Genomic DNA, 41520 nt, shown 5'->3' on the forward strand with positions numbered 1-41520 from the left:
GGTCTCGGGGATCCCGGCGTACCGTCGCCGGTGCGGCTCACGCTGACCGAGATCGCCGATCTGGAGCCGCAGGAGCGGGACGGGATCTCGATCCTCAGCCGCGACGACGACCCACTGGTGTCGATGGCGATCGTCGACCGGGAAAACCTGTTGCCGCAGGCATCCATAGGCGCGGGCGTGCTGATCGGGGTCCCCCGGTTGAGCACCGTTGCCTACTGCCCCGCCGACGCCGGCCAGGACCGCGCCGACGCGCTGGCCCGCTGGGTCGCCGACAGCTACCGCGGCGCCCCGGACCAGTGCTCCCCCGACCTCTTCTGGCTCCAGGGCGACCAAATGGTCCAGGTCCCGGTCACGCTGGCCACACCCCCCAGCGCCGTACTCCCCGCCGCCCTCAAACCCCAACCCCGCCGAACCTGGCTACGCCACCTCTTCGGCCGCTAGCCCGCACGGTCCAGCGCGTCGAGCGCCGCCGGGTCGATCGGCACCGGCTCCAACTCGGCGCGCTCCTCGAGCGAACGGATCGCGAACGCGATCAATCCCAGCTCGATCATCCCAGGCCCGCGCGCGTAGCCACCGCCCCGCTCGAACAGCGCAAGCATCGGCGCCGCCCCCGCGGTCACCTCGAAGGAGACGGGCTGACCGGGCCGGAGGTGGTTTGTGTCGGGGTTGGCTGCTGGTTCTGCTTCTCCTTGGCCTGCGACGACTTGAAGTAGGACACTCCCGCGCAGCCGGCACACGCCACCGCACCGATCATCACACTGGCAAGCACCCTGCCGGTCTGCTCGTTCAACGTGTTCTTGGCCCGCTCAGCCCCGAACAACCAAGCTTCCCGCAACCGCCGCCGCCGAACCGCCACCGACTCAATGACCTGAGTCCCATAACTACCGGACACTCAGCCCTCCCGATCCAGCGCATCGAGCGACTCCGCATCGATCGGCTCCGGCCTCAACTCGGCCCGAACGGTCACGGACCGGATCGGGAACGCGATGCCACCGAGCTCGATCTGCCCAGGCCCCAGCGCATAGCCGCCGCCCCGGTCGAAGAGCGCAAGCAGCGGCTCGTACGGATCCTCGAGCTCCGGGAACCGCTGCCGGGGCAGGTCACCGAGCGCCGCCCAGCGCACGATTGCCGTGGCGATGTCCGTCCGCACCGGGTACGGGTCAGCGGACGACTCGTCCGGCTCGAGCCTGGCCAGCAGCGCCGGATCAACGGCGACCTCCGGATCGACCGCACCCGCCAGATCGCCGAACGGCCAGCTCTCCTCCGCTCCGACGGCGAGCGCCCATCGCGCTGACCGCCGGAGGAACTCACCGGTCAGCCGGGCGCGGGACAGCTGCTGCGCGAACGCGGCCTCGCCGTCCCACTTCACGGCGAGCAGGCGCTCGGCCATCCGCTCCGCGGCGGCCATGTCGGTCACCATCCCATCTGCTCCTTGATAGACCGAACGATCTCATCCAGGTTGGCCTTGGACACATCCTGGGCCCGGAAGCCATCCGGGAAGGGCGACACCAACCCGTGATTGCCCCAAACGGGCTGCAGCAAGTTGACCTCCCTGCCGGCCCTCGCCGACAGCGGCGCCAGCTCGTGCGGCCCCGGCGTGGCCGGCTTGTACGCCTCTCCCCGCCAGGCAGCCGGGTCCGCGGAGTTGTACGGCTGGCCGGTCTCTGCCAGGAGCTTGGCTTCCACGTACTCGTGCGCGATGAGTGACCGCATCTCGTTCTGCTCTGAGCCGGTGAGGTACTTGCCGTCCATCACCTTGATCCAGAGGTCAGGGATGCCCGGCAGCGGGCTGAGGTAGCCGTACCGCAGTTCGCCCGGTCCGACCGCGACCTCATGCTTGTTGACGAACATGTTGCGCTTGGCGACATCGACCAACTCTTCGATCTCGGCCAGCTTGGCCGGGTCGTCGTCGTGCAGGTCGAGTTCCTCGGCGACCTTCGGTACGTCGTCCGTAGCTTCCCGGATGCGGCGATACATCCGCTCCAGCCGCTCCGGCTCCTTGGTGATGAACTCGCCCCCGGGCGCCTCGTACACGGGGTACTCGGAGTTGTGCCCGGCGCCCATCCTGAGCGGCTGCTCCGCCGCCGGCGGCTCCGCCGAACTTGGCGGCTCGGCCGAGCCGTGCTGGTCCGCAGACCCGTACGGGTCGGGCTGCGAGCCGTAAGGATCCGGCTGGGAGCCGTACGGGTCGGGCTGGCCGCCGTACGGATCTGGCTGGTTGCGGGGTTGGCCGCCGTACTGGTCGGGGGTGTGCTGGCCCGGCGCGTGCTGGCCCGGCGCGTGCTGGCTTGGTGTGTGCGGCTGCTCCGGCGTGTGGCGCGCGTACGGTCCGAACTCATCCGGCCGAGCCCCCGGCCCGAACGGCTGCCGCGGTGCGTCGTACGGCTGCCCCGGGTGTTGCCCCGGGAACTGACCCGGCTGACTGGCGTGACCTGGCTGCTCGGGGTACCTGTACGGCGTCGGCGCCTCGTACGGCGGCCGTCCCGGCTGACTCGGGTACTGCCCCGGCCCATCCGGCTGCCGCGGGTTGTAGCCCGGCTGCTGACCCGGCTGCTGGTACGGGTCCGGCTGCCGCGGCGGGTGCTGACCCGGACTCGGTTGCTGGTACGGGTCTGGCTGCCGCGGCGGGTGCTGCTGCGGACGCTGCCCCGGATGCGGTTGCTCGTACGGGTTGTCCGGCGACCGGTGAGTCCCAGGCGCATCAAACGGCGCCTGCCCCGGCTGCTGCCCCGGGTATTGCCCAGGACGCTGCCCCGGTTGACCGGGCTGGCCCGGGTGATACGGGTCAGGCTGCCGCGGCGGGTACTGCTGCGGCCGCCCAGGCTCATACCCAGGCGTCTGGTGCGGCTGCCCTGGGAACTGACCAGGCTGCTGCCCCGGCTGAGGGTGCTGGCCTGGCTGTGGGTGCTGGCCCGGCTGGTACCGGTCGGGCTGCCGCTGCGGGTACGGCGGCTGACCCGGCTGCTGCGGGTCGTACCCGGGTTGCTGTCCCGGCTGCTGCGGATGCTGGTACGGGTTCTGACCTGGCTGGTGGTACGGGTTCGGCTGCTGCGGTTCGTACCCAGGTTGCGGCCGCGTCCACGGCCCCTCCGGCTGCCCAGGCCCGAAGTGCTGCGACTGCCCCGGACCATACGACTGCTGAGGCTGCTGCCCTTGGTGCTGCCCAGGCTGCTGATGCGGCTGACCAGGACCGTACGACTGCTGCGGCGGCCCATAGTCCGGCTGCTGCGGCCCCGGCCCGTAGTCGGGCTGCTGCCCCGGGCCGTACTGCCCCGGCTGACCGGTCTGATGCCCCTTCGGACCAAACTGGCCCTCGGGCTGCTGCCCCGGGTGATAACCCGGCTGCTGACCAGTCGGGCCGAACTGTCCTTCAGGGTGGTACCCCGGCTGCTGCGGAGCCTGCTGCCCCGGCCCGTAACCGGGCTGCTGGTGCTGCCCCGGACCATACGACTGCTGCGGCGGGCCGTAATCCGGCTGCGGGTGCTGACCCGGACCGTAACCGGACTGCTGGTGCTGCGGCGGCCCATAGTCGGGCTGCTGGTGCTGACCGGGACCGTACGACTGCTGCGGCGGCCCGTAGTCCGGCAGCGGGTGCTGGCCGGGACCGTAGGCGGGTTGCTCGTGCTGACCCGGACCGTATGACTGCTGCGGCGGGCCGTAGTCGGGCTGCCCCGGGCCGAACGGCTGCTGCGGCTGGGCTGGCTGGCGGTTCTGCATCTGGTCGCGCCAGTAGTTGTTCCGCTTGTCCGGCTCGACCACGATCGGATCCATCCGCTCACCCGGCGGTACGTCGACCGGCCCGCCGTGATCGCGGACGTGAACATGCCACGTGTTCGTCTCCCGATCGAACTCCAGCTTCGTCGGGTAGAACGGCTGGTGCGGCGGGTGAATGACCTCGTCGACGCCAAGGGCCTTGTCCCGCAGGAACGACACGTCCTTACCGTGCCGGGCGTCGACGTGCATGATCACCCTGGCCGGAGCGAAGTCGCCGCCGCTGAAGATCCTGGCGCCGTCGACGTCCTTGTCCGAGTGCGTGAACCCCGGCTCCCGCACGGTGTTCCCCGGCCGGTACCTGTTCAGGAACGCCTGCAGGTCTTCGACCGTGTCGAGGGTGATCCCGCGGTGGATCTCGCCGTGGAAGTCGGGCAGGCGGTTCAGCGCCGACGTGGCCATCCGGACCAGCGGCATCTGCTCGACGCGCGGGTCGCCCTCGCGGAAGGCCCGGTTGATGTCCTGGTGCGGCATCCCGAGCATCTCTTCCATCGCGTTCAGCTCGAGGTCCGAGAAGTCGTCGATGCTGTCGCCGAGCTGTGCCCGCCCGCGACCACGGTGCTCAGCCATCCTGGCCGTGTCGATCGACCTGAAGGTGTTCCGGTACGCCGCCTCGTCAGCGCGAGACGCCCGGAACCCCCGGTCCCCCAGCTCCGACCCCCGGAACGGCCCATCATCCGGCACCGCACCATACGGATCAGCCGAACCGTCCGGCACCCGCGACTCCGGCGCACGCCCGTCAGCTGCATGCGACTCCGGCGCCCGCCCATCCGGCGTACCCGACTCCGGTGTGCGCCCGTCGGGCGTGCGTCCGTCTGGCGCGTGCGTCTCCGGTGTGCGTCCGTCCGGTGTACGTCCGTCCGGCGTGCCGGTCTCCGTGCGACCGTCCGGGGTTCGCCCGTCTGGCGCGTGCGTCTCCGGGGTCCGGCCGTCCGGCGTGCGCGAGTCCGGCGTTCCCGACTCCGGGGTGCGCCCGTCCGGGCCATGGCCGTCCGGCGTTCGCGAGCCCGGCGTACCGGTCTCCGGTGTGCGTCCGTCGGGCGTACGTCCGTCTGGCGCGTGCGTCTCCGGGGTCCGGCCGTCCGGCGTACCAGTCTCCGTGCGACCGTCCGGGGTGCGACCGTCCGGGGTGCGCCCGTCCGAGGCATTGCCGTCTGGCGTCCGGGAGCCCGGTGTACCGGTCTCTGGTGCGCGCCCGGCCGGCGCATGCGTCTCCGGTGTGTGGCCGTCCGGCGTGCGCGACCCCGGCGTACCCGTCTCCGGCGCGCTCCCGTCTGGCGCATGCGCGTCCGGGGTTCCGCCGTCCGGCGTCCGCGAGACCGGGGGTCCTGTCTCCGGTGTGCGTCCGGCCGAGGTGCCCGTCTGCGGGGTGTGTGCGTCCGGGGTGCCCGTTTGCGGGGTGTGGTCGCCCAGGGGGGTTTGGGGGCGTTGGTACTGCATCTGGGAGGCCGGGGGCATGTCGGCGGGGCGGGGTGGGCCTTCCCAGCGGCCGCCTGGTTCGCGGACGGCGAACTGGATCGAGGTGATGTCGCCGGGGTGGCCGTTGGCGGGGTCGGCGTACGGGTTCCTCGGGTGCGGGCTGTGGTGACCGTCCGGGAACGCATCGACGATCCGGCCACCGGGCGGCTGGGCGTCGAGGAACTTGACCCGGCCGTGCTGGTCGACGAACGCGTTCAGGACGTGCCCACCGCCGGGGATGTTGGGCATCGAGGATCGCCAGGTGACGAAGATGTTCGCGTGCGTGCCCGGCGGACGGCCGCTCAGCGCGTCGTACACCCTGCGGTAGGCGGCGTTGGTGAAGTCGGCCGGGTCTGCGTTCCAGTCCTGCACCGCCATCCGCTGGTCCGCCGGGAAGTCCGCGAGGTCCATCCACTCGAGGGTGGCTTCCGGGTTCTCGCCGTTGGCGAGCCTCCGCCCGGCGGCCAGGTCCGGGGTGTCCCCGTTCAGGATCTCCGCGACCCTGCGGGATACGTCCGCGCAGTTCATCCGGTACTGCGGGCCCACGCCGTGGTCCGGGTTGACGTTACCGACCCAGTTCTCGGGGTTCTCGTGCGGCGGGCGGCCGACCGACTCGCGCAGGTCGCTGCGGCGGGGGTCCGCCGGGTGCGGCTCGATGTACTGGTCCGGGTCGATCTGCGACCGCGGCTTGCCCGGCTCCGGGCGCAAGTACTCCGGCTTCAGCCGATCGATCTCGACCTGACGCGCCAGCGGGGTGTCGTACGTCGGGTCGTTGCCGCCGTCGGGCGCGTCCGGTTCCCGACGTACGGCGGTCGGGTCGTACTCCGGGTCGTAGCCGCGCGGACCCCAGGACTCGCCGGGCGTACGACCGGCCGCCGGCGCCTCGGGCCGCCCGGGCCGGAGCAGCGCACTCGGGGTCTGCGCCGGGTCCTCGGTGTGCGGCCTGTTCGGGGTGTTCGGCTGGTTCGGGGTGTGCGGCGCGTTCGGGGTGTTGGGCTGGTGCGGCGTGTTGGGGGTGTTCGGAGTGTTGGGCGTGTTCGGTGCATGGCTGGCATGACCGGGTACGCCGGGATGCAGCGGCATGACCGGTGTCACTGCCGGGTCCGCGTTCCGCGCTGCGACCGGGTCGGGCGTGTGCGTGGTCGGCGCGTTAGGAGTGTTCGTCTCCGGTACGCGCGACGTGCCAGGCGTATTCGGAGTGCTCGTCTCCGGCGTCCGCGTCGTGCCCGGCGTGTGCGTCTCGGGAGTCCGAGAGGTCCCCGGCGTCGTCGTCTCCGGAGTCCGCGAGGTCTCGGGAGTATGTGTCGTCTCCGGGGTCCGCGACGTCTCAGGAGTCCGCGAGGTCTCCGGCGTGTGCGTCGTCGAATCCGGCGTGCGCGATGTCTCCGGGGTCCGCGACGTTTCCGGGGTTCGCGAGGTCTCCGGAGAGTGCGTCGTCGAGTCCGGCGTCCGCGACGTCTCCGGCGTATGCGTCGAGTCGGGGGTCCGCGAGGCGTCCGGGGTGTGCGTGGACGAGTCCGGCGTACGCGACGTGCTCGGCGCGTTCGAGTCGGGAGTGCGCGAGGTGCTCGGGGCATTCGAGTCCGGCGTACGCGAGGTGCTCGGGGCATTCGAGTCCGGCGTCCGCGACGTACTCGGCGCGTTCGAATCCGGCGCCCGCGAAGTGCTCGGGGCGTTCGAGTCCGGCGTACGCGAGGTGCCAGGCGACGTCGATGCGTCCGGCGTACGGGTCGTACCAGGCGACGTAGACGAGTCCGGCGTGCGGGTCGTGCCGGGTGAGGTTGTCGAGTCTGGTGTGCGGGTGCTGGGCGACGTCGGAGCGTCCGCACCGCGGCCGCCGGGGGACGTCGTGGTCGTGTCGGGAGCCCGCGTGGCCGGTGACGCCGTCGTGTCCGGCGTGTTGGAGCCGGGCGTGGTCGTCGTGGTGTCCGGCGCCCGGTTGGTCGGCGTCGTCGTACCAGGGTCCGAGTGTGAGACAGGCGTCGAGTCCGCGCTCGGCGCATGCGTCGTACTGGGCGCGTCCACCGTAGGCGTGTCGACCGACGGCGCGTTGACCGAGGGCGCATCCACCGACGGAGCATGAGCCGAAGGCGCGTCCACCGAGACGTTCGGCGTGTCGACGCTGGGCGCGTCCACCGACGGTACGTCGATCCTCGGGACGCCCTGCATCTTGAAGGTGTCGCCGACGATCGGGATCTTCGACAGTCCGCCGACCACGTCGCCGACCTTCGGGATCTTCGTCACCGCGCCGAGCGCCATGTCGTGCATGCCGATCCGCATGCCCTGCAGCTTCGAGGCAGCGCCGGCGACCTTCGACACCGCCATGCTCGCGGCCCCGAACTTGCCGGCCATCGCCGCGGTCTTCACCGCGCCGGCGGTACCACCACTGGCCACGGTCGCGACGACGTTGGTCAGCGCCATGCCGAGCGCCTTGCCCGGGTTCTTCGCCCACTCGTCCCAGGCGACGAAGCCCTTGAACATCTGCTCGCCCATCGTGAGGCCCATCTCGCCCCAGTCCTTGACCCAGTCCGGGCGGGTGTCCTGGCCGGTGAGCTTGTCCATGCCCCACCAGGCGAGCTGGATCGGCGCGGTCACGATCTGGCCGACCATGGTGCCGAGGCCCACCCAGGCGTTGCCGGCGTCCTCCCAGGTCGGGATGTCGTAGCCGAGGGTGTCCTTCGCCCAGTCCTTCAGGCCGGGGATCATGCCCAGCAGCGGGAGCACCGGGATCAGTGTCAGAAGGCCCTCGATGGTCTCACCGACGACCGTGGCGACGCCGACGACGAAGTCCACCGGGAACTCGACGATGTCCTGCCACAGCGGCTTGTCCCGCTCTTCCGGCGTACCCCACGCGGGCTCCGGCGGGTCGCCTTCCTCTTCCTTCGGCTCCGGCGGCTTCTCGCCTTCGCGGACGCCGGTCTCCGGGTCCCAGGTCTTGCCGCCGTGCAGCTTGACGATCTCGTTGGCCGCGGTGAAGCAGAGATCGGGCAGCTCTTCCTGGACGATCCGGGTGACGTCACCAACCATCCGGTTGTTGTCGTCGATCATGTCCTGGTCGTTCTGCCACTCCGGGTTCCGGTTCTTCCGGCGGTGCCACTCGTAGGCCTCTTCCCGGATGTCCTTCAGCGTCCCCAGCCGGCTGCGCACCGCGTCGGCGAGCGTGTCCAGGTGCCCGGACATCTTCGGCAGGCTCGGGCCGAACTCGGTGAGGTTGGCCTGGATCTTCTTCGTCGAGTTGACCAGCAACTCGCGCTCCGGGGCGTGGTACACGCCGTTCAGCCGCTGGAAGGTGTTGTGCACACCGTTGCCCACGTCGGTGAAACCCTGCCCGAGACCGCCCAGCTTCGACACGTTCCGGTCGAGGGCCGAGACCACTTTGTCGAGCTCTGTGATCGGGATGCCTTCGGGTTTGATCATGTCAGTTCAGTCCTCGGTCGAACGCGGGATCAACGATTGCTGCTGGTACGGCGTACGGCCGCGATCACGACTGCGGACGCGCGGCCGCGATCGCCTGCTCGAGCGTCTGCTCGCTCGGCGCGAACGAACTGATGCCGTGGTCGGCCACCAGGAACATCAGGTTCGCGTAGCCCGGCGGGACGAAGACGAGAAACTCCTCCACCTGGTACGCCGCCCAGTCCGCCAGCTCCTCGGCGGTCGCACCCAGCTCGGGCGACGGCGCTTCGGCGGTCAGCCACTCCGCGAGCCGCACCCGGCCGGCCTGCGCGACCTCCGGCGGCGCGACCGACGCTTCCTGCTCGCTCATACGGCCCTGTTCCTTCCGGTCGGCTGCGGGTTTCCTCCCGGCGGATTCGGGACCACACCGTTCTTCGCGTTCCGCTGGGCGTTCAGGACCATCTCTTCCTGGCCGTCCATGTACGCCTGCAATGCGTTCTGGGCGCCGGTCAGCGATGCGCCGACCTGCTTGGCCGCGGCCTCCAGGGTCGGCTGCCAGTGCTGGCCGTACTCGCTGAGGGCGACGGCCACGATCGTGAAGGTCTCGTAGTTCAGGCCCTCCATGATCGCGCCCAGCTGCTCGCCGTACGACTTCGCCAGTCCGTCGAACGGCTCCGCCTCGGTCACCGTGTCGGTGAGGACCTTGCTCGCGCCGGCGACGTCGATGTCCCAGTCCACTGTCACTCCTCAGATCTGCCGGAAGCTGCCCACAACAAGCCCGGACGCGCCCCGCCGCGCGGGGAACGTCCAGGGCGGGTGCTGCTGTGCGGTACGGCGGTCAGCCGCCGATGCCGTCGACCGCGGCCGACGCCTTCTTCAGCGTCGCGGCGGCGGTCGCGTCGTTCTGCGACAGCGTCTCCTTCAGCGACTGGATGATCGCCAGGGTCTGGTCGGCCGCCTTGTTGAAGCGGTCCTCGACGGCGCGGTAGTTCTCGGTCACGCCGCTGGCCGAGGCGTCCGAGAGGGCCGCGGTCACGTTCTGCTTGTGGGTGGCGATCAGGCCCGAGATCTGGCCGGAGAGGCTGTTGATCTTCGACTGCACCTCGCCCGAGGCTCCGGTGTCGTAGCTGTTGCGGTTTGCCATCGTCGATTCCTCTCTCAGCGCTTGCCGAACTTGGCGGCGTTGAAGTCTGCCGCGCCCTGGTTCTTCTTCGCGGTGTCGGCCATCTCGCTGTCACCGGTGCGGAAGGCGGTGTCCATCCCGGACTGGCCCTGGTTGATGGCGGACAGGCCGGCGTTCAGGTCGGCCGCGATGCCGTCCACGTTCGCCTTGAAGGCGTCGAACATCTGCTTGCCGGCACCGCTCATCTTGCCTTCCAGCGGCTGCGCAGCGGCGACCAGCTGCTTCACCAGACCACCCAGGTCCTGCGTCCCGGTCGAGGTCTTCTTGGCCAACTGGCTCAGGGTGTCCTGGCCCATGTCCCAGCGTCCGGTCACAATCTCTCCTTCGAAGTGTGGTTTCGCCGCACGGTCACGATAGTCGGAGGTACGGGTCACCGACCGGCCGCCCGCCGCCCGCGCGCACCTTTCGACCACGAACGAAAGGCACCCGCGACGCACCCGTGAAATTCCGCCCCGGCCGCCCGGAAAAACTGTTGCCTGAGCCAACTACTGTCCTGGGCAGCCGACGCGGAGCTGACCGGGTCAGACAGCAACAGCCCCCAGCCGGTTGGCTAGGGGCTGCTGTGCAGGATGATCAGCTGGCCGCGCGTTTCCTCGTCGCGGGGGCCTTCTTCGCCACCGTCTTCTTCGCGACGGCCTTCTTGGCCGGGGCCGCCTTCTTTGCGGGGGCCTTCTTCGCAGCCGGCGCCTTCTTGGCCGCCGCCACGGCCGCCTGCTTCTTTGCGCTCGGCTTCGCGGCCCGCCCGTTCAGGATCTCGGCCAGGAACTCTCCCGTGTACGACGCCGCGTTCGCCGCCACGTCCTCCGGCGTACCCTCGCCCACCAGCGTGCCACCTCGGCGGCCGCCGTCCGGACCGAGGTCGATGATCCAGTCGGCGGTCTTGATCACGTCGAGGTTGTGCTCGATGACCAGCACCGAGTTGCCCTTGTCCACCAGACCGCCGAGGACGCCGAGCAGCTTGCGGATGTCCTCGAAGTGCAGACCGGTGGTCGGCTCGTCCAGCACGTACACCGTCCGGCCGGTCGACCGCTTCTGCAGCTCGGACGCCAGCTTCACCCGCTGCGCCTCACCACCGGACAACGTCGGGGCCGGCTGACCGAGCCGGACGTAACCCAGGCCCACCTCGGTCAGCGTGGTCAGGTGCCGCGAGATCGCCGGGATGGCGGCGAAGAACTCCGACGCCTCCTCGATCGGCATGTCCAGGATGTCCGCGACCGTCTTGCCCTTGTAGTGCACCTCGAGCGTCTCCCGGTTGTACCGGGCGCCGTGGCACACCTCGCACGGGACGTAGACGTCCGGCAGGAAGTTCATCTCGATCTTGAGCGTGCCGTCACCGGAGCAGGCCTCGCACCGGCCGCCCTTGACGTTGAACGAGAACCGGCCCTGTTGATACCCGCGGACCTTCGCTTCCGGCGTCTCCGCGAACAGCTTGCGGACGTGGTCCCAGACCCCGGTGTAGGTGGCAGGGTTCGATCGCGGCGTCCGGCCGATCGGCGACTGGTCGACGTGGATGACCTTGTCGACCAGCTCCATCCCGGAGATCTTCGTGTGCCGGCCGGGCACCGCGCGGGCGCCGTAGATCTGCCGCGCCAGCGAGGTGTAGAGGATGTCGTTGACCAGCGTCGACTTGCCCGAGCCGGACACACCGGTGACCGCGACGAACACCCCGAGCGGGATGGTGACGTCGATGTCCTTCAGGTTGTTCTGCCGGGCGCCGTACACGGTCAGCTCGCGACCCTCGGTGAGCGGCCGGCGGATTGCCGGGATCGGGATCTCGCGGCGACCGGAGACGTACGCACCGGTGATCGAGTCCGGGTGGTTCTTCAGGTCGTCGACGGTGCCCGAGACGACCACCTGGCCGCCGTGCTCGCCGGCGCCGGGGCCGATGTCGACCACCCAGTCGGCGTGGTCGATGGTGTCCTCGTCGTGCTCGACCACGATCAGCGTGTTGCCGAGCTCCTTCAGCCGGACCAGGGTGTCGATCAGCCGCCGGTTGTCCCGCTGGTGCAGGCCGATCGACGGCTCGTCGAGCACGTACAGAACGCCGACCAGCCCGGAGCCGATCTGGGTCGCGAGCCGGATCCGCTGCGCCTCGCCGCCGGACAGCGACCCGGCCGGACGGCTGAGCGCCAGGTAGTCCAGGCCGACGTCGAGCAGGAACCGCAGCCGCTCGCCGATCTCCTTGACCACCCGCTCCGCGATCTGTTTCTCCCGCGGGGTCAGGTCCATCTGGCGCAGGAAGTCGTGCACCTCGTCGATCGACATCGCGCTGATCTCGGCGATGTTCTTCCCGCCCAGCGTGACCGCCAGCGAGATCGGCTTCAGCCGCGCGCCGTTGCAGGCCAGGCACGGCACCTCGCGCATGTACTCCTCGAACCGCTCCCGGCTGGTGTCGCTCGACGCCTCCGCGTGCCGCCGCTCGACGTACGGGATCACACCCTCGAAGGTGGTGTAGTAGGACCGCTCGCGGCCGTACCGGTTCTTGTAGGAGACGTGCACCTGCCGGTCGTGGCCGGTGAGCAGCGACTTCTTCGCCTTCGCCGGCAGCTCGCCGAACGGCGTGGTGGTCTTGATCTTCAGGTCCGTGGCCAGCGCCGCCAGCAGGCGCTCGAAGTACTGCGTGACGTTCGCCCCTGACCACGGCTGGATCGCTCCCTCCTCCAGCGACTTCGACGGGTCCGGGACCAGCAGCTCCGGGTCGACCTCCATCCGGGTGCCGAGACCGGTGCACACCGGGCAGGCGCCGTACGGCGAGTTGAAGGAGAACGACCGGGGTTCGAGCTCGTCGATGGCCAGCGGGTGGTCGTTCGGGCAGGCGAGCTTCTCGGAGAACCGGCGCTCGCGGTGCGGGTCGTTGTCGGGCAGGTCGACGAAGTCGAGCACGACCAGCCCGCCGGCCAGGCCGAGGGCGGTCTCGATCGAGTCGGTCAGCCGCTGCTTCGCGGAGCTCTTCACCGCGAGCCGGTCGACCACGACGTCGATGCTGTGCTTCTTCTGCTTGTCCAACTTCGGCGGCTCGGTCAGCTGGATCGTCTCGCCGTCCACCCGGGCCCGGGAGAAACCCTGTCCGCTGAGCTGGCGGAACAGGTCGACGTACTCCCCCTTGCGGCCGCGGACGACCGGCGCGAGCACCTGGAACCGGGTGCCCTCGTCCAGCTCGAGCACCCGGTCCACGATCTGCTGCGGAGTCTGCCGCGCGATCGGCTCCCCGCACTCCGGGCAGTGCGGCCGGCCGGCCCGGGCGAACAGCAGGCGGAGGTAGTCGTAGACCTCAGTGATCGTGCCGACAGTCGAGCGCGGGTTCCGGGAGGTGGACTTCTGGTCGATCGAGACCGCCGGTGACAGGCCCTCGATGAAGTCGACGTCCGGCTTGTCCATCTGGCCGAGGAACTGCCGCGCGTACGCCGACAGGGACTCGACGTAGCGCCGTTGGCCCTCGGCGAAGATCGTGTCGAACGCCAGGCTGGACTTGCCGGACCCGGACAGCCCGGTGAAGACGATCATGGCGTCCCGCGGCAGGTCGACCGAGACGTCCTTCAGGTTGTGCTCACGCGCTCCGCGCACGATCAGACGGTCAGACACAAGCTCACTCTCAGCCGTTCTCGAGGGGTTCCCGGATGGATCTCTGGCATGCCCCGGTCATGCTAACCAGGCCCACCGACAAAAACTTCCGGCGCCGGATCGGGCGTCCCGCGCCGGCCGCCTTCGAAAGTATATTCGACCGCGGACACCGGTTCTGGCAACTCGGCCACATGACCGTTCCATCCGATCAGTGCAAGGATCGGACCGAACGACCGATCCCGGGAGGGCAGATGGCGGAGTACCACGGCAACGTCAAGGTGGGTGGGCCGGTGCAGACCCACGAGCTGGCCGAGCTGATGATCACCAAGGTCGCGGTCGGGCCGATGGACAACAACGCGTACCTGCTGCGTTGCCGCCGTACCGACGAGCAGGTGCTGATCGACGCGGCCAACGACGCCCAGACGCTGCTCAGGCTGATCGGCGACGGCGGGCTCGAGCGGGTCGTCACCACGCACCGGCACCAGGACCACTGGCAGGCGCTCGCCGAGGTGGTGGCCCGGACCAACGCGACCACGGTCGCGGGCCGGTACGACGCCGAGGGCATCGACGTACCGACCGACGAGCTCGTCGACGAGAACGCCACCATCCCGGTCGGCCAGTGCTCACTCCGGGTCATCCACCTCGTCGGCCACACCCCGGGCTCGATCGCCCTGCTGTACGACGACCCCGCCGGGCCACCGCATCTGTTCACCGGCGACTCGCTGTTCCCGGGTGGGGTCGGCAACACCCAGGGCGACGCCGAGCGGTTCACCTCACTGATCAACGACGTCGAGGCCAAGCTCTTCAACCAGCTCCCCGACGAAACCTGGGTCTACCCAGGCCACGGCGCCGACACCACTCTCGGAGACGAGCGCCCCAGCCTCCCGGAGTGGCGGACCCGGGGCTGGTGAGCTTCAGAGCCCAGCGGGCTTCGCTGACCTGGCCGAGGACCGTGGTGGCACCCACAGCACCAGCCAGGTTGGCGGCCTCGTCCGCGAGCGAGTGGGCGTCGTCGAGGCGGCCCTGGGCCCTGGCGACGTACATCAGGCCGACGAGGTTGGCGGCTACGCCCGCGGTGAAGCCAAGAGCACGGCGAATCGCGGTGGACTGCTCCAACAACGCGCGGGCCTCGTCCAGGTCTCCGGCTGTGTGGGCGGCGATGCCGAGGTGCCGCAATGCGTAAGCGAGAGTCAGGTCGTCACCCGACTTCTCGGCCAGCGCCCGCGACACGTTCAACGCCGATACCGCCGGCTTGATGTCGTCGCGGACGACCTGATGGCAGCAGCCGATCCAGAAGAGCGCCTCGGCCTTACCGCGCTCGTCGCCCAGCGCGTTGTACAGCGCCAGCGCGCGCTCGAAGAGCTTCAGCTCACGCGGATCCGCCGCGCGGTTGTCCAGGAACCGCCCGTGCAGGACCTTCCCCCGCGCCAGCACGAGCTCGGCCTCGGCCGCATCCAGCTCCCGATGAGCCTTCGTCAACCCACCGGCTTCCCCGTTGAAGATCGCCCGCTCATACAACTCCCCGGCCAGCCTCACACGTTCGTCCACCCGGCCGATCCTAGGCCTACCGGTCCGTCAGCTCCGCGGGGAGCGCGACGACGTCGACCAGGGCACCGTTACGGATGGCAGTGATCTCGGTACGGCGGTTGATCGCGTCCTCGAACAGGAGGCGCTGCAGCGACTGCGCATCCCGCAGCTGTACGCCGTCGACCGCCAGGACGAGATCGCCTTGCCGCAGACCGGCCTGTGCGGCGGGGCTGCCGGCGATCACCTCGACGACGCGAAGCGCGGTGCGCTGCTCGAAGCGTTCGGCGAGTTGCGGCCGCAATGGCGCCGGCGTCGTCACCAGTCCGACGTACGCGCGACGCACCCGACCGTCATGCAGCAGCGAGTAGATGATCCGCCGGGTGGTCTGGTTCATCGGGACCGCGAGACCGAGGCCGATCCCGGCGACCGCGGTGTTGATGCCGACCACCCGCCCGTTGCCATCGGCAAGCGCTCCGCCGGAGTTGCCCGGGTTCAGCGCCGCGTCGGTCTGGATCACGTCCTCGATCATCCGGGACGCGTTCCCGGTCCGGACCGGCAGCGACCGCCCGAGCGCACTGACCACACCGGCCGTCACGCTCCCGGCCAGGCCCAACGGGTTGCCGACCGCAACCACCAGGTTCCCGACCTTGAGGTGGTCCGCGTCGCCGTACTCCGGCGGATCCGGGATGTCCCGGTCGGACCGCAGTACAGCGAGATCGGACAGCCGGTCGACCCCGACCACCCGCGCCTGGGCCGCCGTACCGTCCGCGAACTCCGCCGTCGCGTGGTCGGCGCCGCCGACGACGTGGGCGTTGGTCAGCAGGTGGCCGTCCTCGGTCAGCACCACGCCGGACCCCGACGAGTCGCCCCGCCGGCCTGAGATCCGCAGGCTCGCCACCCGCGGGATCAGGTGCTCCGCCACGCCCGAGACCACCCGGGAGTAGGCGTCCAGTACATCGTCCCCAGCAGTCTCTTCAGCCATCTCCGCCTCCCGATTACAACATTACGCCGCAAGCAAAGTCTGCTTGCTGTCGAGCCCGGTCTGGTCGTGGTGGGTGAGGCAGACCACAATCCTGACCGATCGGTTGAAAACTGGCCGATCGGTCAGGGAAGCTGGCTGACATGGCAGTCACCACCCCCGCCCGGGAGCGGACCAGGCACGAGATCGTGCGGCAGGCGATGGACCTGTTCCAGGCCAAGGGCTACAACGCGACGTCGCTGCAGGACATCGCGACGGCGGCCGGCTGCTCGAAGGCGACGGTGCTCTACCACTTCCACGGCAAGCCCGCCGTGCTCGCCGCCGTCCTCGAGCCCGCGGCCGTCGACCTCGCCGCGCTGATCCGGACCGTCGACGGGCTGCCGCGGGCGGTGGCACAGGAGATCGCGATCCAGCAGTTCACCGATCTGGCCGTCAAGCACCGCGGGGTGGTCCAGGTCGTCCAGGACATCCTCCCGGTGATCGACGAGATCCCGGAGATCAGCGGCCTGATCACCGACGGCATGCAGCTGTCCGGCTTCCTGGCCGGCAGTGACGACCAACTCGAGCGCGACCTGGCCACGCTTGCCATCAACGGACTCCTCGGCGAGTGCCGGCACCCCGGCGAACGCACCGACGAGGAACTCCGCACCCTCTGCGACACCGCCCTGCGACGGCTGCTCAAGCGCGCCTGACTCCCTTCCCTGCACACGAACGGACGCACTTCCCGATGGCCAATCTGCTGTACCGGCTCGGCCGGTTCTCGTACCAGCGCCGCCGGCTCGTCGCCGCCGTCTGGGCGCTCTTCCTGGTTCTCCTCGGGGTCGGCGCGCTGACCCTCGGCGGCAAGACGACCAACACCTTCTCGATCCCGGGCACCGAGTCGCAGCGCGCGCTCGACGCCCTCAAGACCGAGCTCCCCGCGGCGAGCGGCGCCTCCGCCACCGTGGTGGTCAAGGCACCCGGCGGCAAGACCCTCGCCGACCCGACCGTGAAGGCTGCCGTCGGCGCGACCGTCGCCAAGGTCGCGAAGGTGCCCGAGGTGATCGGCGCGGTCGACCCGTTCACCAGCAAGGCGATCAGCCCGGACGGAACGACCGGCCTGATCAGCGTCCAGTTCGCCAAGCCGGCCGACGAGCTGAGCAAGGACAGCGCCCAGGCGTACGACGCCCTCAGCGGACTCAGCTCCGGGGATCTTCAGGTGATCCCGGGTGGCCAAGTCGCCGGCGGCGTCCCCGAGGTCGGGGCCACTGAGGTGATCGGGGTCGCGGTCGCGGCCGTCGTACTGGTCGTCACGTTCGGGTCGCTCGTGGCTGCCGGGATGACGCTGCTCACGGCGTTGCTCGGCGTACTCGCCGGCATGGCCGGGCTGTTCCTGGTCACCGCGTTCGCGGATGTGTCGTCGACGGCGCCGATCCTGGCGCTGATGCTGGGGCTCGCAGTCGGGATCGATTATGCGCTGTTCATCAGCTCGCGGCACCGGACTCAGCTCGCCGAGGGCATGGACGAGGAGGAATCCGTCGGCCGCGCGACCGCGACCGCGGGATCGGCGGTGCTGTTCGCCGGTGCGACGGTGGTGATCGCACTGGCTGGGCTGAGTGTGGTCGGCGTGCCGTTCCTGACCGCGATGGGCTTGGCGGCCGCGGCGACGGTGCTGACCGCCGTACTGGTGGCGTTGACGCTGCTGCCGGCGTTGCTCGGGTTCGTGGGCAAGCGGGTACTGCCGCGGAAGTTGCGGAAGGCACCGACCGCGCCGGCGGCCGAAGGGTTCGGCTTCCGGTGGGGCCGGTTCACCACGCGCTTCCGGGTGCCGATCGTTGTCCTCGGCATCATCGGGCTCGGGGTGCTGTCGATCCCTGTGAAGGACATGCGGCTGGCGCTGCCGGACGGAGCCTCGGCGGCAGCCGGCACCAACCAGCGCGTCGCATACGACCTCACCGCTGCCGCCTTCGGACCGGGCGCCAACGGGCCGCTGGTGGTCGTCGTCAAGAGCAACAATGCCGAGGCCGTCGTTCAACAGGTCCTCGCGAAGACGCAGGGGCTGCCGGACGTCGTCGCGGCGCAGACCGGTCCGGCGAGCGCCGACGGTACGACGCGACTGCTGCAAGTGATCCCGGCCAGCGGACCGGCGACCGAGCAGACCGCGGACCTGGTCAAGAACCTGCGGTCCGCGATCCAGCCGCTCGCCACCGGTGACACGACGATCTCCGTGACGGGCAACACCGCTGTCGGGGTCGACGTGTCCAACAAGCTCTCCGACGCGTTGCCGACGTACCTGCTGGTGGTCATCGGACTGTCGTTCCTGCTGCTGCTTCTGGCGTTCCGGTCGTTGCTGGTGCCGTTGAAGGCGACGCTCGGGTTCGTGCTGACGATCGGGGCGACGTTCGGGATCACGGTCGCGGTGTTCCAGCAGGGCTGGGGTGCTTCGCTGCTCGGCGTGGACTCCCCCGGGCCGCTGGTCAGCTTCCTGCCGATCATCATGATGGGCGTGCTGTTCGGGCTGGCGATGGACTACGAGGTCTTCATCGTGTCCCGAGTCCGAGAGGAGTTCGTGCACGGCAAGCACGCCACCGAGGCCACCGTCGAAGGCCTCGGCCACGGCGCCCGCGTGGTCACGGCGGCCGCCCTGATCATGGCCTCCGTCTTCGCCGGCTTCATCTTCGTGCACGACCCGATCATCAAAGCCATCGGCTTCGGCCTCACGATCGGCGTCCTGGTCGACGCCTTCATCGTCCGCATGACCCTCGTCCCCGCCGTCCTCAGCCTCCTCGGCGACCGAGCCTGGTGGTTCCCCCAGTGGCTGGACCGCCTCACCCCCAAGGTCGACATCGAAGGCGAATCCCTGCGCGTCGACGACAAGCCGTCGCCTAGCGAGCTAGCCGACGTTCACTGACCGCTCCGAGGGGCATCGGCGCAGCCAATGCCCCTCACCGCAGCAGACTGGACGCATCACCCACGCGGTACGGCGCGTAGTTTTCGGGATCGATCCCCACTCGACCCGCCAGAACCGAGCTTGGAATGACATAAACGCTGCCGTCGCCAAGCAGGATAAAGAACAAGTCGAGCGAACCAGGGTCATAAGGCATCTTGCCTGCGGACTTGTCGAGTACGTACGGGCGCCGGCCCACACCGACCATCCACCGCCCCTTGCCATTGCGTGATGCACACGTCTTCACCTGCACGCGTTGAATGCCCTTGGCCGTCGTCACCAGCAGGTCATACTCCTGGGGCTCCACCGGGAGCGCCACAGCACACCCACGCAACGCGAACCAGGTCATCGCCAGTGTCGGCGCCGCCGTTCGGAGCATCTTCGGCTGAATCGGCTCGTTGAAGACCTCTCTCGCCGGTGCCGGACCATCCGGTTTCTTCAGATGTGTGCAGTCCAGACCGAGCCGTACGGCATGCCCCTTGACCCGAACCCGGTTCTCGCCGTTGTCGATGACACCGAGGCCGTCGAGCACCTCTGCCCAGCACGTCGAGCCGAGCAACACCGCGCGCAGCTGACCATCCGACCACCTACGTTGGCCGGTGAAATGCGTTGTATCCAGTTCGAGACGAGTCGCGTGCCGCTTGATCGTGCGGATCACGCCGGCAGACGTTCCCTTCAATCCCAACGCGCGCGCCACAGCACGCCACGACGGGCTGTCCGCCACCGCCTGACGGAGTTGGTCGTCGTTCCAGGTTCGTCTGTCCCCCAGGGTCTTCATGGGGACAAACGTAAAGAGGGGCACCGACAGAATCGGTGCCCCTCGTGCGGGTCGGGCTGCCGAGATTTGAACTCGGGATCTCCGGCCCCCCAGGCCGGCGCCCTAACCAAACTAGGCCACAGCCCGCAGACTCGCCCCGGGAGGCGAACCGGGGTAAACCTTACCCCATCCACCGGGGTGCTCTGACCAGGACCCCGGTCAGCGCTTCTTGTTCTTTTGGCGGGCTCGGATCTGGACGTGGACGGGGCTGCCGACGAAGCCGAAGTCTTCGCGGAGGCGGCGTTCGATGAAGCGTTGGTAGGAGGGTTCGATGGCGCCGGAGGTGAAGATGGCGAAGGTGGGCGGCATCGTGGTGGCCTGGGTGCCGAAGAGGATCTTCGGCTGCTTGCCGGACCGGACCGGGTGCGGGTGGGCGGCGACCAGGCGGCCGAGGAAGGCGTTCAGCTGGCCGGTCGGGACGCGGGTCTGCCAGCCCTCCAGCGCCGCCTCGATAGCGGGCACCAGCTTCTCCATGTGGCGGCCGGTGAGCGCGCTGATGTTCACCCGCGGCGCCCAGCGGAACTGCACCAGGTCACGGTCGATCTCGCGCTCCAGGTAGTAGCGCCGGTCCTCGTCGACCAGGTCCCACTTGTTGTACGCGATCACCAGCGCCTTGCCGGCCTCCTCGACCGCGTTCATGATCCGGATGTCCTGCTCGGACATCACCTCGGAGGCGTCGATGACCACGACGACCACCTCGGCGCGCTCAATCGCCGCATTGGTTCGCAGCGAGGCGTAGTACTCGTGGCCGCTGGCGTTCTTCACCTTCCGCCGGATGCCGGCCGTGTCGATGAACCGCCACTCCTGGCCGCCGAGCGTGATCAGCTCGTCCACCGGGTCGACCGTCGTACCGGCGACGTCGCTGACGACGACGCGGTCCTCCTTGGCGACCTTGTTCAACAGCGAGGACTTGCCCACGTTCGGCTTGCCGACGATCGCGATCCGGCGCGGCCCGCCGGCCTCGGCGTCCCGCTCCGGCGGCGCCTCCGGCAGTGCGGCGAGTACGGCGTCCAGCATGTCGCCGGTGCCTCGGCCGTGCATCGCCGACACCGGGAACGGCTCGCCGATGCCGAGGCTCCACAGGTTCATCGCCTCGGACTCGACCCGCTGGTCGTCGACCTTGTTCGCGGCGAGTACGACCGGCTTGCCGGACTTCCGCAGTACCCGGACGACCGCCTCGTCGGCGTCGGTGATGCCGACCGTGGCGTCCACCACGAACAGCACCGCGTCGGCGGCGTTGATGGCGACCTCGGCCTGGGCGGCGACCAGCGCGGCCATCCCGACCGCGTCCGGGTCCCAGCCGCCGGTGTCGACGACCGTGAAGCCGCGGCCGGCCCAGTTGGCGTCGTACGAGACCCGGTCCCGGGTGACGCCCGGGGTGTCCTCGACGACCGCCTCGCGGCGACCGATGATGCGGTTCACCAGCGTGGACTTGCCCACGTTCGGCCGGCCGACGATCGCGAGCACGGGCAGCGGGCCGGTGTCCTCACGCTCGTGGGTGGGCTCGGCAAAGTCGTAGCCGGTGGGCAGGTCACTCATCAGGATCCTTCACGTCTGGCGCGCCCGGGAGCGGGTGGCCGGTGGCTTCGACGGCCGCCCTGACATGAGCCCGCAGCACGTCGCCGATCTGGTCGGCAACCGCCCGTACGTCGGAATGCCTCCTCGGAAAGGGTACGCGGTCGATCGTGAAGGGCTCGCCATAGACCACGTCGATCCGGCTTCCGGCCGGTGGAAAGGCCTCCACGGAGCCGTGCGGCAGCCTGGTCCCGAGCAGCGCCACCGGCAGGATCGGCGCGCCGGTCACCATCGCCAGGTACGCCACGCCGGTCCGGATCCGGCCGAAGTCACCGGCGCCGCGGGTGCCCTCCGGGTAGATGTTCAGCACCCGCCCGTCGCGCAGCACCTGGATGGACTGCCGGATCGCGCGGACGTCGTACGCCGACCGGTCGACCGGGATCTGGCCGATCCGCCGCAGGAAGCGCCCCTGGAGCCCGCCGAACGCCTCGATCTTGCCGAGTTGGTGCAGCATCCGGGGCGCGATCGCGCCCAGCAGCGGTCCGTCGAGCAGGCTCAAGTGGTTCGGGGACATCAGCACCGAACCGGTCCGCGGGAACAAGTCCTCGTGATGGACAGTCAGCCGGTACTTGCGCTGGAAATACGGTTTGGCGAACCTGCGAGCCGGCAGCGCGAGCCGATACGGCAGCCGGGGCAGGTCATCGGTCCGGGGCAGCTCCAGGTGCCCGGTCAATTCAGCTGTCATGACTCCCTGTCGCGAGGGGCGGCCTCGGCCTCCTTCGCGAGTCTGCTGATCACGTCGATGACCTCCTCCAGGGACAGATGGGTCGAGTCGATGGTGACCGCGCCGTCCGAGGCCACCAGGAACTGCGAGACGGTGGCGTCGTCGGCGTCGCGGCGGACGATCTGGTCCCGCAGTTGCTCGGCGGTGACCGCGCCGGCCGCCAGCTCGGCGCCGCGGCGCTCCATCCGGGCGTCCTGGTCGGCGGTCAGGTGCACCTTCAGCTCCGAATCCGGGGCGACCACGGTGGCGATGTCGCGGCCCTCGACCACGATCCCGCCGGTCGGCTGAGCGTCGTCGATGATGGCCCGCTGGCGCCGGATCAGCTCCTTGCGGACGTCCAGGTTCGTGGCGATCTTGCTGACGCTCTCGCTGATCCGCGGCTCCCGGATCGCGCCCGTCACGTCGATGTCGTCGGCGATCACATACTGCTTGCCGGGATCGGTGCTGACCTCCAGCCGGAGCTGACGCGCCCGCTCAGCCACGACGGCCGTGTCGTCCAGATCGAGGTCGTGCTCGAGCGCCGACCACGTCACCGCGCGGTACGTCGCACCGGTGTCGAGGTACCGCAGCCCCAGTCTGGTGGCGACACCTCGGGCGGTGCTCGACTTGCCGGACCCGCTCGGGCCGTCCACAGCGATGATCATGGCCCAGAGATTACCCGCGCCCGGGGACAATCCAGGACGCAAGCCCGGACGCAAGCCCCGACGCAAGGCCGTGCCTACCGGTGTACCACCCAGCCACGCTCGGTCAGTACGGCGACCAACTGGTCGACGGACCCGGGTTTGACGGCCAGCTCGACCTCACCGACCGGGCGGCCCGGGCTGTGGTCGATACGCAGGTCCTCGACGTTGGCCCCGGACTCGGCGGCGTCCGCGAACAGCCGGGCCAGCTGCCCCGGCCGGTCGGGAATGGTGACGAGCACGGAGACCAGGTCGATGTGCGGGGCGCCGTGCTTGCCCGGCACCCGGACCGCGCCGGAGACGCCCAGGCCGAGGATCGAGGTCAGCTCCTCACCGGCCTCTTCCTTGCCCAAGGCAACCAGGACCCGGTCGAGCTCGCCGCGGATCTGCTCCAGCAGGCCGGTCAGGGCGGACGAGTTGGCGGACACGATCTGGGTCCACAGCTTCGGGTCGCCGGCCGCGATCCGGGTCACGTCCCGGACGCCCTGCCCGGACAGCTGCAGGTGCGAGTCCGGCGCGTCCGCGAGCGTCCCGGCGGCGAGGGCCGACATCAGGTGCGGCAGGTGCGACACCCGGGCAACTGCGAGGTCGTGGTCCTCGACCGACAGCTCCACTGTCCGTGCACCGGACGCCTCGGCGAGTCGCCGTACCAGCTCGATGGCCTCCGGCGCGCTGGTCTCGTGCGGGGTGATGGCCCAGGTCGCGCCGTCGAACAGGTCCGCGCGGGCGGCGAGCGGCCCATTGCGCTCGGACCCTGCCATCGGGTGACTGCCGACGTACCGGCTGAGGTCGGAAGTCAGCCGGCGCGCATCGGCAAGCGGCTTGGACTTCACGCTCGCCGCGTCGGTGACGATCGCGTCGGTCTGCTCGAGCTGCTCGGCGACCACGCGGCCGATGTGATCCGGCGGTACGGCGACCACCACGAGCTGCGGCTCGATCTCGACCAGGCGGGAGCCGGCACCGATCCGCTCGGCCATCAGCGCGTTATCGGGGTCCGCATCGACCAGCTCCACGACCACGCCCAGCCGGCCCAGCGCGAGTCCGATCGACGTGCCGATGAGTCCGGCGCCGACGATCCGGACCGGCCCGCGCAGCTCGGTCACGAGGCCCTCACTGGGCGCCAGTCAGGTCTGGACGGAGCGCAACGGCGCCGTGCAGGTAGACGTGCTGAATCTTCTCCCGCGACCGCGGCGTCTCCGCGTGCACCATCATCCGCACCACCCGCGGCAGCGCGTGCGGCACGTCGATCTCCTGCATGCACATCAGCGGTACGTCGGTCAGCCCGATCTGACGGCCCGCCACCGCCGGAAACTCCGACCGCAGGTCCGGCGTGACGGTGAACAGGATGCTGATCAGGTCCTCGTGGCCCAGATCATTCGCCTCCAGGACCGCCTTCACCAGCTCGGCGGACCGCTCGAGCAGGTGCTCGCGCTCGTCCACCTCCAGCTGGGTGGCACCCCGGATCGCCCGTACCGCCACGTGCCCGCCTCCTTGGTCGTCTAGGCCCAACCCTAGGACAGTCCCGCCAAAGCGCGGACACGCGTCTCGGATTGCGTGCTCGCAAGGACACCGCCTCCCGCGGCGCCACGCGCCCCCCAGCGCCAATCACCTCCGGCCACAACTCGACTCCGCCCGCCGCCGAATGCGGCCAGAACAACAGCCACGGCCGATGGACGCGTGCATCCCGGAACACCTTCCCGTCGCCGATCACCTCCAGCGCGGGACCAACTCCGACCGGCGCATGCGGGAACGTCGCGACACACAACAGTCACCCGAACCCGAGTCGTGCCCTAGCCCCCCGCCACGTTCGAGGGGATCTCCCCTCGGATGCTGCCTTCTCCCCTCTCATACGAGGGGAGAAGGCAGCGCGTCAGGGGATATCCCCCGGAATGCCCACTGCCGGTTGGTGGTGCCCAGGTTCGGCGCGGAGCCCATAGGCCGGTCCCTGCGAGTGTCCAGAACACCTTCCCGAGCCGACCACCTTCAGCCGAACCGCGGCTTGGCGCGCCGCCGAAGGTGGCCAAGTGGGCCGGACACCGCCTTCGCGGCTGGTCATCGGCAGGGACCGCCGCCGTGCGCGAGCTGGTGACCCAGGGGAAAATCGGCGAGCCACCGGAACGCGCTGGTGTCGGCGATGTCGCCGAGTCGTCGATTTCGGCTGTCTGGCGGGCGGATCTGCAACCGAATTCCACAACTCGGCGAACCAACCTCCGGTCGTGCGGCGGCGTGGCCGGGATGGGGAGGATTCCTGGGCGATTCGGGTGGGCAATGCTCCCCAGCGTCGGCATCCGATTGCCGCTCCAGGTTGCCCGTAGCCGATCACCTCGTCCGTCGCCGACGACCTCAACTCGGCTCGGCGCGTCGCCGAAGGCGGCCGGACGAACAGCCGCGGCCGGAGGCAGTGTCCTTCCCGGAAGCATCTCCCTCGGGCGATCAGGTCGGGTTACAGGCGTTCGGCTGCGTCGACGGTTTGTTCGAGGAGGAGGGCGATCGTCATCGGGCCGACGCCGCCGGGTACCGGGGTCACCAGGCTCGCCACGGCGGCTGCCTCGTCGAAGTGGACGTCGCCGACGTTGCCCTCGTTGTAGCCGGCGTCGACCACCACCGCGCCGGGCTTCAGCCAGTCACCGCGGACGAAGTTCGGCTTGCCGACCGCCGCCACCACGATGTCGGCGGTCCGGACGATCTCCGGGAGGTTCGTGGTCCGCGAGTGGGTGTAGGTGACGGTGGCGTTGGATGCCAGCAGCAACATCCCGGCCGGCTTGCCGAGGATCGGGCTGCGGCCGATGACGACCGCGTGCGCTCCGGCGAGCGGTACGTCGTACGCCTCGAGCAGCCGCAGGATGCCGCCCGGCGTGCAGGACCGGAACCCGGGCTCGCCGAACGCCATCGCGGCAAACGCGTGCATGGTCACCCCGTCGACATCCTTGGCCGGGTCGATCGCCTCGAACGCGGCCCGCTCGTCGATGTGCCCCGGCACCGGGTGCTGCAGCAGGATCCCGTGCACCTCCGGGTCGCCGGACAGCTTCTGCAGCTCGGCGACAAGCGACTCGGTCGTGGTCTCGGCGGGCAGGACGACGCTGCGCGACCCGATGCCGGCCTTCTTACACCGGTTCTGCTTCATCCGGACGTACGTCGCCGACGCGGGGTCGTCGCCCACCAGCACAGTCGCGAGGGTCGGCTGGACTCCGGTCTGCTCCTGCAGGACCCGGGCACGGTCGGCGGCCTTCGCCACCATCTCGGCGGCCAGGTCGGTGCCGATCATCAGGTTGGTCATACGGCGCGCTCCTTCGGGCGTCGACATCAGGTCGGGTGCCCAGGCGCGCGGCTCAGCCGGTTCTCCGGCGGACCGTTCCCCGGTGGTTCTCCACCTCAACGCCAGTCGCGGTCCGCCGTTCAGCCTACGCGATGAACCAGGACCGGCACTCCGCCAGCCCGCTGACCTCGACCCGGCCGGCAGGCTGCCAGTTCTCCCGGGTGAGCCGGAGCCGGTCCGAAATCACTGGCCGGCCGTCCAGCACGTCCCGCGAGATCCCGTCCGGCTGGTACCCCAGCTTCCGGGACACGCCCTGCGAGCCTGCGTTGTCCTGGAACACCTCTGTCAGCGCCGCGACCGCGTCCAGCCCCTCGAACGCGAGATGCAGCAGCGCACGGCGCGCCTCGGTGCCGAAGCCTTGGGCATGGTGCGGCAGACCGAGCCAGGACCACGTCTTCACCTCCCGGAGAATGGCGAAGTCCTGGGCCCGCAGCGCGACCATCCCGATCGGCGTTCCCTCCCTGAACACACCGAGCTGCAGCGCCCAGTCCTGCGCACTCCACGAGGACAGCGAGCCCCAGTACCCCTGCATCACGCCCCGGGCTCGCTCGGCGGGCGGCGCATCCGTCCAAGGGGTCAGGAACGGCCGCTCCCCTGGCTTGTGCACCCCGCTGGCCGCGACGTCGGCCAGGTCGGCGAGCTCTTCCTCATCGGGCTGGCGGAGGACGAGGCGCTCGGTGGTCAGCCGGAGGCGGCGCAGCGGCCAGTGGTCGATCAGCACCGGGCCATCCTCTGGCCCGGTGCGATCGCGGGCAACCTAATTCCCGGCCCGGTGCACAATCACCTCGTGCACCCGCGGCTGTACGGCGCCGGCCGCCCACGCGATCCGGATCCCCTCGATCGTGGTAGCCGGCAGCTGCACCGGGCTGTAGGGCTGCTTCACCGGTCCAACGTCCTGCCAGCCGGCGCTCGTCCGGACCTCGACTCGCCCTGCCGCAGCCGAGCCCTCAGCTTGCAGCACCGTGATCCGGTCGGCTGACGTTGGCGACGACAGTTCGACGGTCAGCGCGTCCGACGCGGTTGGTGCGCTGCCCGCGACGTACGCCGTACCGACGTTGCCGTCGACCGCATCGGACAACGACGACCCTTCGGCGGGCGCCGGCGTACCTGTTGCCGTGAGCACCAACTCGGAGCCGTCGGTGACCTGGACGGCGAACTCCCGGACCACCAGCCAGAACGAAGGATTGTCGACAATCGCACGATAGCGGACGTAGCGGGCGGTCACGGCGGCGGTGAAGCGCACCTCGGCCGTGGTCGCCCGGGTGAGCTCAGTCCAGCTGGAGCCGTCGGTCGAGTACTCCAGCACGCCGGAGTGGATGTAGTCGTTCGGGCTGCCCGACTTCCCCATCAGTACGGCGACGTCGCCGATCGCCCGGGCCGTGCCGAGGTCGACGCGGATCTCATCCCCGGCGACGGGAGCGCCGTTGCTCCAGAAGTACGTCGACTCGTCGCCGTCGACCATTCGATCGGGGACGTTCTCGGCGTACGTGCCCTGCGAGCTGGACGCCGTACGTCCGGGCTCGATGCCCATCCACTGGTCGTGCACCCGGCCGGCCTCGGCGAGGAACGCGTCGGCGACACCCTCACCGATGCGCGGGTAGGTGTTGGAATGCGGCAGCCGGACGTCCCGGATGTCCTTGGCCTGGGCAACCAGTGCGTCGATGCGCTGCCGGCTCGCCCAGGCGGCCGCACCGTTGCCATCGGCCACCTCGTCGAGCAGTCGCAGCGACCGCCGGAGCGCCTGACCCCACAACACCGTCGCATCGAGCCACGCCTTCGCCTCGTCGGCGAAGGCCGGATCCTCCACTCCCGCCCTGAGCTGCGCGGGTGCCTTCTCGATCGCGTTGAAGTAGGGCTCGAGCGCCGCGATCGCCTCCTCCTGGTCGCCAGCTGCCCAGGTCTTCCAGAACGCCGCGGTCCGGGCGGCCAGCACCGGCGCCTTCTCCGGATGCAGCGTCGAGTCGTACGTGTTCAGGTCGGCGAAGACGTCGAGCGCCGCGATCGTCATGCGGTCTCCCCCGGCGCGCTCGGCGATCGCCCGGTGCCAGGAGGCCTGTTCGTCGTACTTGGCCGGGTTCCACCCGAGCTCGGCGAACGAGTACAGCGCGAGCTTGCTGACCGCGGCCTGGTTCATCGGGTTCGAGATCGCGCCGGCGACGTGCTGCGCGATACCGGGTTCGCGGCCGCTGTAGTCGGCCAGCGGGATCCGGCCGGCCAGGTAGTCGTTGACCGGGTAGTTGTCCCAGATCAGGATGTCGTGCCCGAACACCGCCTTCGCCTGGGCCGCTTGTGCGGTCGTGATCGTGCGCGGGATGACGCCGATCCCGGTCCAGTGCACGACCACCGCGCTGTCCAGCCGCTCCCGCAGCGCCCTTCTTGTACGGCGTTTCCGACACGTTGTAGTACTCGGTCGGGACCATCTGCAGCGGCGCCAGGTCCGGCTTGGCGGCGACCCACTCGCGCTGGATCCGGTTCAGCAGCTCGCTCTGCGCCTGGCCGGCCGCACCGCCGCCGGTGCCGTATTTCTCCCGGTCCGCCGGGCAGTGCCAGGTGTTGTAGTCGATGTCGTCGAGCGGCACGTTGAACGCCCGCGCACCGAGTGCGTAGAGCGCCTCGAACTTCGCGATCAGCGCCTGGTAGTCGCTGTCGGAGGTGTAGCAGATCGACAACCCGGGCGACAGCGCGAAGGTGAAGTCGACCTTGTTGCTCCGGGCCCGCTCGATCAGTTCGCCGAGCTCGGCCAGCTTGTCGCCCGGGTACGGGTCGCGCCACTGCTCGCGATGGTACGGGTCGTCCTTCGGCGCGTACTCGTAGGTGTTCATCCGGTGCGCGCCAAGGTAGTCGACGTGGTCGAGCCGGTCGGAGTGAGACCACGGCGTACCGTAGAAGCCCTCGATCGAGCCCCGGTAGCGCATCGTCGGCCAGTCGCGGATCTCGACGCCGGCGATCTGGTTGCCCTGGACAAGCTGTGCGAACGTCCGGGCCGCGTAGTACGTCCCGTCGGTGTCGACGCCGTCGAGTACGACGGTCTTCTGGCCGGCGGCGAGCACATACCCCTCGGCCGGCAATCCCTTGGCGGGCTCCACGTCCAACTGCCGCAGCGCCGGGTCGTTCCCGCCGAGCCAGATGGTCACCGCAGCCGGCTCATTCCGGACTGTCTGGACGCCGGCGCGCTCGAGGGTCTCGCGGACGACGCGCTCGGCGTCCGGATCCGTGGTCGGACCGTGCACCAGGCCGACTGTCCGGCCGAGGGTGAAGCCGTCGGGGCGGCTGGTGGTCTGCTGAGGCTCAGGCGACACCGGCGCCGCCTCTCTCGTGACGTCGGCCGAGGCAGCCGGAACGGACAGGGTCTGGGCGGCGAGCAGCAGGAGTGCGGGGAGGACGAACCGGCGCATGAGCAACTCCTCGGGCGGAAGGGGTGTGCACCTCCTATCCACTCAGTGCGCAGACCTGCTCGTCAAGCGCCTGGCCTGACCAGTTTCAGTCAGAGCAGGCCGGCGTGGTCTAGGGCGAGGTAGGCGGCGTCGATGCCGGTCATGGCGCCGGAGGTGCGTAGCTCGGCGCGGAACTCGGTCACGGTGAGCTCGACCGGGACGCAGTCCTCGAACTCGTCCAGCGCCTGATTGCCGTCCGGACGGCAGCCGCGCGCGATGCCGACGTACTTGCGGTAGACCGAGGAGGCCGCCGACCAGTTCCAGCTGACGAGCTCGAACGACTCGCAGGTGTAGCCGGTCTCCTCCTCGAGCTCACGGACGCCGGCCAGCGCCGGGTCCTCACCGGGCTCGACCAGCCCACCGGGCAGATTGGTGACCACCTGATCCGGCCCCGGCCGAAAGATCCGGATCGTCACGACCTTCCCCTCCGGCGTCAACGGCAGCACCGTGATCCCGGACGTGATCCCCGAAGCAGTCTTGGGCCCGAACACATCCCAATCCACCTCCCGCCCATCCGGCAACCGATACCGCCGCTGATTGACCGTCAAGAACCCGTTGAACCCGGGCTGCTCCCCCACCAACACCCAATCCTCGGGATCCCCGACCCGCGCGTGATTGACGGAGCCGGCCGCCGCGGAGTTGTCGTCCGCGGCGGCCGGGTGCCGATCGGCTGGTGCGTCCGTCACAGGGGGCGGTTGTCGTCCGGGTCTTCCGGTGGGGCGACAGGGGCGTCGTCCTCCGGTGGGGCTACCGGGCTGTCGTCGGACGGGGTGGCCTCGGCGGTGTCGGCCGGGGGTTCGGTCGGGGTGGTGTCCGGGCGGGACTCGGACAGGATGCGCGCGAGCGTCTCCTCCGAGATGCGCTTGAACTTGCGCGCCTGGCTCCGGGTCCGGTCCAGCACCGCGACCTCGATCTGGTCCGGGGTCAGCTCCCGGACCTCGTTGCTGTCGTGCCCGAGCGCGTCCACCGCGAGCCGGAGCGCACCCGCCAGCGAGATGCCCTCCTGGTAGTGCTCGCCGACGTAGTCCGCGACCTGCTCGGCCGGCCCGCCCATCACGGCGTACCCGCGGACGTCCGCGATCGAGCCGTCGTAGGTGAGCCGGTAGATCTGGTCCTCGGCGCCGCTGGCGCCGATCTCGGCGACCAGGATCTCCACCTCGAGCGGCTTCTCACCGCCGGAGGAGAAGATCGCGCCCAGCGTCTGCGCGTAGGCGTTGGCGAGCGCCCGGCCGGTGACGTCGCGCCGGTCGTAGGAGTACCCGCGCATGTCGGCCAGCCGGACGCCGGCGATCCGCAGGTTCTCGAACTCGTTGTACCGGCCCACCGCGGCAAACGCCATCCGGTCGTAGATCTCGGCCACCTTGTGCAACGCCGGCGACCGGTTCTCCGCGACGAACAGGATGCCGTCGGCGTACTGCAGCGCGATCGCGCTGCGGCCCTTGGCGATGCCCTTCCGGGCGAAGTCGGCCCGGTCCCGCATCAGCTGTTCGGGCGAGACGTAGAACGGAACGCTCATCGAAGGTGTCGTCCTCTATCAGTCGATGGGTCAGGTCAAGGAGCCGGAAGCCGGGCCGTCGGGACGGTTGTGCCGCTCGGCCCAGGCGCGGTCGACGATGTCGGCCACCTCGTCCTCGGGCAGCCGCTGGTAGCCGTCCGAGGTGACCACACCGACCACCGGGAAGATCCGCCGCAGCATGTCCGGACCGCCGGTCGCCGAGTCGTCGTCGGCGGCGTCGATCAGCGACTGGATCGCCACCGTGGCGCAGTCGTTCGCGGACAGGTCCTCGCGGTAGAGCTTCTTCAGCGCGCCCCGGGCGAACAGCGAACCCGAGCCGACACTGTGGAAGTGGGTCTCCTCGTACCGACCGCCGGTGGGGTCGTAGGAGAAGATCCGGCCGCCCTTGATGTCCTCGTCGTAGCCCGCGAACAGCGGCACCACGGCCAGGCCCTGCATCGCCATCGCCAGGTTGCCCCGGATCAGCGCGCTCAGCCGGTTGGCCTTGCCGTCCAGGCTGAGCGTGGTGCCTTCGAGCTTCTCGTAGTGCTCGAGCTCCACCTGGAACAGCCGCACCATCTCCAGCCCGAACCCGGCCGAGCCCGCGAACGCCACCGCGGAGTACTCGTCGGCCGGGAACACCTTCTCGATGTCACGCTGGGCGATGATGTTGCCCATCGTGGCCCGCCGGTCGCCGGCCATCACGACGCCACCGGGGAAGGTGGCCGCGACGATCGTCGTACCGTGCGGGACGTCGGCGGAGAAGTCGGCCGACCCCAGGCTGCGCCGTCCCGGCAACAGGTCGGGCGCGTGCCCGGCCAGGAAGTCCATGAACGACGAGCCGCCTGGGGTCAGGAAGGCTTCCGGCAACCGGCCGGAGGCATCGAATGTCATCGAGCGGTTCACTCCCCACCCTTTTGCACGAACCCGCGGACGAACTCCTCGGCGTTCTCCTCGAGCACCTCGTCGATCTCGTCAAGGATCGAGTCGACGTCCTCGTCGAGCCGCTCCTTGCGCTCCTGGACGTCCTCCGACGCCTCGACCTGCTCGACCTCTTCCTCGGTCGACGAACGCTTCGGCTGCTTGTGCTGCTGACCGCCGTCCTTCGCCATGGCACACACCTCCTCGAACCGCATGGAAGGCCGCCCAACCGGCCTTCTATAGCGACCCTACCCGGCGGCACCCCCAGTAATGGTGCGAACCAGGTCACTCGCGGTGTCGCACTGGTCCAAAAGTGCTCCGACATGCGCTTTCGTGCCCCGCAACGGATCCAACGTCGGAATCCGCTGCAGCGACTCCTTGCCCGGCAGGTCGAAGATCACCGAGTCCCAGGAGGCGGCCGCGACCTGCGGCGCGTACTGCTGCATGCAGCGGCCGCGGAAGTAGGCGCGGGTGTCCGTCGGCGGGTGCGAGACCGCCATCCGGATCTCCTCGTCGGTCACCAGCCGCTGCATCCGGCCGGCCTTGATCAACTTGTAGTAAAGCCCCTTGTCCGGGCGCAGGTCGGCGTACTGCAGGTCGATGAGGTGCAGCTTCGGGTCGTCCCACTCCAGGCCGTCGCGGTCGCGGTAGGACTGCAGCAGCTTCAGCTTGGCCACCCAGTCCAGCTGGTCGGCCAGCTTCATCGGGTCGGTGGCGAGCTGGTCCAGCACCTGCTCCCAGCGGTGCAGCACGTCCTTGGTCTGCCGGTCCGCGTCGTCGCCGTACTTGTCCTCGACGTACTTGCGGGCCTGCTCCAGGTACTCCGTCTGGAGCTGCACGGCGGTCAGCTTGCGACCGTCCTTCAGCGTCATCAGGTGGGCGCAGCTCGGGTCGTGGCTGATCTCGTGCAGCGCGGTGACCGGGCGGTCCACGCTCAGGTCGTCGGTCAGCCAGCCGTCCTCGATCATCGACAGCACCAGGCTGGTGGTGCCCACCTTCAGGTACGTCGAGATCTCGGAGAGGTTCGCGTCTCCGATGATGACGTGCAGGCGGCGGTAGCGGTCCGGGTTCGCGTGCGGCTCGTCGCGGGTGTTGATGATCGGCCGCTTCAGGGTCGTCTCCAGGCCGACCTCGACCTCGAAGTAGTCGGCCCGCTGGCTGATCTGGAAGCCGTGCGCGGTGCCGTCCTGGCCGATCCCGACCCGGCCCGCGCCGGTGACTACCTGACGGCTCACGAAGAACGGGGTGAGGTGCCGGACGATCGACGCGAACGGGGTCGAGCGGCGCATCAGGTAGTTCTCGTGCGAGCCGTACGACGCGCCCTTGTTGTCGGTGTTGTTCTTGTAGAGGTTCAGCGGCGGCGCGCCGGGGATCTGCCGCGCCTGCCGGGCGCCTTCCATGATCACCAGCTCGCCGGCCTTGTCCCAGACCACCACGTCCCGCGGGTTGGTCGTCTCGGGCGCCGAGTACTCCGGGTGGGCGTGGTCGACGTACAGCCGCGCGCCGTTGGTCAGGATCACGTTCGCCAGGCCGGTCTCCTCGTCGGTGAGCTGGCTCGAGTCGGCCACCTCCCGGCTCAGGTCGAAGCCGCGCGCGTCCCGCAGCGGGTGCTCCTCGTCGAAGTCCCACCTGGTCTTGCGCGCAAGCGGCTGCGTCTGGGCGTAACCGTTCACCACCTGGCTCGAGGTCAGCATCGGGTTCGCCCCGGGCTGGCCTGGGACCGAGATTCCGAACTCGGTCTCGGTCCCCATGATCCGCCGAACACTCATGCGAACGAGCCTACGCGGTACCGGCCCCTAACGCGGTTGCCGTGTCCACAGGGTTACGTGTGAAACTGCCCGCGTGGACGAAATCGTGGCGATCCTGGGGGAAGACAACCGTGTCAAGGGGTCGGCGCCGCGGTCGGTGATGCGCCGGGACAATCTGCGCCACGCCGCGACCGGCGTACTCGTCCGGAATCCGGCCGGTGAGATCTACGTGCACCGCCGGACGCCGACCAAGGACGTCTTCCCGGCGTGTTACGACTTCGCCGCGGGTGGTGTCATAGCCGCCGGCGAGGACCCGTACGACGCCGTCGTACGGGAGCTGGCCGAGGAGCTGGGGATCACCGGCGCCGGGTTGGTGAAGCTGCCGGAGGGCGACTACGCCGACGAGTCCACCAACTACCACGCGTACCTCTACACGTGCGTCTGGGACGGCCCGGTCACCCATCAGCCGGAGGAGGTCTCCTGGGGCGCCTGGATGGCCCCTGAGGAGCTCGTACGGCGGTTGGACGAGTGGCCCTTCGTGCCGGACACGACAGCGCTGCTGGGCCCGTACGTGCGGACGCTCGTCTGAGTCAGCTGGGGTTGCGGCGGGTGTTGCGGGCGAGGTTGATGCCGACCAGGCCGGCCCAGCTGACGATCATGCCCGGCAGGCCGGTGAGCTCGGCGGCGATCGCGGTGACCGGGATGGCGGCGATGACGGAGATGATCGCGAGCGCCAGGCCGCCGGGATCGGTCTCGCGGCGCTTGAGGCCGACCGCCTCCAGGACCTGCTCGCGTTGCCGGAACTCGCGGTCCTGACCGTGCCGCGCGGCCTCGCGCGCGTCGAGCTTCTCGAGGAAGTTCTCGATGATCGCGTCCTCGTACTCCGGCCCCAGCTCCTGCCGCGCGGCCGCAGCCGCCCGCAGGTCCTTGCGCACCTCGTCCGTCCCCATACCGAAAAGGTACCGCCGACGGATGCCGCTGAGGGATCAGGGAAAACCCCGGTACACCCCTCCGCGGCACCCGATTCCGGCGGTCAGCTGTGCTGCACCGACAGGTCGAAGATGTGCACCTCGCCGTAGTTCGAGTCGTCGCCGTTGGTGATGTAGAGCTTCGTGCCCTCCAGCCGGAACACAGTCACGGCGTCGTCCCCACCGTGGATCTGCGCACCGACCACATGCGGCTTCCCCGCCGGCAGCTTCACGAACGCTTCCTTCACGGTCAGCGTGTGGGTGCCCGACGTGGACGACCAGGCTGCGTTCTTGGTCCCGTTGTCGGTCATCTCCCGCAGCTCCGCCCGCGGGTAGCTCGACCCGCTCGTGGTCACCCCGTTGACCGGCGCCCGGAACTGCACACCATTCCCATCGACCTTGAAGTACGGATCTCTGCTGTACGTCGCAATCGCCGCCACGGTCGTCGGCGCGCCGAGGTCCAACTCCAGCCAGGCTCCGTCGCCGTTCCCGGACCATCGCGTCTCCAGGTCGTCGTCCACCGCGTTGCCGGGCAGGTTGTCGTCGCTTGTGCTCGCCCGGACCGCGCCGGCTGCGGGGGTGATCTCCCCGCTCGCCGCCGAGGTGGTCGGTAGGACGCCTGCCCAGACCGCGCCGCCGACCAGTGCGGACGCGAGCAGTCCGGCTGTGGCGACCGTCGTACCGGCTCTCTTCATCACCAACTCCTCCACCAAGACAAGGTCGAGGCTCGATCCTGGGTGGGGAGGGCGTGGTGTGGCGGGTGGTTGCACGTTCCTGCCACAACGGCAACTGCCCCTGGACAGTGGATGTCCAGGGGCAGTTGGTACGACGTGTTACAGGTACTGGCCCGTGTTGGTGGCCGTGTCGATGGAGCGGCCGGGCTCGGTGCCTTGCTTGCCGGAGATGAGCGTACGGATGTAGACGATCCGCTCGCCCTTCTTGCCGGAGATGCGGGCCCAGTCGTCGGGGTTCGTGGTGTTCGGGAGGTCCTCGTTCTCCTTGAACTCGTCCACGCACGCCTGCAGCAGGTGCTGCACCCGAAGGCCCTTCTGGTCGTCGTCCAGGAAGGCCTTGATCGCCATCTTCTTGGCCCGATCGACGATGTTCTGGATCATCGCGCCCGAGTTGAAGTCCTTGAAGTACAGGACCTCCTTGTCGCCGTTGGCGTAGGTGACCTCGAGGAACCGGTTCTCGTCGGCCTCGGTGTACATCCGCTCCACGACGCGCTGGATCATCCCGTTCACGCACTCGCCCTTGTCGCCACCGAACTCGCTCAGGTCGTCGGTGTGCAGCGGCAGGGTGGTGGTCAGGTACTTCGAGAAGATGTCCCGGGCCGCCTCGGCGTCCGGGCGCTCGATCTTGATCTTCACGTCCAGCCGGCCCGGCCGCAGGATCGCCGGGTCGATCATGTCCTCACGGTTCGAGGCGCCGATGACCAGCACGTTCTCGAGGCCCTCGACGCCGTCGATCTCGCTCAGCAACTGCGGGACGATGGTGTTCTCCACGTCGGAGGAGACACCGCTGCCGCGGGTGCGGAACAGCGAGTCCATCTCGTCGAAGAACACGATCACCGGCATGCCTTCGGAGGCCTTCTCACGGGCCCGCTGGAAGACCAGCCGGATGTGCCGCTCGGTCTCGCCGACGTACTTGTTCAGCAGCTCCGGACCCTTGATGTTGAGGAAGAACGACTTCTGCCCCTCCACCCCGGTCTTCTCGGCCACCTTCTTCGCCAGCGAGTTCGCCACCGCCTTGGCGATCAGCGTCTTGCCACAACCCGGCGGACCGTACAGCAGCACGCCCTTCGGCGGCTTGAGCTCGTGCTCGAGGAACAGGTCCTTGTGCAGGTACGGCAGCTCGACCGCGTCCCGGATCTGCTCGATCTGGCCGGTCAGGCCACCGATCTGGGTGTAGTCGATGTCCGGGACCTCTTCGAGGATCAGCTCCTCGACCTCGGACTTCGGGATCTTCTCGTAGACGTATCCGGACCGCGCCTCCAGCAGCAGCGAGTCACCGGCTCGCAGGGGGATGTCGAGCAGCGGCGACGCGAGCCGCACCACCCGTTCCTCGTCCGCCTGCGCGATCACCAGCGCACGCTCGCCGTCGGCCAGCAACTCCTTCAGCATCACCACGTCGCCGACGACCTCGAAGTCGCAGGCCTCGACCACGTTCAGCGCCTCGTTCAGCATCAGTTCCTGGCCGAGCTTGAGCGCGTCCAGGTCAACCGAGGGGCTCGCCGCGACCCGGAGCTTGCGGCCTCCGGTGAACACGTCCAGCGTGTCGTCGTCGTTGCGGCCCAGGAAGGTACCGAAACCGGACGGCGGTTGGGCCAGCCGGTCGACCTCCTCCTTCAGGGCGATGATCTTCTCTCGCGCCTCACGCAGGGTCTCGGCCAGCCGCTCGTTCTGAGCGGTGACACTCGCCAAGGAGGCCTGGGTTTCGGACAGCCTGCTCTCGAGCGACCGGCTGTCAGCCGGGTGCTCCAACAACCGACGCCGCAGCGCTGCGACCTCGGCTTCCAGGTACCGGACCTGGTTGCGCAGCTCTGCCGCGGTAGGACTCTCGTCTCCAGCCACGATCATCACCTCACCATGTGGGGCTCGACCCTATGGACCTTACCCAGAAAACCTCACCGAGCAAGCTGAATCCCATCACGTGTCGGTTGCGGATCAATCGGTTGCTCTCGGCATGTCTTCGGATGAATCTGCACGAGTCTCGGCACGACCCTCAGCACGACCCTCAGGGCGACGCGGTCCGGCGTAGTCGTCGCCGTACGCACCAGGGGCCGGACGGCGCTTCTTCCGGGGTGCCTGGACGCCGTGCGCCATCCGCCGCGCGGTCACCAGGAACGCCGTGTGACCCTGCATCCGGTGGCCCGGACGGACAGCCAGTCCCTCGACGTGCCAGTCCCGCACCAGCGACTCCCAGGCCCGCGGCTCGGTGAACTCGCCATGGGCCCTCAGCGTCTCCACAACACGGCTCAGCTGCGTCGTCGTGGCCACGTAGGCGCAGAACACCCCACCAGGCGACAACGCCTCTGCAACGGCGTCCACGCACTCCCAGGGCGCCAGCATGTCCAGTACGACGCGGTCCACATCCTGCTCGTTCAGCTTCTCGACCAGGTCGCCCACCTCGAGCCGCCAGGCCGGGTGCTCACCGCCGAAGAATCCGGTCACGTTCTTGCGTGCGACCTCGGCGAAGTCCTCGCGGCGCTCGAACGAGATCACCTGCCCGTGGATGCCGACCGCCCGCAGCAACGCCGTGGTCAGCGCACCCGAACCCGCGCCGGCCTCGACCACCTTCGCACCGGGGAAGATGTCGGCCATGGTCACGATCTGCGCCGTGTCCTTCGGGTAGATCACGGCCGCGCCGCGCGGCATGGAGACCGAGTAGTCGGCCATCAGCGGGCGCAGGGCGAGGTACTCGACGCCGCCCTTGGACTTGATCACGACCGCGTCCGGCCCGTCGATCAGGTCGTCGTGCGCGATCCCGCCCTTGGTGGTGTGGAAGATCTTCCCGCGCTCCAGGAACACCGAGTGCCGGCGGCCCTTCGAGTCCTGCAGGGTGATCCACTCGCCCGCCTGCAACGGGCCGTGGTGGACCCCGGAGAACGCCTGGTCAGGGAAGTCACGCAAGTCAGCCATAAGGCGCTCACCTTAACTTTCGGTCACCTGCGGGGTGTAACCCAGGTGACTCACCGGCTGCGGAAGGCGCGTTCCACGTCGGCGGTGGCGAGGACGCCGTACACGGAGCCCGCGGCGTCCAGGACCAGGTACTCCGAGGACGGGTGCTCGCGCAGGGTCTTGAGGATCTCCTCACCGGTGTCGTTGACGCCGATGATGTGGCCCGCGCCGATCCGGGTCGCGACCTCGCTGACGTTGGTCCACGGGCGCTGGTTCGGCGCCACCGCGTTGACCGCGGACTCCGACACCAGCGCGTGCGGCTTGCCCTCGCCGTCGATCACCACGACCGCGCCGGCTTGCGCCTCGCCGGCCAGCCGGACGGCCTCCGAGATCGGCGTGCCGGAGTGTACGGCGATCGCGCGCCGGGCCAGCGTCCGGACCTGGAGGGCCGGCAGCTTGCGGCGGAGCCGGGCCTGCATCAGCGCCGAGGTCGATCCCATCCAGAGGAAGAACCCGACCAGCAGCGCGATCAGGAAGTCGATCATCGACGGCTGCCGGCCCCAGATCTCCTCGAGCAGGACGGGCGCCGCGAGCACCGTGATGGCCAGGATCCGGCCGGCCCAGGCGGCCACGATGGTTCCGGTGTGCATGTTGCCGGTGATCTTCCAGACCACCGCCCGCAGCACCCAGCCGCCGTCCAGCGGCAGGCCGGGCAGCAGGTTGGTGACGCCGACGATCAGGTTGGCGATCCCGAGTTCCCAGAGCGCGACGTACCCGACGCCCTCGTCGAACGCGCGCGAGCCCAGCCAGGCCAGTCCGCCGACCACCAGCGAGGCGATCGGGCCGACCACCGACACGGCGAATTCCTCGAGTGGTGACTTCCGTTCGCCCTCGATGTGCGTGCCGGCCGCGAAGAAGCCGAGGTTGATCTCCGACACCCCGATGCCGAACCGCATCGCCATCAGCGCGTGCGCCAGCTCGTGCACCAGGATCGACAGCGTGAACGCGACCACGAACGCGAAGGCGGCCAGGTAGCGCCAGTTGCCCAGGTCGGGGAACTGCTGCCCGATGATGGCCGCGAACCCGACCGCGAGCAGCATCGCCACCGGCAGCCAGGTGAACCGCATGGTCAGCCGGATCCCGCGGACACGACCGAGTACCCAGGTACCGGGCGGCGGGGGGCCGGCCGGCTGGGCGGGGCTCTGAGGATCACGCGGTTCTGGCATCGACCCAACGCTACTTGCCTTGTGGTAACTCCGTGCTACCTACCCAGGTCAGACGCCGACATTCAGCTTGGCGACGTACCCGCTGGAGACGTCTCCGGTCACTGTCGCGAGCTGATGTACGCCGTCGTCGTCGCCGAACACGTTGTCGTCCTCGAGCGAGGTCTGCTGCATGTTCTGCGCGCTGCCGTCGTACCCGTCGGTGGCGTAGACGGTGTCGCAGACGTTCTTCGGGAAGGCGAGCTGGGAGGTGGCGCTGATCTTGCCGGCCGCGGTGGCCTCGGACAGGCTCGAGTAGACCTCGAAGTGGATGTGCGGCCAGCGGCCCATGTACGCGGCCGGGAAGATCGAGGTGAAGGTGACCTTGCCGTTCGCGTCGGCTGCCTGGACGCCGCGGAGGTAGTTCTCGTTGGTGGCGCCGTCGGAGTAGAGCGAGTAGCGGCCCTCGGCGTCGCAGTGCCACAGGTAGACGGCCGCACCGGCAAGTGGGGTGTCCTTGTCGGCGTCCAGGATGGTCAGCTCGACGGTCAGCGGCACACCGGTGGCGACGCCGGACGCGGAGCCGAACGACTTGGTGATGTCCTTGCGGACGATGCCGGACTCGGTGAGCACGTTCGGGCCGTTGGACCCGTCGCCCGGGTACGGGCCGGCCGTCTCTTGCGGGATCTCGTCGACGTCGGTCGTGCCGGTCGTCGTACTGGACGTCGGGCTGCTGGTGGCGCTCGGGGTGCTCGACGTGGTCGTCGTACCGCTGGTCGCCGAGTCGGTCGCGGAATCGGTGGCGGAGTCGTTGGCGGAGTCCGGCGCGCAGCCGGCGACTGCGGCGAGACCGGCGCCGGCGAAGAGGCCGAGGAAGCGGCGCCGGCGCAGGGTGCCCAGGTCGTACTCCAGACCCAGGTCGTGTTCGCGGGGTGGTTTCGGTGGTGGCGTCATGGGACCAGCGTGGCAACCCGACCCGATGGTTTTCCGAAAGCCTGCTGGGAGTTTCCTGGGAGGTTTTCCACAGGCCCGGGGTGTGGCCACGCGAAGTGTCGGTCGTCTCGCCTAGGGTTTTGGCATGAGTGTTGCAGCCGAAGCCGATCCGCATGCGCATCCGCGCGGGGCGTTGTCGCCGTCCCGGGCCGCGGACTTCATGAGCTGCCCGCTCAAGTACCGGTTCCGCGTGATCGACCGATTGCCGGAGAAGCCGTCGGCGGCCGCGGTCCGTGGCACCGTCGTGCACGGTGTGCTGGAGCGTTTGTTCGACCTGCCGCGCGGGCAGCGGACGTTGGCGCACGCGGCCGAGATGCTGGAGCCGCAGTGGCAGCAGGTGCTGGCCGCGGAGCCGGAGGTGGCCGAGCTGTTCGCCGAGGACGCGTCCGGCGAGGAGCTGGCCAAGTGGCTGGCCGAGGCGCACCAACTGCTCGGGAAGTACTTCACCCTCGAGGACCCGAACGCGCTGGAGCCGGCCGAGCGGGAGCTGTACGTCGAGACCGAGCTCGAGTCGGGGTTGGTGCTGCGCGGGTACGTCGACCGGCTCGACGTCGCCCCGACCGGCGAGATCCGGGTGGTCGACTACAAGACCGGCCGTTCACCCTCGGAGTTCTTCGAGGCCAAGGCACTGTTCCAGATGAAGTTCTACGCGCTGGTGCTCTGGCGGCTGCGCGGCGTCGTACCGGCGATGCTGCAACTGGTCTACCTCGGCAACGGCGAGATCGTCCGCTACGTCCCGGACGAAGCTGACTTGCGCGCTTGTGAACGCAAGGTCTCGGCGCTGTGGACGGCGATCACCCGGGCGCTGGACTCCGGCGACTGGCGCCCGAGCCCAGGCCCGCTGTGCGAGTGGTGCGACCACAAGCCGCTCTGCCCCGCCTGGGGTGGCACTCCCCCGCCGCTGCCCACCCGATCGGTCGAAGAGGTGGCCGCCGAGTCGGCCGGAGTAGACCTAGTGGGCGTCGACGGCTGAACGCACCCGCAATCCCCCGCCGCCGCCAACCTCCCCTCCCGCGTTCGAGGGGATATCCGTTCGAATGCAGCCTTCTCCCCTCATAGAGGAGCAGAGAAGGCACAAGAGGCGGGGTTATCCGCAACGCCGTTCGGTTACGGATCGCGCTGGTGGCGCAACTACCGGCGTTGCGGCTGGCGAGATGGGTGCAGCCCTTGTAGGGATGTCCGGTCCTCCAAGACTGGTCTTCCCCAACAAAGGCTGCGATGCCCGATTC

36 protein-coding genes, 1 tRNA gene, 1 pseudogene and 1 riboswitch (1 of these 39 running past the window's edge) are annotated in these 41520 nt (G+C 69.4%); of the genes and pseudogenes, 6 read left to right on the plus strand and 32 right to left on the minus strand.

Annotated features, from left to right (window positions below; translation table 11 throughout):
- Window positions 1-441: the 3' portion of a hypothetical protein gene (locus tag ACIBL3_RS30995; protein WP_396357277.1), read on the plus strand. It extends 408 nt beyond the left edge of the window; only the last 441 of its 849 coding nucleotides appear in the window; its start codon lies beyond the left edge, outside the window; its stop codon occupies window positions 439-441.
- On the opposite strand, the gene ACIBL3_RS31000 is transcribed toward ACIBL3_RS30995, so the two are convergent.
- The 8 genes from ACIBL3_RS31000 to uvrA form a co-directional block, all read right to left on the minus strand.
- Window positions 438-599: a hypothetical protein gene (locus tag ACIBL3_RS31000; RefSeq protein WP_396357278.1), complete on the minus strand. Its 162-nt coding sequence runs from the start codon at window positions 597-599 to the stop codon at window positions 438-440. The genes ACIBL3_RS30995 and ACIBL3_RS31000 overlap by 4 nt on opposite strands.
- A 293-nt stretch (window positions 600-892) precedes the next feature.
- Window positions 893-1420 (minus strand): hypothetical protein, encoded by a 528-nt coding sequence (locus ACIBL3_RS31005; protein ID WP_396357279.1) that lies wholly within the window; start codon window positions 1418-1420, stop codon window positions 893-895.
- On the minus strand, window positions 1414-8646 hold the full coding sequence (locus ACIBL3_RS31010; protein WP_396357280.1) for a toxin glutamine deamidase domain-containing protein: 7233 nt from the start codon (window positions 8644-8646) through the stop codon (window positions 1414-1416). Before ACIBL3_RS31010 ends, ACIBL3_RS31005 begins: the two co-directional genes overlap by 7 nt.
- Window positions 8647-8710: 64 nt before the next feature.
- Entirely contained in the window at window positions 8711-8992 is a 282-nt protein-coding gene (locus ACIBL3_RS31015) for a hypothetical protein (RefSeq protein ID WP_396357281.1), read from the minus strand.
- The gene (locus ACIBL3_RS31020; protein ID WP_396357282.1) at window positions 8989-9360 is read right to left on the minus strand and encodes a DUF6507 family protein; all 372 of its coding nucleotides are present in this window, start codon (window positions 9358-9360) and stop codon (window positions 8989-8991) included. Before ACIBL3_RS31020 ends, ACIBL3_RS31015 begins: the two co-directional genes overlap by 4 nt.
- 100 nt (window positions 9361-9460) lie before the next feature.
- Window positions 9461-9766, minus strand: a complete 306-nt coding sequence (locus tag ACIBL3_RS31025) for a pore-forming ESAT-6 family protein (protein ID WP_396357283.1) — start codon at window positions 9764-9766, stop codon at window positions 9461-9463.
- A gap of 14 nt (window positions 9767-9780) precedes the next feature.
- Window positions 9781-10119: a hypothetical protein gene (locus ACIBL3_RS31030; protein ID WP_396357284.1), complete on the minus strand. Its 339-nt coding sequence runs from the start codon at window positions 10117-10119 to the stop codon at window positions 9781-9783.
- Between the two features lie 259 nt (window positions 10120-10378).
- Window positions 10379-13387: an excinuclease ABC subunit UvrA gene (gene uvrA, locus ACIBL3_RS31035; protein ID WP_396357285.1), complete on the minus strand. Its 3009-nt coding sequence runs from the start codon at window positions 13385-13387 to the stop codon at window positions 10379-10381.
- A gap of 230 nt (window positions 13388-13617) precedes the next feature.
- On the opposite strand from uvrA, the gene ACIBL3_RS31040 reads away from it, so the two are divergent.
- Window positions 13618-14277, plus strand: coding sequence for an MBL fold metallo-hydrolase (locus tag ACIBL3_RS31040; RefSeq protein WP_396357286.1), 660 nt, complete (start codon window positions 13618-13620; stop codon window positions 14275-14277).
- Here ACIBL3_RS31040 and ACIBL3_RS31045 read toward each other — a convergent pair.
- Window positions 14171-14914, minus strand: coding sequence for a tetratricopeptide repeat protein (locus ACIBL3_RS31045; RefSeq protein WP_396357287.1), 744 nt, complete (start codon window positions 14912-14914; stop codon window positions 14171-14173). The two genes, ACIBL3_RS31040 and ACIBL3_RS31045, sit on opposite strands and share 107 nt — an antisense overlap.
- A gap of 16 nt (window positions 14915-14930) precedes the next feature.
- Complete coding sequence (locus ACIBL3_RS31050; protein ID WP_396357288.1) at window positions 14931-15875, minus strand: S1C family serine protease; 945 nt, start codon at window positions 15873-15875, stop codon at window positions 14931-14933.
- Between the two features lie 140 nt (window positions 15876-16015).
- On the opposite strand from ACIBL3_RS31050, the gene ACIBL3_RS31055 reads away from it, so the two are divergent.
- Window positions 16016-16564, plus strand: coding sequence for a TetR/AcrR family transcriptional regulator (locus tag ACIBL3_RS31055; RefSeq protein ID WP_396357289.1), 549 nt, complete (start codon window positions 16016-16018; stop codon window positions 16562-16564).
- 35 nt (window positions 16565-16599) lie between these two features.
- Complete coding sequence (locus tag ACIBL3_RS31060; RefSeq protein WP_396357290.1) at window positions 16600-18762, plus strand: MMPL family transporter; 2163 nt, start codon at window positions 16600-16602, stop codon at window positions 18760-18762.
- Between the two features lie 34 nt (window positions 18763-18796).
- Here ACIBL3_RS31060 and ACIBL3_RS31065 read toward each other — a convergent pair whose 3' ends face one another.
- The 16 genes and pseudogenes from ACIBL3_RS31065 to dop form a co-directional block, all read right to left on the minus strand.
- On the minus strand, window positions 18797-19576 hold the full coding sequence (locus ACIBL3_RS31065; RefSeq protein ID WP_396357291.1) for a group I intron-associated PD-(D/E)XK endonuclease: 780 nt from the start codon (window positions 19574-19576) through the stop codon (window positions 18797-18799).
- Window positions 19577-19627: 51 nt separating this feature from the next.
- Window positions 19628-19702, minus strand: a tRNA-Pro gene (locus tag ACIBL3_RS31070).
- A 72-nt stretch (window positions 19703-19774) separates the two neighbouring features.
- Entirely contained in the window at window positions 19775-21154 is a 1380-nt protein-coding gene (gene der, locus ACIBL3_RS31075; protein ID WP_396357292.1) for a ribosome biogenesis GTPase Der, read from the minus strand.
- Complete coding sequence (locus ACIBL3_RS31080; protein WP_396357293.1) at window positions 21147-21875, minus strand: lysophospholipid acyltransferase family protein; 729 nt, start codon at window positions 21873-21875, stop codon at window positions 21147-21149. The genes der and ACIBL3_RS31080 overlap by 8 nt, the downstream gene beginning before the upstream one ends.
- Window positions 21872-22558, minus strand: a complete 687-nt coding sequence (cmk, locus tag ACIBL3_RS31085) for a (d)CMP kinase (RefSeq protein WP_396357294.1) — start codon at window positions 22556-22558, stop codon at window positions 21872-21874. Before cmk ends, ACIBL3_RS31080 begins: the two co-directional genes overlap by 4 nt.
- 74 nt (window positions 22559-22632) lie before the next feature.
- Complete coding sequence (locus ACIBL3_RS31090; RefSeq protein ID WP_396357295.1) at window positions 22633-23697, minus strand: prephenate dehydrogenase; 1065 nt, start codon at window positions 23695-23697, stop codon at window positions 22633-22635.
- 7 nt (window positions 23698-23704) lie between these two features.
- Window positions 23705-24073 (minus strand): chorismate mutase, encoded by a 369-nt coding sequence (aroH, locus tag ACIBL3_RS31095; protein ID WP_396357296.1) that lies wholly within the window; start codon window positions 24071-24073, stop codon window positions 23705-23707.
- Between the two features lie 964 nt (window positions 24074-25037).
- Window positions 25038-25871 (minus strand): bifunctional 5,10-methylenetetrahydrofolate dehydrogenase/5,10-methenyltetrahydrofolate cyclohydrolase, encoded by an 834-nt coding sequence (locus tag ACIBL3_RS31100; RefSeq protein ID WP_396357297.1) that lies wholly within the window; start codon window positions 25869-25871, stop codon window positions 25038-25040.
- A gap of 30 nt (window positions 25872-25901) precedes the next feature.
- Window positions 25902-25990, minus strand: a riboswitch (ZMP/ZTP riboswitch).
- A 5-nt stretch (window positions 25991-25995) separates the two neighbouring features.
- Window positions 25996-26631 carry a GNAT family N-acetyltransferase gene (locus ACIBL3_RS31105; protein WP_396357299.1) on the minus strand — a complete coding sequence of 212 codons (636 nt, stop codon included), beginning with the start codon at window positions 26629-26631 and terminating at the stop codon, window positions 25996-25998.
- A gap of 36 nt (window positions 26632-26667) precedes the next feature.
- On the minus strand, window positions 26668-28254 hold the full coding sequence (locus tag ACIBL3_RS31110) for a beta-N-acetylglucosaminidase domain-containing protein (protein ID WP_396357300.1): 1587 nt from the start codon (window positions 28252-28254) through the stop codon (window positions 26668-26670).
- Window positions 28255-28339: 85 nt separating this feature from the next.
- Window positions 28340-29305, minus strand: a pseudogene (locus ACIBL3_RS31115) (beta-N-acetylglucosaminidase domain-containing protein); the annotation flags it as partial.
- An 89-nt stretch (window positions 29306-29394) separates the two neighbouring features.
- The gene (locus ACIBL3_RS31120; RefSeq protein ID WP_396357301.1) at window positions 29395-30030 is read right to left on the minus strand and encodes an NUDIX hydrolase; all 636 of its coding nucleotides are present in this window, start codon (window positions 30028-30030) and stop codon (window positions 29395-29397) included.
- A complete protein-coding gene (gene prcA, locus ACIBL3_RS31125) occupies window positions 30027-30860 on the minus strand; it encodes a proteasome subunit alpha (protein WP_396357302.1) in 834 nt (277 codons plus the stop codon). Before prcA ends, ACIBL3_RS31120 begins: the two co-directional genes overlap by 4 nt.
- Window positions 30861-30890: 30 nt before the next feature.
- Window positions 30891-31733: a proteasome subunit beta gene (gene prcB, locus ACIBL3_RS31130; RefSeq protein ID WP_396357303.1), complete on the minus strand. Its 843-nt coding sequence runs from the start codon at window positions 31731-31733 to the stop codon at window positions 30891-30893.
- An 8-nt stretch (window positions 31734-31741) separates the two neighbouring features.
- Window positions 31742-31951: a ubiquitin-like protein Pup gene (locus tag ACIBL3_RS31135; RefSeq protein ID WP_130448384.1), complete on the minus strand. Its 210-nt coding sequence runs from the start codon at window positions 31949-31951 to the stop codon at window positions 31742-31744.
- A 57-nt stretch (window positions 31952-32008) separates the two neighbouring features.
- Window positions 32009-33529, minus strand: coding sequence for a depupylase/deamidase Dop (gene dop / locus ACIBL3_RS31140; protein ID WP_396357304.1), 1521 nt, complete (start codon window positions 33527-33529; stop codon window positions 32009-32011).
- A gap of 73 nt (window positions 33530-33602) precedes the next feature.
- On the opposite strand from dop, the gene ACIBL3_RS31145 reads away from it, so the two are divergent.
- A complete protein-coding gene (locus ACIBL3_RS31145; RefSeq protein WP_396357305.1) occupies window positions 33603-34097 on the plus strand; it encodes an NUDIX hydrolase in 495 nt (164 codons plus the stop codon).
- Between the two features lies 1 nt (window position 34098).
- Here the strand turns inward: ACIBL3_RS31145 and ACIBL3_RS31150 are convergent, their stop codons facing one another.
- The 6 genes from ACIBL3_RS31150 to ACIBL3_RS31175 form a co-directional block, all read right to left on the minus strand.
- Window positions 34099-34458, minus strand: coding sequence for a hypothetical protein (locus ACIBL3_RS31150; protein ID WP_396357306.1), 360 nt, complete (start codon window positions 34456-34458; stop codon window positions 34099-34101).
- 83 nt (window positions 34459-34541) lie between these two features.
- On the minus strand, window positions 34542-35171 hold the full coding sequence (locus tag ACIBL3_RS31155; protein ID WP_396357307.1) for a polysaccharide lyase family 7 protein: 630 nt from the start codon (window positions 35169-35171) through the stop codon (window positions 34542-34544).
- Between the two features lie 138 nt (window positions 35172-35309).
- Window positions 35310-37055 (minus strand): proteasome ATPase, encoded by a 1746-nt coding sequence (gene arc, locus ACIBL3_RS31160; protein ID WP_396357308.1) that lies wholly within the window; start codon window positions 37053-37055, stop codon window positions 35310-35312.
- An 87-nt stretch (window positions 37056-37142) separates the two neighbouring features.
- On the minus strand, window positions 37143-38117 hold the full coding sequence (locus tag ACIBL3_RS31165; protein ID WP_396357309.1) for a tRNA (adenine-N1)-methyltransferase: 975 nt from the start codon (window positions 38115-38117) through the stop codon (window positions 37143-37145).
- Window positions 38118-38167: 50 nt separating this feature from the next.
- Window positions 38168-39322 carry a site-2 protease family protein gene (locus ACIBL3_RS31170; protein WP_396357310.1) on the minus strand — a complete coding sequence of 385 codons (1155 nt, stop codon included), beginning with the start codon at window positions 39320-39322 and terminating at the stop codon, window positions 38168-38170.
- A gap of 48 nt (window positions 39323-39370) precedes the next feature.
- A complete protein-coding gene (locus tag ACIBL3_RS31175; protein WP_396357311.1) occupies window positions 39371-40252 on the minus strand; it encodes an intradiol ring-cleavage dioxygenase in 882 nt (293 codons plus the stop codon).
- Between the two features lie 124 nt (window positions 40253-40376).
- On the opposite strand from ACIBL3_RS31175, the gene ACIBL3_RS31180 reads away from it, so the two are divergent.
- Complete coding sequence (locus ACIBL3_RS31180) at window positions 40377-41264, plus strand: RecB family exonuclease (RefSeq protein WP_396357312.1); 888 nt, start codon at window positions 40377-40379, stop codon at window positions 41262-41264.
- Window positions 41265-41520 lie beyond the last annotated feature (256 nt).

Origin of the sequence: Kribbella sp. NPDC050124, assembly GCF_044460355.1 — a bacterium.
In the GTDB taxonomy this organism is placed as follows: domain Bacteria; phylum Actinomycetota; class Actinomycetes; order Propionibacteriales; family Kribbellaceae; genus Kribbella.

What these genes read in the sequence shown, in the direction of transcription:
- ACIBL3_RS31000 (WP_396357278.1), bottom strand. Translation starts at nt 599, where the DNA reads ATGCTTGCGCTGTTCGAGCGGGGCGGTGGCTACGCGCGCGGGCCTGGG.
- ACIBL3_RS31005 (WP_396357279.1), bottom strand. Translation starts at nt 1,420, where the DNA reads ATGGTGACCGACATGGCCGCCGCGGAGCGGATGGCCGAGCGCCTGCTC.
- ACIBL3_RS31010 (WP_396357280.1), bottom strand. Translation starts at nt 8,646, where the DNA reads ATGATCAAACCCGAAGGCATCCCGATCACAGAGCTCGACAAAGTGGTC.
- ACIBL3_RS31015 (WP_396357281.1), bottom strand. Translation starts at nt 8,992, where the DNA reads ATGAGCGAGCAGGAAGCGTCGGTCGCGCCGCCGGAGGTCGCGCAGGCC.
- ACIBL3_RS31025 (WP_396357283.1), bottom strand. Translation starts at nt 9,766, where the DNA reads ATGGCAAACCGCAACAGCTACGACACCGGAGCCTCGGGCGAGGTGCAG.
- ACIBL3_RS31040 (WP_396357286.1), top strand. Translation starts at nt 13,618, where the DNA reads ATGGCGGAGTACCACGGCAACGTCAAGGTGGGTGGGCCGGTGCAGACC.
- ACIBL3_RS31050 (WP_396357288.1), bottom strand. Translation starts at nt 15,875, where the DNA reads ATGGCTGAAGAGACTGCTGGGGACGATGTACTGGACGCCTACTCCCGG.
- ACIBL3_RS31055 (WP_396357289.1), top strand. Translation starts at nt 16,016, where the DNA reads ATGGCAGTCACCACCCCCGCCCGGGAGCGGACCAGGCACGAGATCGTG.
- ACIBL3_RS31060 (WP_396357290.1), top strand. Translation starts at nt 16,600, where the DNA reads ATGGCCAATCTGCTGTACCGGCTCGGCCGGTTCTCGTACCAGCGCCGC.
- ACIBL3_RS31065 (WP_396357291.1), bottom strand. Translation starts at nt 19,576, where the DNA reads ATGAAGACCCTGGGGGACAGACGAACCTGGAACGACGACCAACTCCGT.
- der (WP_396357292.1), bottom strand. Translation starts at nt 21,154, where the DNA reads ATGAGTGACCTGCCCACCGGCTACGACTTTGCCGAGCCCACCCACGAG.
- ACIBL3_RS31080 (WP_396357293.1), bottom strand. Translation starts at nt 21,875, where the DNA reads ATGACAGCTGAATTGACCGGGCACCTGGAGCTGCCCCGGACCGATGAC.
- cmk (WP_396357294.1), bottom strand. Translation starts at nt 22,558, where the DNA reads ATGATCATCGCTGTGGACGGCCCGAGCGGGTCCGGCAAGTCGAGCACC.
- ACIBL3_RS31100 (WP_396357297.1), bottom strand. Translation starts at nt 25,871, where the DNA reads ATGACCAACCTGATGATCGGCACCGACCTGGCCGCCGAGATGGTGGCG.
- prcA (WP_396357302.1), bottom strand. Translation starts at nt 30,860, where the DNA reads ATGAGCGTTCCGTTCTACGTCTCGCCCGAACAGCTGATGCGGGACCGG.
- prcB (WP_396357303.1), bottom strand. Translation starts at nt 31,733, where the DNA reads ATGACATTCGATGCCTCCGGCCGGTTGCCGGAAGCCTTCCTGACCCCA.
- ACIBL3_RS31135 (WP_130448384.1), bottom strand. Translation starts at nt 31,951, where the DNA reads ATGGCGAAGGACGGCGGTCAGCAGCACAAGCAGCCGAAGCGTTCGTCG.
- dop (WP_396357304.1), bottom strand. Translation starts at nt 33,529, where the DNA reads ATGAGTGTTCGGCGGATCATGGGGACCGAGACCGAGTTCGGAATCTCG.
- ACIBL3_RS31150 (WP_396357306.1), bottom strand. Translation starts at nt 34,458, where the DNA reads ATGGGGACGGACGAGGTGCGCAAGGACCTGCGGGCGGCTGCGGCCGCG.
- ACIBL3_RS31155 (WP_396357307.1), bottom strand. Translation starts at nt 35,171, where the DNA reads ATGAAGAGAGCCGGTACGACGGTCGCCACAGCCGGACTGCTCGCGTCC.
- arc (WP_396357308.1), bottom strand. Translation starts at nt 37,055, where the DNA reads ATGATCGTGGCTGGAGACGAGAGTCCTACCGCGGCAGAGCTGCGCAAC.
- ACIBL3_RS31165 (WP_396357309.1), bottom strand. Translation starts at nt 38,117, where the DNA reads ATGGCTGACTTGCGTGACTTCCCTGACCAGGCGTTCTCCGGGGTCCAC.
- ACIBL3_RS31170 (WP_396357310.1), bottom strand. Translation starts at nt 39,322, where the DNA reads ATGCCAGAACCGCGTGATCCTCAGAGCCCCGCCCAGCCGGCCGGCCCC.
- ACIBL3_RS31175 (WP_396357311.1), bottom strand. Translation starts at nt 40,252, where the DNA reads ATGACGCCACCACCGAAACCACCCCGCGAACACGACCTGGGTCTGGAG.
- ACIBL3_RS31180 (WP_396357312.1), top strand. Translation starts at nt 40,377, where the DNA reads ATGAGTGTTGCAGCCGAAGCCGATCCGCATGCGCATCCGCGCGGGGCG.